The organism is Shimia sp. NS0008-38b (assembly GCF_040370365.1).
Classification (GTDB): Bacteria; Pseudomonadota; Alphaproteobacteria; order Rhodobacterales; family Rhodobacteraceae; genus Shimia.
On record NZ_BAABWQ010000003.1, the window covers coordinates 57,672 to 114,826 of the forward strand.

Annotated in this window: 57 protein-coding genes (2 of these 57 cut by a window edge); 16 read left to right on the forward strand and 41 right to left on the reverse strand. The window is 55.5% G+C overall.

All coding sequences use genetic code 11. From position 1 onward, the window contains the following. The 3 genes from ABWV47_RS12275 to ABWV47_RS12285 all read right to left on the reverse strand — a co-directional run. Window positions 1-1,330 carry the 5' portion of a sodium:proline symporter gene (locus ABWV47_RS12275; RefSeq protein ID WP_353312216.1) on the reverse strand. It extends 56 nt beyond the left edge of the window, so the window shows 1,330 of its 1,386 coding nt (coding positions 1-1,330); its start codon is at window positions 1,328-1,330; its stop codon lies beyond the left edge, outside the window. A gap of 90 nt (window positions 1,331-1,420) precedes the next feature. Next, window positions 1,421-2,509 (reverse strand): YhaZ family DNA alkylation repair protein, encoded by a 1,089-nt coding sequence (locus ABWV47_RS12280; RefSeq protein ID WP_353312218.1) that lies wholly within the window; start codon window positions 2,507-2,509, stop codon window positions 1,421-1,423. Between the two features lie 83 nt (window positions 2,510-2,592). After that, on the reverse strand, window positions 2,593-3,372 hold the full coding sequence (locus ABWV47_RS12285) for an SDR family oxidoreductase (protein WP_353312220.1): 780 nt from the start codon (window positions 3,370-3,372) through the stop codon (window positions 2,593-2,595). 147 nt (window positions 3,373-3,519) lie between these two features. Here ABWV47_RS12285 and ABWV47_RS12290 point away from each other — a divergent pair, with 147 nt between their 5' ends. From ABWV47_RS12290 to ABWV47_RS12310, 5 genes are all read left to right on the forward strand, one after another. Next, a complete protein-coding gene (locus ABWV47_RS12290) occupies window positions 3,520-4,545 on the forward strand; it encodes a Hint domain-containing protein (protein WP_353312222.1) in 1,026 nt (341 codons plus the stop codon). 64 nt (window positions 4,546-4,609) lie between these two features. Beyond that, window positions 4,610-6,217, forward strand: a complete 1,608-nt coding sequence (locus ABWV47_RS12295) for a peptide chain release factor 3 (RefSeq protein WP_353312224.1) — start codon at window positions 4,610-4,612, stop codon at window positions 6,215-6,217. Window positions 6,218-6,264: 47 nt separating this feature from the next. Continuing rightward, a complete protein-coding gene (locus ABWV47_RS12300; protein ID WP_353312226.1) occupies window positions 6,265-7,020 on the forward strand; it encodes a hypothetical protein in 756 nt (251 codons plus the stop codon). Further along, window positions 7,017-7,970, forward strand: a complete 954-nt coding sequence (locus ABWV47_RS12305) for a glycosyltransferase family 2 protein (protein ID WP_353312228.1) — start codon at window positions 7,017-7,019, stop codon at window positions 7,968-7,970. The genes ABWV47_RS12300 and ABWV47_RS12305 overlap by 4 nt, the downstream gene beginning before the upstream one ends. Before the next feature lie 175 nt (window positions 7,971-8,145). Beyond that, window positions 8,146-9,567, forward strand: a complete 1,422-nt coding sequence (locus tag ABWV47_RS12310) for a DEAD/DEAH box helicase (protein ID WP_353312230.1) — start codon at window positions 8,146-8,148, stop codon at window positions 9,565-9,567. A gap of 77 nt (window positions 9,568-9,644) precedes the next feature. Here the strand turns inward: ABWV47_RS12310 and ABWV47_RS12315 are convergent, their stop codons facing one another. The 34 genes from ABWV47_RS12315 to ABWV47_RS12480 form a co-directional block, all read right to left on the reverse strand. Continuing rightward, entirely contained in the window at window positions 9,645-11,309 is a 1,665-nt protein-coding gene (locus ABWV47_RS12315) for a ribonuclease J (protein WP_353312232.1), read from the reverse strand. Beyond that, window positions 11,306-12,082 carry a type III pantothenate kinase gene (locus ABWV47_RS12320; protein WP_353312234.1) on the reverse strand — a complete coding sequence of 259 codons (777 nt, stop codon included), beginning with the start codon at window positions 12,080-12,082 and terminating at the stop codon, window positions 11,306-11,308. The genes ABWV47_RS12315 and ABWV47_RS12320 overlap by 4 nt, the downstream gene beginning before the upstream one ends. Window positions 12,083-12,106: 24 nt before the next feature. Then, window positions 12,107-12,859, reverse strand: coding sequence for a biotin--[acetyl-CoA-carboxylase] ligase (locus tag ABWV47_RS12325; protein ID WP_353312236.1), 753 nt, complete (start codon window positions 12,857-12,859; stop codon window positions 12,107-12,109). Between the two features lie 111 nt (window positions 12,860-12,970). Then, window positions 12,971-14,413: an NADH-quinone oxidoreductase subunit NuoN gene (gene nuoN, locus ABWV47_RS12330; protein ID WP_353312238.1), complete on the reverse strand. Its 1,443-nt coding sequence runs from the start codon at window positions 14,411-14,413 to the stop codon at window positions 12,971-12,973. Between the two features lie 14 nt (window positions 14,414-14,427). Next, a complete protein-coding gene (locus ABWV47_RS12335) occupies window positions 14,428-15,972 on the reverse strand; it encodes an NADH-quinone oxidoreductase subunit M (RefSeq protein ID WP_353312240.1) in 1,545 nt (514 codons plus the stop codon). Continuing rightward, entirely contained in the window at window positions 15,972-18,125 is a 2,154-nt protein-coding gene (gene nuoL, locus ABWV47_RS12340) for an NADH-quinone oxidoreductase subunit L (protein WP_353312242.1), read from the reverse strand. Before nuoL ends, ABWV47_RS12335 begins: the two co-directional genes overlap by 1 nt. Window positions 18,126-18,131: 6 nt before the next feature. Then, the gene (nuoK, locus tag ABWV47_RS12345) at window positions 18,132-18,437 is read right to left on the reverse strand and encodes an NADH-quinone oxidoreductase subunit NuoK (protein ID WP_209065330.1); all 306 of its coding nucleotides are present in this window, start codon (window positions 18,435-18,437) and stop codon (window positions 18,132-18,134) included. Window positions 18,438-18,474: 37 nt separating this feature from the next. Continuing rightward, window positions 18,475-19,083 carry an NADH-quinone oxidoreductase subunit J gene (locus ABWV47_RS12350; RefSeq protein ID WP_502959703.1) on the reverse strand — a complete coding sequence of 203 codons (609 nt, stop codon included), beginning with the start codon at window positions 19,081-19,083 and terminating at the stop codon, window positions 18,475-18,477. Continuing rightward, window positions 19,080-19,487 (reverse strand): carboxymuconolactone decarboxylase family protein, encoded by a 408-nt coding sequence (locus ABWV47_RS12355; protein ID WP_353312244.1) that lies wholly within the window; start codon window positions 19,485-19,487, stop codon window positions 19,080-19,082. The genes ABWV47_RS12350 and ABWV47_RS12355 overlap by 4 nt, the downstream gene beginning before the upstream one ends. Further along, window positions 19,484-19,978 carry an NADH-quinone oxidoreductase subunit NuoI gene (gene nuoI / locus ABWV47_RS12360; protein WP_353312246.1) on the reverse strand — a complete coding sequence of 165 codons (495 nt, stop codon included), beginning with the start codon at window positions 19,976-19,978 and terminating at the stop codon, window positions 19,484-19,486. The genes ABWV47_RS12355 and nuoI overlap by 4 nt, the downstream gene beginning before the upstream one ends. 1 nt (window position 19,979) lies before the next feature. Next, window positions 19,980-21,020, reverse strand: a complete 1,041-nt coding sequence (gene nuoH / locus ABWV47_RS12365; protein ID WP_353312248.1) for an NADH-quinone oxidoreductase subunit NuoH — start codon at window positions 21,018-21,020, stop codon at window positions 19,980-19,982. A gap of 6 nt (window positions 21,021-21,026) precedes the next feature. Further along, window positions 21,027-21,443 (reverse strand): YNQ4 family lipoprotein, encoded by a 417-nt coding sequence (locus ABWV47_RS12370; protein ID WP_353312250.1) that lies wholly within the window; start codon window positions 21,441-21,443, stop codon window positions 21,027-21,029. Between the two features lie 8 nt (window positions 21,444-21,451). Then, window positions 21,452-23,464, reverse strand: a complete 2,013-nt coding sequence (gene nuoG / locus ABWV47_RS12375) for an NADH-quinone oxidoreductase subunit NuoG (RefSeq protein ID WP_353312252.1) — start codon at window positions 23,462-23,464, stop codon at window positions 21,452-21,454. A 2-nt stretch (window positions 23,465-23,466) separates the two neighbouring features. Next, entirely contained in the window at window positions 23,467-23,871 is a 405-nt protein-coding gene (locus tag ABWV47_RS12380; protein WP_353312254.1) for a DUF5333 domain-containing protein, read from the reverse strand. Between the two features lie 103 nt (window positions 23,872-23,974). Next, window positions 23,975-24,358 (reverse strand): hypothetical protein, encoded by a 384-nt coding sequence (locus tag ABWV47_RS12385; protein ID WP_353312256.1) that lies wholly within the window; start codon window positions 24,356-24,358, stop codon window positions 23,975-23,977. A gap of 8 nt (window positions 24,359-24,366) precedes the next feature. After that, entirely contained in the window at window positions 24,367-25,665 is a 1,299-nt protein-coding gene (gene nuoF / locus ABWV47_RS12390; protein WP_353312258.1) for an NADH-quinone oxidoreductase subunit NuoF, read from the reverse strand. A 4-nt stretch (window positions 25,666-25,669) separates the two neighbouring features. Continuing rightward, on the reverse strand, window positions 25,670-25,897 hold the full coding sequence (locus tag ABWV47_RS12395; protein ID WP_353312260.1) for a DUF5337 domain-containing protein: 228 nt from the start codon (window positions 25,895-25,897) through the stop codon (window positions 25,670-25,672). A 3-nt stretch (window positions 25,898-25,900) separates the two neighbouring features. Further along, on the reverse strand, window positions 25,901-27,070 hold the full coding sequence (locus ABWV47_RS12400) for an NADH-quinone oxidoreductase subunit E (protein WP_353312262.1): 1,170 nt from the start codon (window positions 27,068-27,070) through the stop codon (window positions 25,901-25,903). Further along, a complete protein-coding gene (locus ABWV47_RS12405) occupies window positions 27,070-28,293 on the reverse strand; it encodes an NADH-quinone oxidoreductase subunit D (protein ID WP_353313858.1) in 1,224 nt (407 codons plus the stop codon). Before ABWV47_RS12405 ends, ABWV47_RS12400 begins: the two co-directional genes overlap by 1 nt. Next, a complete protein-coding gene (locus tag ABWV47_RS12410; protein ID WP_353312264.1) occupies window positions 28,293-28,898 on the reverse strand; it encodes an NADH-quinone oxidoreductase subunit C in 606 nt (201 codons plus the stop codon). The genes ABWV47_RS12405 and ABWV47_RS12410 overlap by 1 nt, the downstream gene beginning before the upstream one ends. Beyond that, window positions 28,895-29,428: a NuoB/complex I 20 kDa subunit family protein gene (locus ABWV47_RS12415; RefSeq protein WP_164644800.1), complete on the reverse strand. Its 534-nt coding sequence runs from the start codon at window positions 29,426-29,428 to the stop codon at window positions 28,895-28,897. Before ABWV47_RS12415 ends, ABWV47_RS12410 begins: the two co-directional genes overlap by 4 nt. Then, window positions 29,419-29,784 (reverse strand): NADH-quinone oxidoreductase subunit A, encoded by a 366-nt coding sequence (locus ABWV47_RS12420; RefSeq protein WP_295175240.1) that lies wholly within the window; start codon window positions 29,782-29,784, stop codon window positions 29,419-29,421. Before ABWV47_RS12420 ends, ABWV47_RS12415 begins: the two co-directional genes overlap by 10 nt. 347 nt (window positions 29,785-30,131) lie before the next feature. Further along, complete coding sequence (locus ABWV47_RS12425; RefSeq protein WP_353312266.1) at window positions 30,132-30,635, reverse strand: hypothetical protein; 504 nt, start codon at window positions 30,633-30,635, stop codon at window positions 30,132-30,134. 50 nt (window positions 30,636-30,685) lie between these two features. Further along, on the reverse strand, window positions 30,686-31,471 hold the full coding sequence (locus ABWV47_RS12430) for a crotonase/enoyl-CoA hydratase family protein (protein ID WP_353312268.1): 786 nt from the start codon (window positions 31,469-31,471) through the stop codon (window positions 30,686-30,688). A 12-nt stretch (window positions 31,472-31,483) separates the two neighbouring features. Beyond that, window positions 31,484-32,347, reverse strand: a complete 864-nt coding sequence (locus ABWV47_RS12435) for a hydroxymethylglutaryl-CoA lyase (RefSeq protein WP_353312270.1) — start codon at window positions 32,345-32,347, stop codon at window positions 31,484-31,486. 3 nt (window positions 32,348-32,350) lie between these two features. Further along, window positions 32,351-33,016 (reverse strand): glutathione S-transferase family protein, encoded by a 666-nt coding sequence (locus ABWV47_RS12440; protein ID WP_353312272.1) that lies wholly within the window; start codon window positions 33,014-33,016, stop codon window positions 32,351-32,353. Then, entirely contained in the window at window positions 33,013-34,971 is a 1,959-nt protein-coding gene (locus ABWV47_RS12445) for an acetyl/propionyl/methylcrotonyl-CoA carboxylase subunit alpha (RefSeq protein WP_353312274.1), read from the reverse strand. The genes ABWV47_RS12440 and ABWV47_RS12445 overlap by 4 nt, the downstream gene beginning before the upstream one ends. 339 nt (window positions 34,972-35,310) lie before the next feature. Next, window positions 35,311-36,918 carry a carboxyl transferase domain-containing protein gene (locus ABWV47_RS12450; protein ID WP_353312276.1) on the reverse strand — a complete coding sequence of 536 codons (1,608 nt, stop codon included), beginning with the start codon at window positions 36,916-36,918 and terminating at the stop codon, window positions 35,311-35,313. Between the two features lie 16 nt (window positions 36,919-36,934). Next, window positions 36,935-37,429 carry a lysozyme inhibitor LprI family protein gene (locus tag ABWV47_RS12455; protein ID WP_353312278.1) on the reverse strand — a complete coding sequence of 165 codons (495 nt, stop codon included), beginning with the start codon at window positions 37,427-37,429 and terminating at the stop codon, window positions 36,935-36,937. A 1-nt stretch (window position 37,430) separates the two neighbouring features. After that, entirely contained in the window at window positions 37,431-37,940 is a 510-nt protein-coding gene (locus ABWV47_RS12460; RefSeq protein WP_353312280.1) for a lysozyme inhibitor LprI family protein, read from the reverse strand. 31 nt (window positions 37,941-37,971) lie between these two features. After that, window positions 37,972-39,135: an isovaleryl-CoA dehydrogenase gene (locus ABWV47_RS12465; protein ID WP_353312282.1), complete on the reverse strand. Its 1,164-nt coding sequence runs from the start codon at window positions 39,133-39,135 to the stop codon at window positions 37,972-37,974. 164 nt (window positions 39,136-39,299) lie between these two features. Then, the gene (locus ABWV47_RS12470) at window positions 39,300-40,637 is read right to left on the reverse strand and encodes an MATE family efflux transporter (protein ID WP_353313860.1); all 1,338 of its coding nucleotides are present in this window, start codon (window positions 40,635-40,637) and stop codon (window positions 39,300-39,302) included. Next, complete coding sequence (locus tag ABWV47_RS12475; protein WP_353312284.1) at window positions 40,630-41,139, reverse strand: PaaI family thioesterase; 510 nt, start codon at window positions 41,137-41,139, stop codon at window positions 40,630-40,632. The genes ABWV47_RS12470 and ABWV47_RS12475 overlap by 8 nt, the downstream gene beginning before the upstream one ends. Window position 41,140: 1 nt before the next feature. Beyond that, a complete protein-coding gene (locus tag ABWV47_RS12480) occupies window positions 41,141-41,563 on the reverse strand; it encodes a PaaI family thioesterase (RefSeq protein WP_353312286.1) in 423 nt (140 codons plus the stop codon). 118 nt (window positions 41,564-41,681) lie between these two features. On the opposite strand from ABWV47_RS12480, the gene ABWV47_RS12485 reads away from it, so the two are divergent. The 8 genes from ABWV47_RS12485 (at window position 41,682) to ABWV47_RS12520 (ending at window position 49,217) form a co-directional block, all read left to right on the forward strand. After that, entirely contained in the window at window positions 41,682-42,062 is a 381-nt protein-coding gene (locus ABWV47_RS12485; RefSeq protein WP_353312288.1) for a MerR family transcriptional regulator, read from the forward strand. A gap of 240 nt (window positions 42,063-42,302) precedes the next feature. Continuing rightward, complete coding sequence (locus ABWV47_RS12490) at window positions 42,303-42,704, forward strand: MerR family transcriptional regulator (RefSeq protein ID WP_353312290.1); 402 nt, start codon at window positions 42,303-42,305, stop codon at window positions 42,702-42,704. Window positions 42,705-42,750: 46 nt separating this feature from the next. Further along, window positions 42,751-44,526, forward strand: a complete 1,776-nt coding sequence (locus tag ABWV47_RS12495) for an acyl-CoA dehydrogenase C-terminal domain-containing protein (RefSeq protein WP_353312292.1) — start codon at window positions 42,751-42,753, stop codon at window positions 44,524-44,526. A 61-nt stretch (window positions 44,527-44,587) separates the two neighbouring features. Beyond that, complete coding sequence (locus ABWV47_RS12500) at window positions 44,588-44,800, forward strand: hypothetical protein (RefSeq protein WP_353312294.1); 213 nt, start codon at window positions 44,588-44,590, stop codon at window positions 44,798-44,800. A 37-nt stretch (window positions 44,801-44,837) separates the two neighbouring features. Next, a complete protein-coding gene (locus ABWV47_RS12505; RefSeq protein ID WP_353312296.1) occupies window positions 44,838-45,476 on the forward strand; it encodes a glutathione S-transferase family protein in 639 nt (212 codons plus the stop codon). Between the two features lie 3 nt (window positions 45,477-45,479). Then, window positions 45,480-45,773, forward strand: coding sequence for a hypothetical protein (locus ABWV47_RS12510; RefSeq protein WP_353312298.1), 294 nt, complete (start codon window positions 45,480-45,482; stop codon window positions 45,771-45,773). Window positions 45,774-45,782: 9 nt separating this feature from the next. Further along, window positions 45,783-46,994, forward strand: a complete 1,212-nt coding sequence (locus tag ABWV47_RS12515) for an acetyl-CoA C-acetyltransferase (RefSeq protein WP_353312300.1) — start codon at window positions 45,783-45,785, stop codon at window positions 46,992-46,994. A gap of 24 nt (window positions 46,995-47,018) precedes the next feature. Next, window positions 47,019-49,217, forward strand: coding sequence for a 3-hydroxyacyl-CoA dehydrogenase NAD-binding domain-containing protein (locus ABWV47_RS12520; protein ID WP_353312302.1), 2,199 nt, complete (start codon window positions 47,019-47,021; stop codon window positions 49,215-49,217). An 83-nt stretch (window positions 49,218-49,300) separates the two neighbouring features. Here the strand turns inward: ABWV47_RS12520 and ABWV47_RS12525 are convergent, their stop codons facing one another. Beyond that, the gene (locus ABWV47_RS12525) at window positions 49,301-49,978 is read right to left on the reverse strand and encodes a Hint domain-containing protein (protein ID WP_353312304.1); all 678 of its coding nucleotides are present in this window, start codon (window positions 49,976-49,978) and stop codon (window positions 49,301-49,303) included. Window positions 49,979-50,326: 348 nt separating this feature from the next. Between ABWV47_RS12525 and ABWV47_RS12530 the strand changes: the two genes are divergently transcribed. From ABWV47_RS12530 to ABWV47_RS12540, 3 genes are all read left to right on the forward strand, one after another. Further along, a complete protein-coding gene (locus ABWV47_RS12530) occupies window positions 50,327-51,955 on the forward strand; it encodes an AMP-binding protein (protein ID WP_353312305.1) in 1,629 nt (542 codons plus the stop codon). Window positions 51,956-52,114: 159 nt separating this feature from the next. Next, the gene (locus ABWV47_RS12535) at window positions 52,115-52,825 is read left to right on the forward strand and encodes a DUF484 family protein (protein ID WP_353313862.1); all 711 of its coding nucleotides are present in this window, start codon (window positions 52,115-52,117) and stop codon (window positions 52,823-52,825) included. Next, window positions 52,813-53,736: a tyrosine recombinase XerC gene (locus tag ABWV47_RS12540; protein WP_353313864.1), complete on the forward strand. Its 924-nt coding sequence runs from the start codon at window positions 52,813-52,815 to the stop codon at window positions 53,734-53,736. The genes ABWV47_RS12535 and ABWV47_RS12540 overlap by 13 nt, the downstream gene beginning before the upstream one ends. A 531-nt stretch (window positions 53,737-54,267) precedes the next feature. Here ABWV47_RS12540 and ABWV47_RS12545 read toward each other — a convergent pair. The 3 genes from ABWV47_RS12545 to ABWV47_RS12555 all read right to left on the reverse strand — a co-directional run. Continuing rightward, window positions 54,268-55,218, reverse strand: a complete 951-nt coding sequence (locus ABWV47_RS12545) for an NAD(P)-dependent oxidoreductase (protein ID WP_353312306.1) — start codon at window positions 55,216-55,218, stop codon at window positions 54,268-54,270. 334 nt (window positions 55,219-55,552) lie between these two features. Beyond that, the gene (locus ABWV47_RS12550) at window positions 55,553-56,299 is read right to left on the reverse strand and encodes a maleate cis-trans isomerase family protein (protein ID WP_353312307.1); all 747 of its coding nucleotides are present in this window, start codon (window positions 56,297-56,299) and stop codon (window positions 55,553-55,555) included. A gap of 4 nt (window positions 56,300-56,303) precedes the next feature. After that, a protein-coding gene (locus ABWV47_RS12555; protein WP_353312308.1) for a M24 family metallopeptidase crosses the window boundary here: on the reverse strand, window positions 56,304-57,155 show its 3' portion. 306 nt of this gene lie beyond the right edge of the window; only the last 852 of its 1,158 coding nucleotides appear in the window; the start codon falls outside the window, past its right edge; its stop codon occupies window positions 56,304-56,306.

Here is a 57,155-nt window from a genome sequence, read left to right on the forward strand (position 1 = left end):
CGATCATTAGAACGAGCAAGCAGATTTGCAAAAGCTGTTCGTATTTGTGCCCATCATACAGAAGTGCTGACACGCCCACAGTGTCGCGGAACATATAGGTTGCGGCCCCTAAGATGGCCGCAACAAAGCTGACCATGTAGCTCCAGAGCGGCACAGTGCGATGGCCGATGAGCCCAGCAATCAAGACCGGCGTCAGAAACATTGAAGCTGTGCCCGACACCGCCACCGCATCAAATAAAGTCTGGTTGCCCCATAGGGTGAGCGCTCCACCGGCAAGCGCAAATCCCACCATTGTAACGCGGCCCCCCGCCAAAGTGCGGGGCGCCAGCTTGAGCTCTTCGACCACCAATCGCGCGGCGGAGCTGAAAGCGGAATCCAGTGTGGAGAGGGCAGAAACAAGCAACGAAACCACAAGCAGTGTGAAAACCCAGCTGGGGAACATCGTGGACCACGTGCCGATCAGCTGGCCTTCGTAGGCCGCGCCTTCAAGAGAGGCTTGGATGCCGAAAACCCCAAAGGCAAGGATACACAGCGTGGAGAGCCAAAATGCATGAAAGAAGCTTTTACGGGTGGTCGCGCGGTCGGCCAGAAAGCCGCGATCCATCATAACCGGGTCGTGCGCCGGGTAGGAAAACACTTGTAACGCAGCCACCAACAAAAGCACCCAGCCATTGTGGGGGCCAGAAGCCCCCGGCGCAGTAAGCACGGCACCAAGCTCAAACTCAGGACGCACCACAAGCGCGCCAAACGCGAGGCCAAAAATCACCAAAAAGAACACCATCTGCACCACGTCGGTGCGCAGGGCTGCTGAGAGCCCACCCCATGCAGAGTAGCCCAACGCCAGCAGCCCGACACCTATTATGGCAAGGGTGCCCGCGTTGGCGATATCTGGCAGAGCTGCGGAAAAGATCAGGCCAACCACCAACAAATTGGCAAACACTTCAGAGAGAAGGCGCAATGCGATCACAACGTTATAAGCGGTGGTGCCAGTCGCGCCAAAGCGCTGCGACAGCCAGTCTTGCACGGACCCGGCGCCTTGGGCACGCATGCGATCCACAATGTAGCCGCCGGTCAGGAAGGATGCGTAATAGGCCGCATAAGCCAAGGTGCCCGCAATACCATAGTAGAACCCAAGGATCGCAGCGTTCATGAGCGAGCGCGCAAAGATCCAAGTGGTCACTTGAGACAGCACCAAGGTCCATTGTGAGGGCGCGGCGCCTGTTTCTGAGTGGCCGCCAAAGAAGCCTGAAAGTGTTGCGCGTCGTGGCGCGACGAACAGGCTAAACACAATGATGGTGGCAAAAGTAGCGGTGATGGCGAAAGTCTGCATAGTCGGTCCCTAAACGTGGCTTGGGTCGCCTATCAGCCGCGGCGCCCACACGCCACGCCACCCACACAAACGTGATGCAGTGTCAGGTCGCTACTTAGATTCTGTCAGGTCAAAGGGGATGTCTTGGACAATTTTTCCGTTCACTTGCAGCGCCAAATTATGCGGGCCGGGATGGAGTTTAAAGGTGCTGGCATTGCCTTTGAGTGGGTGTTTTTTGGAAAGCAGGAGCGTTCCGTTTGCGGGCACTTTGCCCTGCTTGAGTTTGAACACCTTTTGGCCGCTGCGGCCATTGGGACGGTGAAACGTCAGGACATAATCCACCATCACCGGGGCGGCTGTTTTGCCCGTGTTTGACAGGGTGGTTTCCACCATCAACGCTTCGCCGATAGCTATAGATTTGCCACCGACAGAGAGCGACTGAACCGAGATGGGGGCATCTGCGTGGAACCCCAGCATCTCAAGAGCGCCAACATCCCCAGCCTTCACAGCCGTACGCAGCGCGTGACGGGTCATCCAATCGAGCTCTTTGACGCGTTGTTTGCCTTCCTCTTTCCAGCCCGAAAGCTGCGCAACCACCGTATCTGTGGAAATCTTGGAAATGTCGTTGAGATGATTTGCAACCGAGCGCGTCACATAGCGCGTTGGATCGGCGTGCAGCTTCTGCAACAACGGAAGCGGGGCGAGTGGGTCAATGGTGATGTTTTTGGCCCAAGGCAGTCTGGGGCGCGTGCCCTCGCTGACCAAACGGCGCACATGGTAGTTTTCATGCGCCGCCCAATCATGCAGGCGCTCAAAGGTGGCGTCAGGCCAGCGGTTGATAAACGGGCGGATGTAGAACTCCATTGAGAACCGCTTGGTGGCTTCCTCAAGCAAGTTCAACGCCCGGTCTCTGTGATCTTCCAGCCCATGACGGGCAGCCAGGATACCCGGAACTGCATGGATGAAGCGGCCAAAGTCGTCATCGTTGAGCGTGGGATCAAGCGCTGGCGGCATGGCGGCCTCCAACTGATCAGCCATCTTCGGAAAGTCAGGCGCAAGGCGTTTCTCAACACAGTCCGCGATCCAGTCCAGCCGCTCCATGAACTCACGTCCCTGCAAGCCAGAGACCACCTCTTTATGGAAGTCATTGGCGTCAAATCCCGGCAACCCGGCCTCAAATTCAGACGCAAGTTCACGCATACTGTCTGAGTTAAAAATCTGATCTTTAAGAGAAAATCCCTGGGACACACCCACACCTCGCGCCATGTTTTAACTACGTCCGATCACATTGCCGACGCAAAGCTTCCGCCGTCCAGCAGAACATTCTGGCCGACGATAAATCCTGCGTGATGCGAACAAAGGAACGCACAGGTTGCGCCGAATTCTTCGGGGGTGCCGTAGCGCCCTGCGGGAATCGTTGCGGCTCGTTGGGCCTGAGCTTCTTCCATGCTGATCCCCTGCTGTTGGGTCACCGCAGTGTCCAAAGCAACCGCGCGGTCGGTGGCATGAATGCCCGGCAGCAGGTTGTTGATGGTGACGCCCGATCCGGCAACCTGACGTGAGGTGCCTGCGACGTAGCCTGTCAGGCCTGCGCGCGCCGCGTTGGACAAGCCAAGCACGGGGATGGGGGATTTCACGGACACGGAGGTGATGTTGACAACACGCCCCCAACCGCGATCCATCATGCCCGGCACCAGTGCTTTGATCAGCGCAATGGGTGCAAGCATGTTGGCGTCAAGCGCGGAGATAAAATCGTCGCGATCCCAATCAGTCCACATGCCCGGAGGGGGGCCACCTGCGTTGTTTACCAGAATGTCGACATTCTTGGCGGCAGCTATGAGTTTGGTCTGCCCTTCCGGTGTGCTGACATCGCAGGCAATCGCATCAACTTTCACGCCAAACTCTGCTCGGACCTCTGCGGCGGCAGCTTCGAGTGCATCTGCACCCCGCGCGTTCATGATCAGATCAACGCCCTCAGCGGCCAACGCACGTGCGCAGCCAAGTCCCAAACCTTTGGATGAAGCGCACACCAGCGCGCGTTTACCTTTGATTCCCAATTCCATGCGATTCTCCCAATTGTCATGGGCGTAAGAAATACCCAAACCTTTCGAGACGCCAGCATAATGCCGACCTGAAGGCATTGTGCTGCCACATTTGCGTGCGATGGATAAGATCGATAAAAAGAGCAGTACGGAATTAGAAAGTTGAATATGGTGTCTCAAGCCCCAGACTCTGCCCTCCCCTTTCAGCATCTGCCAGTTTATGTGGCCGAGGCGTTGACGGTGACCGACGGAGCAAATTTGGGTGATCCGCTTTCCTTTGCAGAAGAGCTGGTGCCAGATGACATCTATACGCTGGTTGCAGACGCAGAGGAGAAAAGCCTCGCGTTGCGGACGGACAGCGAAGGACAGCATTTTATCGCGAGCCAATACAGCGTCGGTCACGAAGGCGCACGCGTGTTCTTGGATTGCATAGCCACCATCATGCCGCCCAGCGGAGAAACCATTGAGGTGCTGGTGTTGGTTGAGGTCGACGATGAGGGCGGTGTTGTACAAGTCTACGGCGCGCCTTTGGCGCCGCTGACACCCAAATCAGATTATGCGTTGGTTGGTATTGACCGCGGTGCTGCCACCACGCGCCTGGCCCAACTTGCTTGCGTGAGTTTCACTGGCGGCACACGGATCACCATGGCAACCGGTGAGCAAAAAAAGGTCGAAGATCTGGAAGTCGGCGATCGGGTGCTGACCCGAGATGACGGCCCCCAGCAAGTCCGGTGGATTGGCCATTCTGTGCAACGGGCCAGTGGCGAGTTTGCCCCAATTGTGATCTCCGCCGGTACGCTGAACAACACGGGTGATCTGCGTGTGAGCCCTGATCACCGCCTGTTTGTGTATCAGCGCCAAGATCATATTGGCGTGGGCCGCAGCGAATTGCTTATAAAGGCCCGCCATCTGGTAAATGGTGCCACGGTCTATGCATCCGAGGGTGGTTTTGTGGACTACTATCAGATCATGTTTGACAGCCATCAGATCATCTTTGCCGAAGGCATTTCGGCGGAAACCATGCAGATGGACACCCGTACCAGTGCCGCCGTTCCCGCAGAAGTCACGGAGCGTATTCGCCAACGGGGTTCCAATTCGTTGCGCGCAAGCGCACATGCCCACTTGGAAGTGCACAAAAGCCTGCTGGACCGTCCCGATGCCGTGGAGCTGTTGAAACGCGCCTCGTCAAAATGAGCGCAGCAGGTCACTGAACGGCTTTTCCTTGCGAATTTGCCCGGCGCGACCTATACGCGCGACCATGTTGGACACGCAGACAAACCGCCCCGAATTGCCGCCAGAGATTGCGCGCCGTCGCACCTTTGCGATCATCTCGCACCCGGATGCGGGCAAGACCACGCTGACGGAAAAGTTCCTCCTGTATGGTGGTGCGATTCAGATGGCGGGTCAGGTGCGTGCGAAAGGTGAGGCGCGCCGGACGCGATCTGACTTCATGCAAATGGAAAAGGACCGCGGGATTTCCGTCTCCGCTTCGGCGATGTCGTTTGATTTTGGCAAGTTTCGCTTCAACCTTGTGGACACACCTGGCCACAGCGACTTTTCCGAAGACACCTATCGCACTTTGACTGCTGTGGACGCGGCGGTGATGGTGGTGGATGGTGCCAAAGGTGTTGAAAGCCAAACTCAAAAACTCTTTGAAGTCTGCCGCCTGCGTGATCTCCCGATCCTGACGTTTTGTAACAAGATGGACCGGGAAAGCCGGGATACGTTTGATATCATTGACGAAATTCAGGAAAATCTCGCCATTGATGTAACTCCAGCCAGTTGGCCAATTGGTGTCGGGCGGGAGTTCATGGGCTGTTATGACATGCTCAACGACCGGCTTGAACTGATGGATCGCGCGGACAGGAATGTGGTCGCGGAAACCGTTCAGATCGACAGCTTGGATGATCCAAAGCTGGCCGAACTTGTCCCTGAACATCTGCTTGATCAGCTTCGTGAAGAAGTTGAAATGGCCAAAGAGCTGTTGCCAACGCTTGATCCGCAGGCGGTGCTGGAAGGGCACATGACGCCGATCTGGTTTGGCTCTGCGATCAACTCCTTTGGCGTCAAAGAATTGATGGACGGCATCGGCACTTATGGGCCAGAGCCCCAAATACAAACTGCGCAACCGCGCAAAATTGCGCCCGAAGAAACCAAAGTCGCAGGGTTTGTCTTCAAAGTTCAAGCGAACATGGACCCAAAACACCGTGACCGCGTGGCGTTTGTGCGCATGGCCTCCGGGCACTTCAAACGTGGCATGAAGTTGACTCATGTGCGCACCAAAAAACCGATGGCAATTTCCAATCCGGTGTTGTTTCTAGCGTCCGACCGCGAGCTGGCGGAAGAGGCTTGGGCAGGTGATATCATTGGTATTCCAAACCACGGACAACTGCGCATCGGGGACACGCTGACCGAAGGCGAAGCGTTGCGGGTTTCAGGCATTCCGAGCTTTGCGCCGGAACTGTTGCAAGGCATCCGTGCCGGTGACCCCATGAAAGCCAAACACCTCGAAAAAGCGCTGATGCAGTTTGCCGAAGAAGGCGCCGCGAAAGTGTTCAAACCAATGATTGGTGCCGGCTTTATCGTTGGCGTGGTTGGCCAGCTTCAGTTTGAGGTGCTCGCGAGCCGGATCGAGATGGAATACGGTCTTCCCGTGCGATTTGATCAGAGCCAATTTACCTCAGCCCGCTGGGTCAATGGCGAGCGGCAAGCGGTTGAAAAGTTTGCGGATATGAACAAACAGCACATCAGCTATGACCACGACGGCGATGTGGTTTTCCTGACTCGTTTACAGTGGGACATCGACCGTGTTGCGCGCGATTATCCAGACGTCACCCTGACCGCGACCAAGGAAATGATGGTCTAAGCAAGTCTGCGATTGCACGGGGGCTGACCCCGTGCAAACATCGCCCTATGACCGACAACACCCTTACCTATCCGGGCGGCTTTGCCTATATGATGGAGCGCTATGACGGGCGACGAGACCCGTTTGACTTTGGCCCCGAAGACCTCCCGCCGCTTGACGTCAATTTGGCAGCTCTGAGAAGGGCGATTGTGCCGGTACGGGCGGCCGAAAAAGGACCTGCAGACCCAAATACAAATTGGGCGCGCAAACGTCGTCAGATTGCCGAAGAATTCATCGACATGAGCGAGCTTGCGTTCTTGAACGCCCAGCTGATCTCCAACCTTCGAAAACGCAGCTTTCCACAACAAACCCCTGCACTTTTTCTAAGAATTTGGACTGAGGAGTCTGCCCATTTGCTGCAAGAGTTGAACCTGCGCTGGTTGGTGAGCTCAGTGCAGACTTTCGCCGATCATGGCGCGTCCCCCGCGCAGCGTGAGGCGGGTCAAGGGCTCCGCATGCTGTTTGGCATGATGAAGCTCTATGAGTTTGAGCGCAGCTTCAGCGGCCTGCCCCCTGCCAAGGAGTTTGGCTTTGGCAAACGTGCAAGAGCGCGCTTGCCTCTGGATATGGAGCCGTTCTCTCTGATGCATGGCGGTTTGGACATCAACGTCATCACACCAGTTTGGGAGTTGTCGCAAACCGACCCAGTGATTGCACCGTTGGCAGAACATCTGTTGCAAGAGCTGATCTCTGAAGACGGCGGCGTGTTCCGACGTCTGGCGCAAATGCGTGCGAAAAAGGAACGACAACAGGCCCGCAAATGACAGCAGACTCACCAACATGGGGAGTCGTGGCCACCATAAAGGCTCCCTCAGAAGACATACTCAACTTTGTCGCCTACCACCTTGAACAAGGTGCAAAGCATATCTGGATCTATCTGGATGCGCCTGCCCCGGAAGCCAAAGTGTTGCTGAAAGCGCACCCCCAAGTGACGCCCATCAGCACCGGCGAGAATTTTTGGATCAAGGCGCGCGGCAAACGGCCTTTCAAACACCAAATACGGCAATCGCATAACGTGGAACACGCATATGCAAGGGCGCGTGACGTGGATTGGCTGCTGCACATCGATGTTGATGAATTTCTCATGTCGCCAGACTCTGCTGTGACCGATCATCTGGCAAATCTGCCGGATAGTTGTGTGGTGGCCCGTGTGCGTCCCGCAGAAGCCTTGGCCAATGAAGACGGCACTACAGAAACTCTGTTCTACAAATCTCACATTGCCGACAAGGCAACGCGTCGACAGGTTGTGTCAGAGGTCTACCCAACCTTCGGTGCGCATCTAAGAGGTGGATTTCTCAGCCATGTGGCCGGGAAAATCTTTATCCGTACCGGACAGTCAGATTTGCAGATCAAAATCCACAATGCCTTTCGGGGTGAACATGAAAACCCGGGCCAGGTGGAGCTAAGAGGCATGTCTTTGTTGCACCAACACACACTTGGGTGGGAGCATTGGCGCAAGAGTTTTGGATACCGCCACAGGAAAGGCTCATATCGCGCGGAACTGGGATCAGCACTGCCGGAGGCAAAAGGAGGGATGACTTTGCACGCGCTGTTTGACCAGTTGTCGCAAGAGCCGGACGGATTGCGGCAGTTTTACGAGGAGGTCTGCGTGGCCTCCGAAGATCTGCGCCGCAAACTTGCCACCTATGGGTTACTTCAACAGCACGCACTGCATTTGGCTGAGATCCGACGGAAACACTTCAGCGACTTTTGAGCAAATGTTTCCAGTCAGTCGTCAAACACTTGGCAACGTGTTGGTTTCGTTGACCTGACGCCCTTGGTGCTATAGAAGGCCACGAGGATCATTTACGCCATGTGTTGCGGGGCCATACGGGCCTGATCTGTCAAGCCGCTGCGGGCCAAGATGCGTCCGTAAATCACGGATACATATGACAAAATTCTCTGACTTGAACCTTAACCCGAAGGTGCTGAAAGCAATCAGCGAAGCGGGATATGAAACGCCCACCCCTATTCAGGCGGGAGCGATTCCTTCGGCTCTGGAAGGCCGCGATGTTTTGGGCATCGCGCAAACCGGGACCGGAAAGACTGCAAGCTTCACCTTACCAATGCTCTCGTTGCTGGCCCGTGGTCGCGCGCGCGCGCGCATGCCGCGCAGTCTTGTGCTGTGCCCCACGCGGGAACTGGCAGCCCAAGTCGCCGAAAACTTTGACACATACTCCAAACACCTGAAGCTGACCAAAGCCCTTTTGATCGGGGGCGTGAGCTTTAAGGAACAGGAAACGATCATCGACAAAGGCGTCGATGTTCTGATCGCGACACCAGGCCGTCTGCTCGACCATTTCGAGCGAGGCAAACTGATCCTGTCCGACGTGAAAGTCATGGTTGTCGACGAAGCCGACCGGATGCTGGATATGGGGTTCATTCCTGATATCGAACGTATCTTCGGCATGACGCCATTTACACGTCAAACGTTGTTCTTCTCGGCCACTATGGCACCAGAGATTGAGCGCATCACCAATACGTTCCTGTCCAACCCTGAGCGTGTCGAAGTTGCGCGTCAGGCCACTGCAAGTGAGACAATTGAGCAAGGCGTCGTCATGTTCAAAGCCTCACGCCGTGATCGTGAAGGCAGCGAGAAACGCAAAGTACTGCGTGCGTTGATTGATGGCGAAGGTGACAAGTGCACCAATGCAATCATCTTCTGCAACCGTAAGACCGATGTGGATATCACCGCAAAATCGCTGAAGAAATACGGCTATGACGCGGCGCCAATCCACGGTGACCTGGATCAATCTCAACGCACCAAGACGCTTGACTCGTTTCGCAATGGCGAGCTGCGTATTTTGGTGGCCTCGGATGTGGCTGCGCGCGGGTTGGATGTGCCAAGTGTGAGTCACGTTTATAACTTTGATGTTCCCGGACATCCCGAAGATTATGTGCACCGCATTGGCCGGACTGGTCGCGCAGGACGCGAAGGCAAAGCAGTCACGATCTGCACACCTCGCGATGAAAAACAATTTGATGCGGTTGAAGCGTTGATCCAAAAAGAGATCACACGCCTTGAGAACCCTGTAAAATCCGCGCCACGCAAGCCGCGCACTCCAAAGCAAGACACGCCAAAGGTAGAAGCAAAACCTGCTGAACCTAAAGTTGAGGCAGCGCAACCCAAGCCGCAATCTCGCCAACCCAAGGAAGACACGCGTGCGCGTGAGGATAGCCATTCTAAATCTTCACGGGGACGTGGTGGCCGGGGTCGGTACGACCGTCGTGACGACAACAAAGTTGTTGGCATGGGCGATCACATGCCCGGCTTTATCGCAATGAGCTTTGACGAGCGCCGCAGCCAATAAGGGATGCTGGTCAGCGTCAAAAACATAAAGGGCCCCGCTGGGGCCCTTTCTTCGTTGTGTGGGTTTGGTGTTGCCGCTTAGCTTAGGCGGCTCACAATCACGGTGACCTCGGGCTTTTTGCCAATCTCATCTCGCGCGCCATTGCGCACAATGCGGCGAATGTCGCCTTCGATTTTATCGTCATCGCGCAGTGTCTTTTCTTTGGCACGGCCAAGGAACTGTGTGACATCCGCTTCAAGGACATCCACCAAAGGCGCTTGTGAGCGGCCCATTTCCGGCAATCCCATCAACTCGCACCATGCTTCGCCCAATGGCTCGTCATCCTCGTCCAACAAAACGGTCACAATGACATGCCCGTTCAAGGCCATACGAATGCGATCGCGCACGATGCCATCCATTGCACCGATTTGGCTGTTGCCATCAAGGTAAGTGCGCCCGGTTTCCACATACTCCGCAACAGCGGGCTGATCGCCGCTCAGATCCAGCATGGTCCCGTTGACCGCAACGATGGACGCCCGCCCCGCCTCTTTGGCGAGTTTGGCGTGTTCGCGCAGATGGCGGTGCTCGCCGTGGTTGGGGATCACCATCGTCGGATCCACAATTTCGTGCAGGCGCAGAAGGTCCGGGCGGTTGGCATGACCAGACACGTGGTATTTCCCAGTGCTGTCATCCACCACATCCACCCCCATTTCGGAGAATTGGTTGATGATGCGGATCACACCTTTTTCGTTGCCTGGAATGGTTTTAGAGCTGAACAGAAAGAGGTCGCCCTCTTTCATGGTGATGCCGTTGTACTTGCCACGTGCAAGCTGTGCGCTGGCCGCGCGACGTTCGCCCTGTGACCCGGTCACAAGCAGCATCAGGTTTTCACGCGGAATGTTTGCGGCGTCCTCAGGACTCACCACTTTGGGGAAATCTGTCAGCACGCCGGTTTCGATCCCAGCCTCGATCATGCGGCGCATGGCACGGCCCATCAGGCAGATAGACCGCCCAGCCCGCGCGCCTGCTTCGGCAAGTGTTTTCACACGAGCCACGTTGGAGGCAAACGTCGTCGCCACCACCATATTTGGGGCAGCAGCAACCAAGCCTTCGATCTCTGGGCCTACAGAGGCCTCAGAGCGGCCGGCATGTGGTGAGAACACATTGGTGCTGTCACAGATCAGAGCTTTGACGCCGTCCTTGGACACATCGGCCCAGAGGGCCGGGTCAAAAGCTTCACCCACCAACGGGGTTTCATCCAGTTTAAAGTCACCAGAGTGGATCACGCGACCAGCTGTGCTGTCGATCACCAATGCTGCGCTTTCCGGGATGGAGTGGCTGACCGGGAGAAAGCTCACTTTGAACGGTCCAGCCTCAGTTACCACCGGCCAGGCCGCAACCGTGCGGACCATTTCTTCTGGCTGACCACGGTCCGCCATTTTGTGGCGCGCGAGGTTGGCCGTGAACGTGCGCGCATACACCGGCACGCCAAGACGCTCCCAGTAGTGTCCAACAGCCCCAACGTGGTCTTCGTGCCCGTGCGTGATAAACACAGCCTCAAGCCGGTTTTTGTTCTCTTCAAGCCAGCGGATATCGGCAAAGATCAAGTCTACACCCGGGCTGGTTTCCATATCGGAAAACGCCACCCCAATGTCCACGAGAATGAGCCGCTCTTTGTCTTTAGGCCCGAAGCCATAGACATAAGCGTTCATGCCAATTTCACCAGATCCGCCCAAAGGCAGATAAATTAAGCGGTCGCTCATGCGCCCTGCTCCTTGTTGTAATCATGGATCACGGTCAACCCGTGCATCGTCAAATCGTCTTCGATGGTGTCAAACAGGTGATCGCCCTGTTCAAAAAGCGGCGCAAGCCCGCCCGTCCCCACCACTTTCATCGGGGCGCCGTATTCTGACTTGATCCGAGCGATGATACCTTCGATCAAACCCGTATAGCCCCAAAACACACCAGACTGAATACAACCAACTGTGTTTGTGCCAATCACCTTTTCGGGTTGGCTGATGTCCACATGTGGAAGGGCGGCCGCACCTGCGTGCAGCGCCTCGAGGCTGAGATTCACACCCGGGGCAATCACGCCGCCTACATAGGCGCCATCCCCGGCCACCACATCAAAGTTTGTCGCTGTGCCAAAATCGACAACAACCACATTGCCGCCATGCCTATCAAAGGCGGCAACGGCGTTGGCCAAGCGATCAGGGCCCGGTTGAGTGCCCTCATCCACACGTGGGGTTACGGGCAATTTACACTCAGGTTTACCCACTACAAGTGGACGGCAATTGAAGAACCGATCCGCAAATACTCGCAGGTTGAACACCACACGGGGCACCGTCGTAGAGATGATCACATCGGTGATATCAGCATTGATCCCATAGTGATTGATCAAGGTGGAGTACCACGTGAAATAGGCGTCCGCCGTGCGCGCATGGTGTGTGGACGTCCGTAGGGTGCAGAGAAATTTCTCTCCATCCCAAATCGAGAACACGGTGTTGGTGTTGCCGCAGTCAATGGCCAGAAGCATGGCACAGTTTCCCCTTCATGCGGATCAGAAAAAGATGTCAGCTGCGGGGATAGCCACGCGGCCCTTCGCGGTCTTCAACACCAGATTGCCCTTGCTGTCCACCGTTTCAAAGGTTCCGGTCGTTTCGTCACGGGTTGTGCGTGCTGTAATGACCTCTCCAATCCGAGCAGCGCGGGACATCCAAGCACTCCGGATTGGCGCAAATCCATAGGTGACAAATTGGCTTTCCCAACGCGCGTAGGCGGAGGCCAAAGCCTCCAAAAACTCTTCCGGCTGCACAAGTGCACCGGTCTCAGACAAAAGCGAAACAGGCCGCGTTGCGTGTTTTTCAACGACCGCAGCGTCGGGTGCATGGGCAAGGTTGACCCCTATGCCAATTGCGATGTGGCTCACCACACCACCGACCATACCAGCGCTTTCTAACAGAATCCCGGCCACCTTGCCCCCGTTCAACAGAACATCGTTGGGCCACTTAAGTGAAAGCCCATCATTGCGCCCGGTGACCGTGCCAAAGGCATCGTAAAGCGCCAGCGATGTCACAAAAGATCTCAAAGCGACCTGATCCGGGCTTTCGGTTGGCCGCATCACCAGTGTGGCGGCAAAGTTTCCGAGCGGATCGACCCACGCCCGACCGCGCCGTCCACGGCCCTGCGTTTGGCGCAATCCTAAGATCCATTCGGGACCTGCCAGCTCGGGTGCAATGCGCGCAGCTTCCGCATTGGTGCTGTCCACTTCCGCCAAAATGCGGCGGCCGTATCCTTCGGGCCACTTGATCATAGTCTTGTCGTCTTTTTACTGGTCAAAAAGGCACCTGTCACCGAAGGCTGATTCAGAAACAACAACGCGCCCCTTGGGGCGCGCCATTGATAAACTAGTGGCAAGGCTGCCTCAATGTCCCGTCAGTGCGGCCGCTGCGACTTGCGCAGCTGTGTCGACACCAAAGAAGTTTACAACTCCCAACAGCATAATGGCGGCACTGACCATCAACATCACGTGCTGGACAGAGGAGCGTGGGGCATCCAAGCCATCATTCTCTTCACCAAAGTACATGAAGTATACAATGCGAAGGTAATAGAACGCACCAATTACGGAAGCCACAACCCCAGCAATGGCCAGCCATGCCAAACCCGCCTCAAAGGCGGCACGCAACACGTAGAGTTTCCCAAAGAAACCCAAGAACGGAGGCACGCCAGCGAGTGAAAACAGCAAAAACAGCATCGCCAAGGCGCGCCCGGGCGCGCGTTTGGAATACATGTTGAGCGATGCGATATTGGTCACCGGCTGACCATCTTTTTCCATCGATAGGATAAAGGCAAAGGTGCCGACATTCATTGTGACGTAGATGGCCATGTAGACCAACATGGCTTCGACGCCCAACGCTGTCCCGGCGGCCAACCCCATCAGCGCATAGCCCATGTGGGCAATCGAAGAGTAGGCCATCAGACGTTTGATGTTGGTTTGACCAATCGCGGCCACAGCGCCCAGAAACATCGACAGCACCGACAAGAGCGCGATGATCTGCTGCCAATCGGCAACCACACCACCAAAGGCGTCAAACAGCACGCGGGCAAACAGCCCCATTGCGGCGAGTTTTGGAGCCGTCGCAAAGAACGCGGTGATCGGGGTTGGCGCACCTTCGTAGACATCAGGCGTCCACATGTGGAACGGGACAGCGGACACTTTGAACGCCAAACCGGACAAGACAAAGGTCAGACCAAACAGCAAGCCCAGCGGCGCGTGGCCGTGGCCAACGGCCTCAATGATGCCAGAGAACTGCGTTGTGCCTGCAAAGCCATACACAAGCGAAGAACCATAGAGAAGCAAACCAGAAGACAGTGCGCCAAGCAGGAAGTATTTCATCCCGGCTTCAGTGGACTTGATGCCATCCCGCCGCAGTGAGGCGACGACGTAAAGTGACAAAGACTGCAGCTCCAGCCCCATATAGAGCGCGATCAGATCTCCTGCGGAGACCATGGTCATCATCCCGACCATCGCCAATGTCACCAACACCGGGTACTCAAAACGCAGCATGCCTCGGCGCGACATGTAGTCCTGCCCCATGACAAGCACTGCTGCGCCGGATAGAAGCATCGCCACCTTGGCGAACCGGGAGAACGCATCGTCGTGGAACATGCCGTTAAAGCCAACATTTTCGCCACTGCCGGTTGCACCAATCCACACCGCGAAGAGAACAAACACACCAGCGGTCAACCACGTGAGGGGCGTCGCCAGTTTGTCTTTGCCGGTATAGACCACCGCCACCAGTGCCAACATGGCAAAGAGCGCCAGAAGGATTTCCGGGAGGATGATATTCAGATCAGCCTGAATCATGTCTCAAGCGCTCCTTAGTGCGATGCCGACTGGTCGGCGGAAGCGCCGTTTGCCAGTGCGGTGTCATAGTTGGAAATCAAGTGCTCAACTGAGGGGCCGATGATGTCGGTGACCAAGGATGGGTAAATACCCAACAGAATGGTCATGGCCACCAGCGGCGCAAAGATCAGTTTTTCACGCTGTGTCATATCTGAGATCGACTTCAGGCTTTCTTTGATCAGATCGCCCAAGACAACGCGGCGGTAGAGCCACAGCGCGTAAGCCGCTGAGAGGATCACGCCGGCGGTTGCGACAAGCGCTACCCATGTGTTGGCCTGAAACACACCCATCAAGGTCAAGAACTCTCCCACAAAGCCCGATGTGCCGGGCAGGCCGACGTTGGCCATGGTAAAGAACATGAAGATCAGCGCGTAAGCTGGCATGCGGTTTACAAGGCCGCCGTACGCGTCGATGTCACGTGTGTGCATCCGGTCATAAATCACACCTACACAGAGAAAGAGCGCGCCAGAGATAAAGCCGTGGCTGATCATCTGAAAAATGGCGCCGTCGATACCCTGTTGGTTGGCCGCAAAAATCCCCATGGTCACATAACCCATGTGTGCAACCGAAGAATAAGCGATCAGTTTCTTCATATCTTCCTGTACGAGCGCAACCAGCGAGGTATAGACGATCGCAATTGCGGACATCCATAGGATCAGCGGGGTCATGACCTCTGAGCCAACTGGAAACATCGGCAGGCTGAAGCGCAGGAAGCCATAGCCGCCCATCTTAAGAAGGATTGATGCCAGTACCACAGAGCCCGCGGTCGGCGCCTGAACGTGTGCGTCTGGCAACCAGGTGTGCACAGGCCACATAGGCATTTTCACCGCAAAAGACGCGAAGAATGCCAAGAACATGAGCGTCTGTGCGCCCCCCATGACAGAGAACCCTAAGATCGTCATGGGCTCCGAGGCAAACTCATATGTCATCAGCGTTGGAATGTCGGTGGTCCCGGCATTCACAAACATCGCCACCATTGCGATCAGCATGAGAACTGAGCCAAGGAAGGTGTAGAGGAAGAATTTGAAAGACGCGTAGATGCGGTTGGCACCGCCCCAAATCCCGATGATCAGGAACATTGGGATCAGGCCCGCTTCAAAGAACAGATAGAAGAGCACGAGATCCAACGCCATGAACACGCCAAGCATCAGCGTCTCCAAAAGCAGGAAGGCGATCATGTATTCTTTGACACGTTTGGTCACGCCCCAAGAGCCCCAAATCACCAAAGGCATAATAAACGTGGTGAGCATGACAAACAGCACAGAGATGCCGTCGACACCCATCTTATACTTCATGCCCATAACCCACTCACGTTCTTCCACAAACTGAAAGTCCGTGTTGGAGGGGTCAAAGCCGGCCAGAATGAACAGCGATACCACAAAGGTGATCACCGTGGTTGTCAGGGCAACACGCTTGGCATTGCGCTGTGCCATCTCGTCTTCTCCACGCAGAAAGACCACAAGGATCAAAGCTGCAAACGTCGGGAGAAACGTGACTAGGGAGAGCAGGCTGTCGTTCATTAGTGCGCTCCTCCGCTGAGCGTCATCAGAGTGATCAGCACAACAATGCCGATCACCATGGCCAGAGCATAAGTAAAGATATAACCGGTCTGTGCGCGGCCAGCCAAACGGGTGAGCATTGGCACAAAGCCCATCGCCAAGCCGTTGATACCACCGTCAATCACGTTGCCGTCGCCGCGTTTCCAAAGGAAGCGGCCGATGGCCTGTGCGGGGCGTACAAAAATGAAGTCGTAGAGCTCGTCAAAGTACCATTTGTTTAACAGGAACAAATACAGCGGACGTTGGCTTTCGGCCAGTTTTGCCGGCATCGATGGGTTCCAGATGTAGAACCAAAGTGCCATGATTAGCCCCAGTACCATCGCGATGAATGGGCTGACCTTTACCCATTTGGGTGCATGGTGCGCTTCGTCCATCACATGATTGCTTGGGTGTGTGAAGATTGCACCTTGAGGGGCTTCGCCGTGGTGGGCCATTGCCACCGCTGCGTGATCAGGGTCAGCGTGTTTCTCGTCGTGATCATGGCCATCATCATGAGCATGATCATCGCCATGCGCATGATCGTCTTTCTTGGCTTCTTCGTGATCGTCAGCATGGCCGTGATCGCTGTGTTCTGCATGGTGTACAGGCACGCCGTAGAATTTGTTGACCGTGTTGTGGTCGCCAAAGAAGGATCCAAACCAGATCATACCAGCAAAGATTGCGCCCAAAGACAGAACACCAAGCGGGACCAACATGACCATTGGGCTTTCATGCGCATGCTCATGTGTATGCTTGTTGCCACGCGCCTCGCCATAAAAGGTCAGGAAAATCAGACGCCAGCTGTAGAAGCTGGTGAAGCAGGCCGCGATAACCAGCATCCAGAAGCCATAGCCGCCAGCGGTGCCAGCCCAAGCGCTTTCAATGATCGCATCTTTGGACAAGAAGCCAGCAAACCCAATGTGGGTCAGCGGGATGCCCACGCCGGTGATGGCCAGCGTGCCGATCATCATCGCCCAGAAGGTATAGGGGATCTTTTTACGCAGACCGCCGTAGTTGCGCATGTCCTGCTCATGGTGCATCGCGTGGATCACCGAACCCGCGCCTAGGAAGAGCATTGCCTTGAAGAAGGCGTGGGTGAAGAGGTGGAACATCGCTGCCGAGTAAACCCCAACGCCAGCGGCCACAAACATGTAGCCAAGCTGGGACATGGTGGAATACGCGATCACACGTTTGATGTCATTTTGCACAAGGCCAATGGTGGCCGCGACAAAGGCTGTGGAGGCGCCAAGGAACACTATGAACGCTTTGGTGTCGTTTGCATATTCGATCAGTGGCGACATGCGCGACACAAGGAAGACACCGGCCGTCACCATGGTTGCGGCGTGGATCAGGGCCGACACAGGTGTCGGGCCTTCCATCGCATCAGGCAGCCATGTGTGAAGGAACAACTGTGCCGATTTGCCCATCGCGCCGATGAACAGCAGGAAAGCAATTAAGTTGGCTGCGTTCCAGTCGCGCCACAGGAAGTGAAGCTCCATCTCCGCTAGCGCCGGTGCGGCAGCAAAGATATCGTCGAACTTGATGCTATCGGTCAGCATATAGATGGCAAAGATGCCCAGCAGGAAACCGAAGTCGCCCACGCGGTTGACCACAAAGGCTTTGATTGCGGCAGCGTTGGCTGATGGTTTTTTGTAGTAGAAACCAATGAGCAGGTAAGACGCGACGCCCACACCTTCCCAGCCGAAGAACATCTGCAGCAGGTTGTCCGCGGTCACCAGCGCAAGCATGGTGAAGGTGAAGAAGGACAGATAAGCAAAGAAGCGGGCTTTATAGTTCTCGCCCTCGCCCCAGTTCTCGTCATGCGCCATATAGCCCATGGAATAGAGGTGCACGAGGGCGGACACCGTGGTGACCACAATCAGCATGATCGCTGTCAGACGGTCCACACGGATCGACCACGCTGTGTCCAAATGACCCGACTGAATGAAATCCAGAATGTGGATCTGCTTGACGTGCTCAGCGTCAAGCCCAAGGAACACGATCCAGCTGAGCAGACAGGCTAAGAACAATAGACCAGTGGTCAGGTATTGCGCGGCCTTTTCACCAATCACGCGCCAACCAAAGCCTGCAATGATGGCACCGACAAGCGGCGCGAAGAGGATAATCTTTTCCATGCTCGCTTAGCCTTTCATCACGTTGACGTCTTCCACCGCGATGGTGCCGCGGTTTCGGAAGAAGGAGACGAGAATAGCAAGGCCAATGGCCGCCTCTGCAGCGGCGACTGTCATCACAAACAGCGCGAAGACTTGGCCAACAAGATCACCGAGGAAGGCCGAAAAGGCCACCAAATTGATGTTCACAGACAGCAGGATAAGTTCAATCGACATCAACAAAATGATGATGTTCTTCCGGTTCAGGAAGAGGCCAAAAATGCCAATGACGAACAATGTCGCGGCAACGCCTAGGTAGTGTTCCAAACCAATCATATTTGGTCCCTCGGTTCTTTTTTCTCTTCCGGGAGGCTTACAGCCCCTGCCCCGGCTTTACGTCTTTCAATTCCATCGCGTCTTTTGGATCGCGCCACATCTGCTGCAGCACGTCTTGGCGTTTGATGTCTTTGCGGTGGCGCAGCGTCAGCACGATCGCCCCAATCATCGCCACCAGCAGGATAAGCCCAGCCAGTTGGAACAGCAGGAAGTACTGATCATAGAGGATCAGACCCAGCGCTTCGGTGTTGTGGGCATCGGTGGGTGTGACCGCACCGCGCAGCGCTTGTGCATCATCGGCGAATTGCCACACGCCAAACGCCATGCCGAGTTGCATCAGAAGGATCAGCCCGATGAGCAGTGCCAGCGGCATATATTGCGCCATGCCCGCCTTGAGTTCGGCAAAATCGACATCCAGCATCATCACAACAAACAGGAAGAGCACCGCAACGGCCCCGACGTAGACGATGATCAGGAGCATCGCGACGAATTCCGCCCCCAAGAGCACAAACAACCCAGCCGCACTCAGAAATGCCAAGATCAGCCAGATCACTGAGTGAACCGGGTTGCGGCTGATGACGGTGAAAAACCCACCGGTGATCACGCAGATCGAAAACAGCCAAAACGCAAGTGCTGCGATGGTCATGTGTCACTTCCCTCTTGTTCCGCCATAACCTCTTGTACCAACTCCATGGCACGTGTGGTGGCGGGTATACCGGCGAACATCGACATTTGTCCGATGGTCTCCACGATTTCTTGTTTGGTGGCACCCGCTTCGGTCAAGTGCCGCACGGTCAGCCGAATTTGTGCATCCGCTTGGGCGCCTAACATGGTGAGCGCGCCAAGTGTCAGCAGCAGGCGTGTCTTGGCATCAAGACCACCCTGATTGAGAGAGTTGCCAAAAAACATCTCCATGACATCTTTGGGCATGGTCGGCCAAAGTGCCTCAAACCCTTTGGGCGTGAAGCTTTCCAGTGCAGGATTGAAGGCCTTCGCCATCTCCTGATACTGAGCGAACATCGCCTGATATGGGTTTTTTGGATCGTTCATCGGTACGGTGCATCAATCTCTAGGTTGCGGGCAATCTCTGCTTCCCAACGCGCGCCGTTCTCAAGCAGCTTGTCTTTGTCGTAGAACAGCTCTTCGCGTGTCTCGGTTGCAAATTCAAAGTTTGGCCCTTCGACAATCGCGTCCACAGGGCAGGCTTCTTGGCAGAAACCGCAGTAGATACATTTGGTCATATCGATGTCATAGCGCGTGGTGCGGCGAGAGCCGTCTTCGCGCGGTTCGGCGTCGATGGTGATCGCCTGTGCCGGGCAGACTGCTTCACAGAGCTTACACGCAATGCAGCGCTCTTCGCCGTTTGGATAGCGACGCAGGGCGTGCTCGCCACGGAACCGCGGGGACAGCGGGCCTTTTTCGTGTGGATAGTTCACGGTGGCCTTGGGTTTGAAGAAATACTTCATACCGAGTTTGAAGCCGCCCAAGAAGTCCTTCAGCAGGAAGTAGCCGACCGCGCGTTTGTAGTCGATTGCTGTCATATCAGCCTCCAATCGCCCAGCGGGCATAAGCACCGCCGAAAAGTTCGAATTTCGCAAGAAAAGACACCAGCACCACCCAAATCAGGGACATTGGCAGGAAGACCTTCCAACCAATGCGCATCAACTGGTCGTAGCGGTAGCGCGGGGTGATCGCCTTTACCATCGAGAAGATGAAGAAGACAAAGCAGATTTTTGCAAACATCCAGAAGATGCCATCAGGCAGGAAGTTCACAGGGGACAGCCAGCCTCCCAGGAACAGCAGGGATACCAGCGCGCACATCAGAACGATGGCCACATATTCGCCGATCATGAACAACAGGAACGGCGTGGAGCTGTATTCCACCTGATAGCCGGCCACCAGTTCGGACTCCGCTTCGGGAAGATCAAACGGTGGGCGGTTGGTTTCCGCCATGGCCGAGATCAGGAACAGGAACAGCATCGGGAAGTGAGGCAGCCAGTACCAGCTGAGTGCGCCGTATTTGCCGTCTTGTGCCGTGACGATGTCGCCAAAGTTCATTGATCCGGTGGTGATGATCACGCCGATGATGATCAGGCCTAAGGAAACCTCGTAAGAAATCATTTGTGCCGCAGAGCGCAGGGAGCCCAGAAAAGGGTATTTGGAGTTGGACGCCCAACCGCCCATGATCACGCCATAGACTTCCAGAGAACTGATCGCCATGACGTAAAGAATGGCGACATTGATGTCTGACACCACCCAACCGTCGTTAAACGGGATCACAGCCCAAGCGATCAGCGCCATCACCAAGCTGACCATCGGGGCCAGCAGGAAGACCACTTTGTCAGAGCCCGCCGGATAGACGATCTCTTTCACCGCATATTTCACAAAATCTGCGAAGCTCTGCAGCAACCCGAAGGTGCCGACGACGTTGGGTCCCCGGCGCAATTGAACCGCCGCCCAGATCTTTCGATCTGCGTAGAGCAGGAACGCCAAGGCCACCAGAAGCGGCACAACGACCAGCAGCACCTGACCCAGTGTCAGAAGCAGAATGCCGAGGTTCGTGGTGGTAAAGAATTCAGTCATGGGTCCTCACACCGTAGGTATTCCGTTGTCTTCGCAGTTCGCAACAATGACTTCTGCGTCAATTGTCTTGAGACCACGGGGCAACGCGGACGAGATGGTATATACCGAGTCTCCCGTCCACAGTTCGCCCTGATTGTCAGTTGTTGTACGCACATGCCTAGCGAACCCGAAACCACGGATCAGCGCATATTGCGCAGCCGCGCATTCGGCATAGACATGCACATCAGTTGCGTCACGCGCACCAGTCATCGACACGTGAAAGTTCACGAGATCACCTTCAAGCAGCCGTGTGTCCACACCCGCGTATTGGGGCGCAAAATCGACACCCTCACGCGTCACACTGCTTTCGGGCTGCGGGGCGCAGGCCGATAGCCCGGCCGAAGCGGCCAAAGCGATCAGGATATGTGACGTGCGAAAGGTCATAGGTTGGTTTATTCCGCCGCGATCTTTGTGTCGGAGCGCGCCTTTGCTGCGGCAGAGAGCTCTGCCATCAGTGCGCTGGCGCGCGCGATTGGGTTGGTCAGATAGAAATCAGAAACTACGGATGGGAAACGGCCCTTTTTCAAGGTCGACGCCTCCAATGGCTCCCATTCATTATCAATCACTTGATCGATTTTTTTCAGATGGGGAACTGCTGAGACCATCGCCTGCCGTAATTGAGCCAGACTGTCATATGGCAGCGTGGAGCCAAGTTCTGCACTCAGCGCGCGCAAGATCGCCCAATTCTCTTTGGCTTGCCCGGGTGCAAACCCGGCGCGCATCGCCAATTGAGGGCGCCCTTCCGTGTTCACAAACAGACCGTTCTCTTCCGTGTAGGCGGCGGCTGGCAGGATTACGTCGGCGCGGTGTGCACCGCGATCGCCATGACTGCCTTGGTAAATCACAAATGGGCCGTCAGCCACGTCCACGTCATCTGCGCCGAGATTGAACACAACCTCTGCGTCTGCGAGGGCGGCACTCATGCCGCCTTCGGTCACGGCACCAACATCCATAGCACCAACACGTGACGCTGCGGTGTGTAGCACCAACATCTTGCCGCCCATTTTCTCGGTTGCCGCCATACACTGGCCTAGAACCGCCACACCGTCGCCGTCCTGAATGGCGCCCTGGCCGACAATCACAACAGCACCTTCAGTGGCTTTGGCGTTGCCAGCCAATTTGTTCAATGGCACGCGCCCCGGCCCTGCATGCGTGTAGTCATAGGTCAGGTCCATGTCCCGATCCCCAATGACAGTCACGTTAGCTCCTTTGGTCCAAGCCTTACGAATACGTGCGTTCAGCACCGGAGCTTCGTCACGTGGATTGGTACCAATCAGGTAGATTTCTTTTGCGGTATCAATATCTTCAATGGTCGCATTGCCCACATATGCCGATCGGTTCCCCACAGGCAGTGGTGCGCCGTTTGTTCGACATTCGATTGCACCGTCAAGACTTTCCACAAGCTGCTTAAGTGCGAAAACCGCCTCGGTAGGCACCAGATCACCAACCAATGCAGCCAGTTTCTTGCCCTTGATTGCGCCAGATGCAGCATCCAGAGCCTCGCCCCAAGACGCGGGCTTCAGTTTACCATCGACCCGCACGTAAGGTTGATCCAGACGCTGGCGGCGCAGCCCATCCCAGACAAAACGCGTTTTGTCCGAAATCCATTCTTCGTTCACACCATCATGATTGCGGGGCAGGATCCGCATTACTTCGCGGCCTTTGGTGTCCACGCGAATGTTGGACCCAAGAGCGTCCATCACATCAATGGTCTCGGTCTTGGTGAGCTCCCAAGGTCGGGCAGTAAAGCTGTAGGGTTTAGAGGTCAGCGCACCAACAGGGCAAAGATCGATGATATTTCCCTGCAGATTGCTATCCAGTGTTTCGTTCAGATAACTGGTGATTTCTGCATCCTCACCGCGCCCGGTCTGACCCATTTGAGTGATGCCCGCCACTTCGGTGGTGAAACGCACGCAGCGCGTACAACTGATACAGCGTGTCATAGTTGTCTCGACCAAAGGACCAAGGTCGAGATCATCTACTGCGCGTTTCGCTTCGTTGAAGCGGTTTTCGCTTATGCCATAGGCCATGGCCTGATCCTGAAGATCACATTCGCCACCCTGATCGCAAATTGGGCAATCCAGTGGGTGGTTGATCAGCAGGAATTCCATCACGCCTTCGCGCGCTTTTTTGACCATCGGCGAGTTGGTTTTCACCACCGGCGGTTGGCCTTCGGGTCCGGGGCGCAAATCACGCACCTGCATGGCACAAGAGGCGGCAGGTTTTGGCGGGCCGCCCACAACCTCAACAAGACACATCCGGCAGTTGCCCGCAATCGACAGACGCTCGTGATAGCAAAAACGCGGAATCTCTACCCCGGCCTCTTCACAGGCTTGGATCAGGGTCATTGCGCCCTCTACCTCGACTTCTTTTTCGTCGATGATGACTTTGCGGAGGTCAGACATGCTTACTTCGCCCTCAAATACACGCCGATCTGGCTGTTTCGTTCGATTTCCGCGCGCCCCAGCGCGCAGAATGTTTCCGGGACGTCGTAGTCGACGCCTTTGTGTTTGAAATAGTCCTCGCCTCGGGCGCGCATCCGTGCCTTTTCGGAGTCCGATCTCATGTAGGCCTTTATCTCATCATCACTGTATCCAAGGCTTCTTGCCTTACGGATCAATCCCCACCCATCAGACAGAGCCTTAACCTGACGTGGGGCAAGGCTGTCGCAGACTTCGGAAATTTCATAAGCCACCAAAGCCCAGTACAGGGGTTCATCTATTTCTTTCACCTCACGCAGCGGTGGGTTGGCAGCAGCGGCAGCGCTCCACGCGAAGGTGGACATAACTACAGCGGATATAAAACGTTTCATGCGCGCACTCCTTTGGCGTCAGCAAAGTCGTTCTTTGCCAAGGAGAAGAAGCACAAGCCGGCCCCTGATAGGCAATAACATCCAAAGTATGTTTGATAACCAATCACGGGCGACAATATCCTTCGAGCTGAATTTTATCGTCTACAGGTATGACGCTCTCTGAGTCCGGAGCGACAACCCAATCAATTTTTGAGGTGCCATATTCTTTGATGCAATACTTGGTTGCCTCATGGGCGCCAGCCTGCCGCGCCCCTGAGAGACCTTGACCGACGCGGGAAACGGTTACAGTGAAGTGATCGCGCTCTTCTTTTGCAACCTTCTGCGATTTGGCTTTGTAGTACACGCCATCAAAGGTCTCCTTGTAGCGCTGACTACGGAAACTATCGCGAAAGCCTTCGCCGCACGCCGTGAGAGTCGATGCTGCAATAAGCACCATCGCGATACCGGCTGGCGTTTTACGCTGGCTTTTGAGGATAGTCTTCAACATCTAAGTATTTACTCCGCCGCCATGGCGCCCATGCGCCCAGTTTTGTTGGCTTTGATACGATCCTCGATTTCCTCGCGGAAGTTGCGGATCAGACCCTGGATCGGCCAAGCTGCCGCGTCACCAAGGGCACAAATGGTGTGGCCTTCGACCTGCTTTGTCACGTCCCAAAGCATATCAATCTCTTCGACTTCTGCCTCTCCACGTACCAAACGATCCATAACGCGCATCATCCAGCCTGTGCCTTCGCGACAGGGCGTACATTGGCCGCAGCTTTCGTGTTTGTAGAATTTCGCCAGACGCCAGATCGCTTTGATGATGTCCGTTTGTTTGTCCATGACAATCACCGCAGCAGTGCCAAGGCCAGAGCCGAGATCATTGCGCAAATAATCAAAATCCATGATTGCGTCGCGCATGTTTTCACCGCGCACGCATGGCACGGACGACCCGCCCGGAATGACGGCCAACAAGTTGTCCCATCCACCACGAATGCCACCACAGTGTTTTTCTATGAGTTCCTCAAAAGAGATCGACATTTCTTCTTCGACCACACAGGGGGTGTTCACATGGCCAGAAATGCCAAACAGTTTGGTGCCCGCATTGTTCGGACGCCCAAAGCCTGCGAACCATTCCCCACCGCGGCGCAGGATGGTGGGTACAACGGCAATGGATTCCACGTTGTTCACCGTGGTCGGGCAACCATAGAGGCCCGCGCCCGCAGGGAACGGCGGCTTCATACGTGGCATGCCCTTTTTGCCCTCAAGGCTTTCCAGCAACGCGGTCTCTTCGCCGCAAATATAGGCGCCTGCACCATGGTGCAGGAACAGGTCGAAATCCCAACCGGACCCCGCAGCATTTTTGCCAAGCATGCCCGCATCATAACATTCATCAATTGCGGCCTGCAGCGCTTCACGCTCGCGGATGTATTCACCACGAATATAGATGTAGCAGGTGTGTGCGTTCATCGCGAAAGAGGCAATCAACGCCCCTTCGATCAGCGTGTGCGGATCGTGGCGCATGATTTCACGGTCTTTACAGGTGCCAGGCTCGGATTCATCGGCGTTGATCACGAGGTACGCAGGGCGGCCGTCGCTTTCTTTAGGCATAAAGGACCATTTGAGGCCTGTTGGGAAGCCGGCGCCACCGCGGCCACGCAAACCAGAGGCCTTCATCGTGTCGATGATCGCATCGCGGCCCTGTTGGATAAGCTTTGCCGTGCCGTCCCAATGGCCACGCGCCTGCGCGCCTTTCAGCGTGCGGTCGTGCATACCGTATAGGTTGGTAAAGATACGATCTTGATCTTTCAGCATCTCGTTACCCTTTGTCTGCCTGACGCGCGCGCCAGATCTGATAGATATTGACCAATGCCCAAATCAGCGCGGCCATTGCGGCCAGATCAAACAGCAGCGCAAAGCGCCCCGGCAATCCAGCCATCTTTCCAATCACATTGAGAGCAAGCCAGATCAGGATGGTTCCGGCGATCACCACCGATACCACGCGGCCTTTGCGGGCCATATCCTGATCAGACGTGCTCTCACTCATTCATCAATCCTCGTAAACGCCGCCTTTGGCGACCTTTTTAGAGAATTCTGTTTCTTCACCGGCAGCCAGCTGCTTTGCCTGGTCGACCCAGCCATCCCGCGCAATGCGGCCTTTGAAGGATAGTTTGGTGTCCATGTCCTCAATGTCCGCAGCGCCCCAAGCAGCAATCTGAGCAAAAGTCGTCACACCATTTTCATGCAACTTCTTCTCCAGGGCCGGGCCCACACCTTTCAGTTGTTTCAGGTCATCTTTAGACGCCACTTTTGCCGCGGCTTTCTTAGCCTTGGCCGGCGCCTTAGTTTTTGTGGGCTTGGCTTTGTCTTCTGTCGGCTTGTCTTTGGGTCTGTTGTCCGACTTTGCAGGCGCGGCTTTCTTGGCCTCTTCCGCTTGCTTCACCGCTGGCTTGGGCGTTGGCGCTGGCTTTGGCGGCTGACCTTCTGCGGCGCGACCAGCAACAACACCATCCTTACCCACCCATGGCGTCAGGATCGGCACTTCGGTGCCATCGATGCGCTTGATAGTGTCACCTAGGTCGTCTGCAAGCTGCACAGACGCGTTGTACTGTGTCTTGCCGCTGTCGTATTCTTTCAGACTGGTCAGGCCGGAAAGCGGCTCAGACGAATAACGCCCGTTTTGCGGACCAGGAGTGGGCACCTTGCCCGCTGCCATATCTTCCAGCATCTTGGCGAACCCTTCGGCGGTCAGGTCCTCGTAATAGTCCTTGCCGATCTGCGCCATGGGCGCATTGGTACAAGCGCCAAGGCACTCGACCTCTTCCCAAGAGAACTTGCCATCGGCGGAAAGCTCATGCGGCTTGGCGGCGATCTTCTCTTTGCAGACCGCGATCAGGTCTTCGGCACCACAGATCATGCAAGACGTGGTGCCGCAAATCTGAATGTGGGCCACAGCGCCCACCGGCTGCATTTGAAACATGAAGTAAAAGGACGCCACTTCAAGCACGCGAATATAGGCCAAACCAAGCATGTCAGCCACGGTTTCAATCGCAGGCTTTGAGAGCCAGCCTTCTTGTTCCTGCGCGCGCCACAAAAGTGGGATCACAGCCGAAGCTTGACGGCCCTCAGGATACTTGGTGATTTGGGCCTCAGCCCAAGTTTGGTTTGCCTCAGTGAAAGCAAAGCTTTCTGGCTGTTCGTGATACAGACGACGGAGCATTAACGGTCGATCTCCCCAAACACGATGTCCATGGTGCCGATGATGGCGGCGACGTCAGCAAGCTGGTGGCCCGTGGCGATGTGATCCATCGCCTGAAGGTGAAGGTAGCCCGGCGCGCGCAGTTTGGCCCGGTAAGGTTTGTTGGTGCCATCCGCCACCATATAGACGCCAAATTCACCCTTGGGCGCCTCAACAGCGGCATAAACTTCGCCGGCTGGCACGTGGAACCCTTCGGTGTAGAGCTTGAAGTGGTGGATCAAGCTTTCCATGGAGGTTTTCATGTCGCCGCGTTTTGGCGGGGTCAGCTTGCCGCGTGACAACACATCGCCCGTGGCTTCGCGCAGCTTCACAATGGCTTGGCGCATGATCGACAGCGACTGACGCATTTCTTCCATGCGCATCAGATAGCGGTCATAGCAGTCGCCGTTTTTGCCCACGGGAATTTGGAATTCAAACTCATTGTAGCACTCATAAGGCTGCGCGCGGCGCAGATCCCATGCCATGCCGACAGAGCGTGCCATGACGCCGGACATGGCGTAATCCAGCACATCCTGTTCCGTCACAACGCCAATATCAACGTTACGCTGCTTGAAGATCCGGTTTTCAGTCAGCAAACCGTCGATGTCTTCGAGAACCTGTGGGAATTCGATGGCCCATTCTTCGATGTCATCCACCAACTGATCAGGCAGATCTTGGTGCACACCACCGGGGCGGAAATAGGCTGCGTGCAGACGCGCGCCACAGGCCCGCTCATAAAACACCATCAGCTTTTCGCGTTCTTCAAAGCCCCAAAGAGGTGGGGTCAATGCGCCAACGTCCATCGCCTGTGTGGTGACGTTCATCAGGTGGTTCAAGATGCGGCCAATTTCACAGAACAGCACACGAATGAGCTGTGCGCGACGCGGCACTTCGGTGCCAGTCAGCTTTTCAATCGCCAAACACCATGCATGTTCCTGATTCATCGGCGCCACGTAATCGAGGCGGTCGAGATACGGCAGGTTTTGTAGGTAGGTGCGGCTTTCCATCAGCTTTTCGGTGCCACGGTGCAGCAGGCCCACGTGTGGGTCGCACCGCTCGACAATCTCGCCGTCCAGCTCCAGCACCAGACGCAGAACGCCGTGGGCCGCAGGGTGCTGAGGACCGAAGTTGATGTTGAAGTTGCGGATTTGTTGTTCGCCGCTCAGCGCGTCCACGCTGCCGTCGTCAAATTTGGAGCCGTCCATCATTTCGCGTCCCCTTTCTCGTCACCTGGCAGGATATATTCAGCCCCTTCCCACGGAGACATGAAATCAAACTGGCGGTAGTCCTGCGTCAACTGCACTGGCTCATAGACCACGCGCTTTTGCACTTCGTCGTACCGCACTTCGGTGTAGCCAGTGGTCGGGAAATCCTTGCGCAGCGGATGACCGCGGAAGCCGTAGTCTGTCAGCAAGCGGCGCAGGTCCGGGTGATCGGAGAAGATGATGCCGAACATGTCGAACACCTCGCGCTCAAACCAGTTCGCCGACGGATGCACCGGCACAATGGAAGGTACCATTTCATCTTCACGCACAGACACGCGCAAACGCACGCGGTGGTTCTGGAACATGCTGAGGAAGTGATAAACGACATCAAAGCGCTTGGACCGCGCTGGGTAGTCCACGGCGGTCACATCGATGAGTGTTGAAAAACGACAGGTCGCGTCGGTACGCAGATATTCAACAAAGGCCGCAATGTTGGCCGGGGCCACATCGATGGTCAGCTCATCGTAGGCGATTTCCCAACCGATTACACAGTCAGGGCGCTTCAGTTCGATATGGGCGCCGAGCTCTTTTAGGGCATCTGTCATCGTTCAATGGTCCCCGTGCGGCGAATTTTACGTTGCAGCTGCAACAGACCGTACAACAGCGCTTCAGCTGTAGGTGGGCACCCAGGTACGTAAATGTCGACAGGCACAATGCGATCACAACCGCGCACAACAGAATAACTATAGTGGTAGTAGCCGCCGCCATTGGCACAGGAGCCCATGGAGATCACATAGCGTGGCTCTGGCATCTGGTCATAAACCTTGCGCAGCGCAGGCGCCATTTTGTTGGTCAGTGTGCCTGCCACAATCATCACATCAGACTGACGTGGGGAGGCGCGAGGCGCGATCCCAAAACGTTCTGCGTCATAACGCGGCATGGAGGTGTGCATCATCTCAACCGCACAGCACGCGAGACCAAAAGTCATCCAGTGCAGAGAACCGGTGCGACCCCAGTTGATCAGGTCTTCGGCATTGGTGAGCAGGAAGCCTTTGTCCTGCAACTCGGAATTCAACGCTTGGGTGACAACTTCTTTGTCAACGCCCGCGGTGTTGGCCCCAGTCATCACTCCCATTCCAGAGCTCCCTTTTTCCATTCATAGGCAAAGCCGATGGTCAGAACGGCGAGGAACACCATCATCGACCAGAAACCAACCATCGAGACATCCTTAAAGGCGACGGCCCAAGGGAACAGGAAGGCGATTTCCAGATCGAAAATGATAAACAGGATCGAGACGAGGTAGAACCGAACGTCAAATTTCATTCGCGCGTCGTCAAAAGCATTGAAACCACACTCATAGGCACTCACCTTCTCAGGGTCAGGCTTGCGGACGGCCAAAACTACGGCTGCGAGAATGAAAACCAGACCGAGGCCAATGGCGACGGCTGCGAAGATGAGAATGGGAAAGTACTCCCGAAGCATCTCTTCCAAAGGTAGCTCCTTTCATGCACGCCCATGCGGTGCAGTCAGATGGCTGTAAATACTCTCTGCGGGGTTTACCGCTGCCCTATGGCGGGGTCAACAATTAGCACGAGAATTGCTATAGGTGACCCTAAAGTTAACTTCGTTACTTTTCAATTACTTGCGACCACATCACGTCGATGTGCGGCAATCGGTCGGTGCCTTTTTTTGCCCCCTGCCTCTTGAAAGTCACGAATTTGGGATTTGATTCCGAGCGTCGTGCAATTCCGACAAAAATAGTCAATAAAATCGTTCAGTCACAAATATCACACAGGAGCAACAACGCTGTTCTAGATCGGCACTTGGTAAGTTCGCCCTCAATCCTGAACAATTGATTGTTGCGCTTTAGGAGGGACAGAAAGGGCTTTTTCAAGATTTGCCAACAAGATGTCTGCATCAGGCACCATCCACGCAGGCATTTGGGTGGCGATCTCATCAACCACTTCAGGCGCAACATCACGGCTCACCAACATCACTTCGGCCCCGTAGTCCTCGAAAGTTTTTCCCCGATTCTCGTCAAGCCATTCTTGGTAAGCGACATATTCAAAAGCTGATGCCAAAGCGATGCCAACCACCGGCACAGCGACTGCCATGCGGCGCAGTCGTGCTTTGGCTTTTTCACGCGACCGAGCTTTGGCCACCGCCCGTTTTTCTTCAATTTCTGACTTCACTTCGGCAGCGGCCAAAGCCGTTGCAATCCCAGCCGCCCGCCAAATTGGCTGCAAGACGAAATTCAGCACACCAAGGCTCAGATTTGCAATCAAACTGACCACAAACAGCAGTTTGAGGTTCACACTTATAAAGGCCTTTAACCCTCGCATCCGGTCACGCTCCGACACAGTCACACACCGTGACATCCTATCCGGATATACTAGCGCAGCCAGCCGGGTTTTTCCTTGTTGAAGAACGCGCTGATGCCTTCTTGGGCTTCAGAGCCCTCCCAGCACGCAACCAATTCACGAATGGTATGGTCGATTACATCCTCATCGATCCGTGGCCCAAGTGAGCGTGCCAATGCTTTTGCCCGCGCGACGGCATCGGGTGCACATGCCAAATAGGGCACAACCTCCGCTTCAACGGCTGCATCCAATGCGTCTTGTGGAACCGCTTTTGCCAGCAAACCTAACGTTACGGCTTCTTGTGCGTTGAACAATCGAGCCGACATAAAGACGCGCCGCGCCATAGCCTCTCCCATTCGGGACAACACGTAAGGACCGATGGTTGCCGGGATGAGACCCAACTTCGTTTCTGTAAGCCCCATGGTGAGCGCATCCGCTCCGATCGCAACATCACATACGCTCGCCATGCCCACGCCGCCGCCAAAGGCATTGCCCTGCAATTTGCCAATCAGTGGTTTCGACATTGTGTTGAGAGCCTGAAGCGCCTCAGCCAATTTACGGGCTTCAATGAAACGGGTCTCTGCGTCAGCGGCCATTTGTGCCTGCATCCATCCCAGATCCCCGCCCGCGCAGAAGCTTTTGCCAGCGCCGGTCAAGACCACAACGCGCACGGCACGATCCGCGCCCAGCGCCATTGCCGCCTGTTTTAATTCGATGATCATGGTGCCGGACATGGCGTTATGCTTGTCAGGCCTGTTGAGCGTCAACGTTGCGACGCCGCGGTCATCCACGTCCACCAAAAGTGTCTCGAAATTCATTGCGAAATCCCCTTAAGCCGCAGGATCGTTGCGCATCGCGCGCGCCATTTCTGCAGCATTTGCCAAGACGGCCCTATCCAATCCGGTATTGTAACCCAACTCTTGGAGACGAGCGTTCACTGTTTCGGTTGCAACGTTTCCAGCCGCGCCTGGAGCGTAAGGGCAACCACCCAACCCGCCGACCGCAGCATCAAACACCCGCACGCCGAGATCCAGCGAAGCCTCGATGTTGATCAAGGCGCGCCCAGATGTATCGTGATAGTGTCCCGCAAGTTTGCCCGGAGGAACCTCTTGCAAGACGGCCTCCAGCATCGCGGCTATACTCTCTGGCGTACCCTGCCCGATCGTATCTCCGAGGCTGATTTCGTAACATCCGGCATCGTACAGATGCCTACTGACCTCAGCTACCTTCTCTGGAGATGTCGGGCCGTCGTAAGGACAGTCGGTGACACAGCTGACATAGCCTCGCACCGGCAAGTTGATCTCTTTTGCGGCCTGTAGCACCGGAGCGAACCGTTGGAGACTCTCCGCAATGGTGGCGTTTATATTGGCCTTAGAAAATCCCTCAGAGGCCGACCCAAAGATCGCTATTTCATCAGCTTTTGCAGCCACAGCCCCTTCAAAGCCGCGCATGTTGGGCGTGAGCGCTGCATAACAAACACCTTGGGCCCGCTTAATGCCAGCGAGCACGTCGGCGCTGTCAGCCATTTGTGGGACCCATTTGGGGCTGACAAAACTTGCCACCTCGATACGCGTGAATCCAGCTTTGCTCAGACAATCCACCAGCGCGATTTTCTCAGCCGTCGGAATTTGCCGTTTTTCATTTTGCAACCCGTCACGCGGTCCCATCTCAAATATCTCTACACGCTCTTCCATCGGCTAGCTCCCTTCAGGAATAGGATAGAAATCTTGTGCGTAGAACTCTTGCTGCCCGTCCTTTGCACGCGCCGCATGATAAGACGGGCGGTTCGCCAACCGGTCTCTGTATGCGAACACTTTTGGGTAATCTGTCAGCACAACGTAGTAGGACGCTGCAAAGAGGTTGAAGCCCATCATAATGTCGGCTGCCGAAAAGCCGCGTGCCAACAGATAGCTGTCGCTTTCCAGCATGGTTTCCAAGGCCGACAATGTGGCCTGCAGGCGACGAGTGTTGAGTTTTATCACCGTCGGCGAGGCCATCGCGGGATCACGCAAAAACACATGTGACATGTTCAACTGCTCGATCAAGCTGGCCTGGGTTTCCGCAAAATGGATCATTTGGAGAAACCGCGGCCGCTCCACATGCCCCACGGCGACACCCAATCCCGCCTCCGGATGCTGTTCCGCGAGATATTCAAGGATTGCGCCACTTTCAAACATCGTGACGCCGTCCATTTCGACCGCTGGCGCGCGTCCGGCAGGGCTAATCGATTGCACCTCAGGTGTACGCATCGAGCCTGTACGGATACTGTGCATCACGATGTCTGCTGGCAAGCCAAGCTCTTCCAACATCCAAAGAACACGGAACGATCGTGAGAACGGCACATGATGGACACGGACGCTCATGCGGCCTGCTCTGTGTCATCTTCAAGCAGGATAAGCGCAGTGCCATCTTCAACCTGAGCCCCTTCGCTGACCATGACTTCCGCCACGACGCCATCGCGGGGCGCGAGCAAAGCGTGCTCCATTTTCATCGCTTCCAAAATGGCGAGCCGCTCACCCTGCGCCACATGCTGACCACCTTGGGCAAACACTGCTTTCACCAAACCAGGCATGGGGGCTGCGATCAGGTTACCACCTGCCAACTCTTCATCAGCACGTTCCAGAGGGTCGACCACGTCAAAGCGATAGCCATTGCCCCAGAAAACGGTCAACTCGTCGCCCTCCCGAGCGGCGCGGGCCAATACTTTTGAGCCGTCAATCCACCAGCTGTTCGCGCGAAAAGCCACCCGATGGATGGTTGCGCCAACCGTCACTGTATAGTCTCCGGTTCCGTCCACTCGAACGTCGACCTCAAACCGATGATCATTGTGCACAAGCGTCACCGAATGTGTCAGTGGAGACCACAGAACCAGCGTTTCGGCCGGCGCAGATCCATCCAGTGGCCACAAGCCCATCGCTGTAAGCGCCGCCACCGAACGCGCCTTGGTACAGGCGGAAGGTTGAGCCGCAAGTTGATCGATGTGGCGTTCGATAAGTCCGGTATCAACATTCCCAACAACGAAATTGGGTTGCGCAGCCAACAACGCCAGAAAACTCACGTTGGTGACAGTGCCTCCAACATCCGTCCGACGTAGCGCGCGCTCTAGCTTTTTAAGCGCCACGTCGCGAGTCGGGCCATGCACCACCAGCTTTGCAATCATCGGATCATACCAAGGGCTGATCGTATCCCCTGCGCGCACACCGCTGTCGACACGCGCTTCGGAGGGAAACGCCAGATGGCTAAGCGTGCCCGTTGCAGGCAGAAACCCTTTCGGCACGTCTTCGGCGTAGATGCGCGCTTCAAAGGCGTGCCCAGTGATGGTCAGCTCGTCCTGTTTTTGGGGCAGGGCCTCGCCTGCAGCCACGCGGAGCTGCCATTCGACCAAATCAACGCCCGTGATCAATTCTGTCACAGGATGCTCGACCTGAAGGCGCGTGTTCATTTCCATGAACCAGAAACCATCCGCGCGCAGCCCGTCAGAGCCATCAACGATGAATTCGATGGTGCCTGCGCCTTTGTAGTTGATCGCCTCAGCAGCCCGCACGGCCGCGTCCCCCATGGCGGCGCGCATTTCGGCGGTCATCCCCGGTGCGGGGGCTTCCTCAATCACTTTCTGGTGGCGGCGTTGCAGAGAGCAGTCGCGCTCAAACAGATGCACCGCCTTTTCTCCGTCACCAAAGACCTGCACCTCGATGTGACGTGGCGAAGTGACATATTTTTCGATCAACACATCTGGGTTGCCAAAAGCCGTGGTCGCTTCGCCTTGTGCACTTGCGAGGGCATCTTCAAAATCGGCGGCCTGCTCTACGAGCCGCATCCCTTTGCCGCCGCCGCCCGCGACCGCTTTGATCAATACGGGATAACCGATGACTTCTGCCTGTTTGGCTAAGAAGACACGATCCTGATTGGCACCATGATATCCGGGCACAACCGGCACGTTGGCCTCTTCCATCAAAACCTTAGCGGCGTCTTTCAGGCCCATGGCGCGAATGGCATCTGCCGAGGGGCCGATGAAAGTCAGGCCAGCAGCTTCTACCGCGTCGACGAACTCCGGGTTTTCCGACAAGAAGCCGTAGCCCGGGTGAATGCCCTGCGCACCAGTGTCGAGTGCCGCCTGAATGATCACGTCGCCCTTCAGATAGCTTTCTGCAGGCGCCGCGCCGCCGATGTGCACGGCCTGATCGGCGAGTGCGACGTGTTTGGCGGTGGCGTCGGCGTCAGAGTAGACGGCGACGGTTTTTACCCCCATGCCACGGGCGCTTTCAATCACGCGGCAGGCGATTTCGCCGCGGTTGGCTATCAGGATTTTTTCAAACATGTTGCGATACTCCCGAGACGTGATCCTTGCAAAATTCGAGGCCTAGCATGGCTCTTTGAGTGCAATCACGCCAAATGCAAATCTTGCTAAGTTGGTCTTTGTGTTCTTCAAGAAAGCCACGACGCGCCTTGGAAATCGCAACTTCGGTGTTGTTGGCGAACGCCTCTTTGCGAAACGCGAATCTCGGCTCTTGATGCTCCGGATCGGTTATCCACCTTGTTCCGCAAACTTCACATTGCCTCAGCTCAAGAGAACCCATGCTTTCAACGAGGGAATGCAGAGGCATCAAAAACTCTTCGGCAAGACATACGTCAGAAGAAGCGCAACACAAGGCTCCCATCACATCCGGAACACGCCGAAACGTGTCTCCTCAATGGGCGCGTTCAGCGATGCCGACAGGCTGAGGTGCAGCACGTCGCGGGTTTTGCGCGGATCCACAATGCCATCGTCCCACAGGCGGGCGGAGGCATAAAGCGGGTGGCTTTGTTCTTCGAACATATCAAGCGTGGGCTGTTTGAAGGCGGCCTCTTCGTCTGCGGACCATTCCCCGCCTTGGCGTTCGATGGAGTCGCGTTTCACCGTGGCCAGCACGCCTGCGGCTTGTTCGCCGCCCATCACAGAGATGCGCGAATTGGGCCAGCTCCACAAGAAACGCGGCGAATAGGCGCGACCGGCCATGCCGTAGTTGCCAGCACCAAAAGAGCCACCAACCAGCATGGTGATTTTCGGCACTTTGGTGGTGGCCACGGCAGTAACCATCTTGGCGCCGTGGCGCGCGATACCCTCGGCCTCGTATTTGCGGCCGACCATAAAGCCGGTGATGTTTTGCAAGAACACCAGCGGGATGCCGCGTTGACTGCAGAGTTCCACAAAATGCGCGCCTTTGGAGGCGCTTTCGGAATAGAGCACGCCGTTGTTGGCGATGATGCCGACGGGGCAGCCTTTGACGTGGGCAAAGCCACAAACGAGCGTTTCGCCAAAGCGTTTCTTGAATTCATCAAAACGAGAACCATCAACCACGCGGGCGACAACTTCCCGGATGTCATATGGTGTTCTGAGTCCCCCAGGCACCACCCCAAGGATTTCTTCTGGATCGTAGGCGGGCTCTTCAGGCGTGGCCCAATCCACGGTTTGAGGCTTTGTTCGATTCAAGTGACGCAGTGCATCACGTGCAAGCGCCAAAGCATGAGTGTCATCATCTGCCAGATAATCCGCCACACCGGACAGACGTGTATGCACGTCCCCACCGCCGAGATCCTCAGCTGTGACGACCTCACCCGTCGCCGCTTTCACCAGCGGCGGACCCGCGAGGAATATGGTGCCTTGTTCTTTTACGATAATCGTCACATCCGACATTGCAGGTACATAGGCGCCACCTGCGGTACAGGACCCCATCACCACGGCGATCTGTGGAATACCTTTGGCGGACATATTGGCCTGATTATAAAAAATGCGGCCAAAGTGGTCTCGATCTGGAAACACCTCATCCTGTTGCGGGAGGTTGGCCCCACCGCTGTCCACCAGATACACGCACGGCAAATTGTTTTGCTCTGCAATCTCTTGGGCGCGCAGGTGTTTTTTCACTGTCATCGGGAAGTAGGTGCCACCTTTGACCGTGGCGTCATTACAGACCACCATGACGTCCTGGCCGTGCACCTGACCAATGCCGGCGACCGCTCCAGCACAAGGCGCGGCATCATCATACATGCCATGTGCGGCTGTAGCTCCTACTTCAAGAAATGGTGAGCCCGGATCGAGCAAACCCGCCACACGATCTCGCGGCAACAACTTACCGCGGCCGAGGTGACGAGCACGGGACTTCTCCCCGCCGCCCTGCGCCGCGGCCTGTGCGGCGGCGCGAACGACCTCTATCATTTCCAAATGTGCCGCGCGGTTGGCGGCAAAATCATCAGAGCCGGTCAGGACCTTGGACAGAATTTTGCTCATCGTTGGTTTCCGTTTCTCATTCGATCAAGGCGATTGCTTCGAGGTAAAAGACCTGTTCAGCGGTCAGGTAGAGATGGCATGCACGCACTTCCGGGCTGTCAGCGTCTCCTGAACTCCAAAAAGTTTGTTCAAACGCACATGCGTCAGCGCGGTAAGCCAGCCAGCTGTCCTGCGCCGTCTGCAAAGCACCAGCTTGATCACGCGGTATCAGATTGAGGCTGGTTGCGTTTCCGTCCTTGCCAATCGCGCGCTCCATAACCAAGCCAAACACGACATCCAGACGCGCGTCCCAATAGGCGATTTCAGCGCTCATGCAGCCCGCAATATCTCCGCCTTGCTCACATGCTCTCGCAGATTGACCCACACAGATACGACGGTCAGTTTTGCGATCAATATCGGCAAGGCAGGTCTCTGTCGCATCCGGCGAAAACGCTATGCCCTGTGCGAAAGAAGGCATCACAGCCACAAGTATGGGCACCGCTGCCACAGCAATTAAAATCCGCAAACCCATGTCATTCCACCATTGCGTCGGCTTCGAGAAACAGGGCTTGTTCCGCTGTAATGTACATGTGGCAACTTACGGTGGCCGGCCCACCTCCTGTGCCGCCGCCCCACAAAGAACGTTCATAGTCACACTTGGCATCACGAAAACCGATCCACGCCCGCTGCATTGCCAACAATGACTCTGATTGTGAGGGCGCAGATGACTCCAACTCAGTCATTTCTTTGTCAGTGGCTTTGCGCTTGGCTTGCACATCTTTATATGCCGCATTCAATCGCGCGTCCCAATACTGAAGTTCATGGTTCAGGCAAGTGCTCATGCCATATGTCGACCACCCGCCTTCGGTGGTCTCCATACAGAGGTTGGCCGACGCACCGATACATGTCGCCGGATCTTGGCTTTCTGCCATTGTGGCCAGACACGTCTCAGTGGCTTTTGGCGTGAAACCAGTGGAGTCGTTTGTCGCGGGTTGTGCAGCACTTGACGCCACACCGGCGGAGAACGCCAAAATCATCCACATATCTCTAACCCTTTCAGTCTCTGGCGCCGTGTTAGGCTTGCGCGGACATCAATTCGCGCCCTATCAGCATGCGGCGAATTTCGCTGGTTCCAGCACCAATTTCCATCAATTTTGCATCGCGGAAAATGCGACCCACTGGGTTGTCCGAAAGGTAACCAGCTCCGCCCATGGCCTGTACTGCCTGATGCGCCTGCGTCATGGCCACCTCAGATGCATAAAGACAGCAAGCCGCAGCATCTTGACGTGTGATGCGCCCCTCGTCGCAAGCCTTTGCACATTCATACACATAGGCGCGTGCAGAGTTCATCGCCGTATACATGTCAGCAATTTTACCCTGCATCAGTTGGAAATTGCCGATGGATTGGCCAAACTGTTTGCGCTCCACCATGTAAGGCATGATCTCGTCCAAACAGGATGCAATGATACCTGTTCCAATGCCTGCAAGCACAACACGTTCGTAGTCGAGCCCTGACATAAGAACTGCGACCCCCCTACCCTCTTCGCCAAGCACGTTTTCAAATGGCACTTCGACGTTCTCAAATATCAACTCTGCAGTGTTGGAGCCGCGCATACCTAGTTTGTCGAAATGCGGGCCAGTGGAAAAACCCGCCATCTCCTTTTCAATCAGGAAGGCCGTAATTCCACGCGGACCGGCATCCGGATCAGTTTTGGCATAGACAACCAAAGTGTCCGCATCCGGACCATTGGTGATCCAATACTTGTTGCCATTGAGCACAAAGCGATCGTTTCGCTTTTCTGCACGCAGCTTCATGGATACCACATCAGACCCTGCTGAAGGTTCGGACATGGCTAATGCACCAACGTGTTCCCCCGAAACGAGGCGAGTCAGATATTTTTCTTTTTGCCCTTCGGTTCCGTTCAATTTGATCTGGTTCACGCAGAGATTTGAGTGCGCGCCATAGGAAAGCGAAACAGACGCGCTTGCCCGCGCGATCTCCTCAACCGCAATCACATGGGCCAAGTACGACATACCAGCACCGCCATATTCTTCTGGCACGGTCACTCCAAGCAGACCAAGTTCGCCCAGCTCTTTCCACAGCTCATTTGGAAAGGCGTTCTGAAGGTCGATGTCGCTGGCCATCGGTTTGATCCGCTCCTGTGCGAAACGATGCACCATCTCGCGCAGCGCATTGACGTCTTCACCCAGATCAAAATTCATCGCATGCATAAACATCGAGCACCTCCTCCCTCAAGTTATTGAACAGTTGTTCATATAATTACGGCGAGTCGACTTCGAGATCAAGAAGTTTTACAAATATGAAGGTACACCATGCAAAGCTCGTCACCTGACTTCGGCGTGAGACATCCATTTTTCGCTTATTTTCATAGAATTTCGGATCACCCGGCAGCTTTTGCTTCCAGCGAGGGATAACGGAAAGCCAGTGTCACGCCACGCGCGACAAAACTGATCAGCAACGCAATCCAAAGACCGTGATTGGCGTAAACAGGCAGCAGAAAGAGCAAAGCAAACAGATAGACGAGCGCCGACAGAAACATCATGTTGCGCATCTCTCGGCTTTGGGTTGCGCCAATGAATATCCCATCGAACATCCACGCAGCGACGCCGATCGTCGGCGCGGCAATCATCCAAGGAAGATACACACGCGCCTCTGCCCTCACCTCCTCAGAAGTTGTCATGATGTCAATGATTGTGCCTCCGAACAACGCAAACGCGAGCGACAGACAAACCACACAAACGATCCCCCATAAACTGCTCATGATCGAGGATTTTCGCAAGCTTGCCCGGTCTCTTGCACCAAAAGCTTGCCCAACCAACGCTTCCACTGAAAAAGCAAATCCATCCAAGGCATATGCTGTGATTTCCAGGAACTGCAGCAGCACCTGATTGGCGGCCAAGGTCACATCCCCAAAATCTGCGCCGAGAAACAAGAACGACATAAAGATGGCCTGCAAGAGAAGAGACCGCAGCAGGATATCGCGATTGACCATCGCCATTTCCCGCAAAGCAACGGGATCAAAGATGCGTGCGCTATCTTTCCATGCCGGATTGTCAAAAACGTCTCGGCACAACCAAATCGCAAGAAGGCACCCCGATACCTCAGCAATTACGGTTGCGCTGGCAACACCAGCAACGCCCCAATCCATGCCCAGCACAAACCAAAGATCTAAAACTATGTTGATGCCATTCATCCAGATCTGGATCACCAAAACAGCTCTGGTACGCTCATGTGCGATCAACCAACCCGTGAGCCCAAAAATGGCAATGGCGGCAGGTGCGGACCATACACGTATGCGTAAATATTGTTGCGCAAGCCCTTCCACCTCGGCAGAGGCTGGCGACATCCAGAGCGCCGCCTTAAACAGCCAGACTTGGGAGGCGATCACCAATAGCCCGCCCACCAAACCGATCATCACCGCTCGGGTGAGCAACGCTGTGACCTCGCCGTCCTTTCCAGCCCCTCTTGCGCGGGCCGTAAGCCCGGTCGTTCCCATCCTTAGAAAGCCAAATATCCAATATAGGCCTGCCAAAACGATCGCACCGATGCCGACTGCACCAATTGGAGCGGCTTCCCCCATTTGCCCCACAACACCCGTATCGACAGCGCCTAGTATGGGCACGGTGGCGTTGGACAAAACAATCGGCAGAGCTGTGTGTAAAATCCTGCGGTGAGTGATTTCCCCCATGCCCCGGACCGAGGGAGCCTCGTCAGTCATCACGTGACGGCATTAAGAAATGACCCGTTGCTTGGGCAAAAAGCACGTTGCGTTGATCTTGCCAAGCTTCCACATGCACCGACGCGTATCGACGACCGGAACGGTTCACACGAGCCCTAGCGTAAGCGTCACGCGGCAATCCAGATCGCAAATAGTCCACTGTAAAGTCAATGGTTTTGGGCAGCCTAGGAAGGTGGCCCTCCGACAATCTCTCGATCGAAATACGACCGCTTTCAATGTCATCCCAAAGTCCGGCCCACGCCAGGCCAATCACTGCAGTGGTTTCCAAAAACCCTGCGGTCACTCCACCATGTATGGCCGGAAGCATTGGATTGCCTATGAGTTTTTCGTCAAACGGCAGGATGGCAGTAAGCTCGTCCCCGCGCCGCTCAAACTCGATTCCAAGGAAATTAATATAGGGAACGCCATGAACGAGAGCGCTCAATGCCGTGTCACGCCGTTGTTTGACCACTTGAACCGGTTCCGGACGGGGGCGCACCATTTTATGTCCCCTCCACAGTGAACGCACCGGTGGCAGTGGCGACAGGCCGAGAATCGTCGTTATCCATGGCAGTCGCGCGTACAAAAGCCACCGACCGCGTTATGCGATAGCACTCTGCCTTGGTTCGAATAGTATGCCCTGGTGTGGCCGCCCGCATGTAGTCGATCCGAAGATCAATCGTAGCCGTCCCCGAGGGCGATGACGGGTGACACATCGCAGCGGCGCCGCAGCATGTGTCCATAAGTGCGGATACAGCGCCGCCGTGCAAGACACCCGTTTCAGGGTCACCAACAATCCGGTCATCGTAAGGCAGCTCCATTTCGGCCTTACCATCACCAATGTTGGTCAATGTCATGTTGAGCGCCCTGCAATGTGGAATCGCATTGATGAAATGCTCCGCCATCTTGGCTTTCTGTGAATCCATTTTTTCGGCCTCCAACCTTGTAACGCCATTTATGAGCGGCATTTGACGCGCGCTTCAAGGGGGCGGTTGCTCTCGCCGCAGATGCAAACTAAGTTTTGCGTTCAAGGAGGCCCTGCAAATGTCTGATACTCGCCTGACTTTCAAGGAAATGTGCACAAGGTTCGATGTCACACCTCGGACATTGCGCTACTACGAGTATATTGAGTTGCTCCAACCAGAACGTGAGGGGCGTAGCCGATACTTCGGTCCTCGTGAGATTGCACGTATGACCTTGATCATGCGCGGACGGCGCTTTGGCATCAAACTTGAAGACATCCGTCAGTGGCTTTTGATCTATGAGCACGACGGCACATCGGCACAAATGCAGGCGTTTGTAGACATGGCAGACCGCCAAATGGCGGAGCTGGAAGAACAACGCCAACAGCTAGAAGAAGCCATGCGAGAGCTCAAAGAGCTGCGTGATGAAACCGCTGGTTTCCTGACCCAAGCCACAGACTAACGCCTGAAAAACTAAAGATAAGTTCGAAATTCGCGCCCAACGGACGCCCCTATCTGCTACCAGCTTTGAGATGTCGCTGTCTGCCCCGACATAAGGCACAGGCCGTTGAGGGGGCCAAAATGATCCCACGTCACTTCAAAATGTGACGTGACGTCCTACTTACGTTAACGTCAACCTATATAGTATTCCTTCTTTTAGAGCCCATTTTGTTCTCACCTTCCGACACGAAAGGACACAAGTATGAGCGAAGAAACGATGACCATTCGCGAAATGTGCGACACTTATGATGTCACACCTCGCACCCTAAGATTCTACGAATCTAAGGAACTTTTGTTCCCTGTTCGTGAAGGCCAGAAGCGTCTGTTCACGAAACGCGATCGCGCGCGTCTGAAACTGATCCTGCGCGGCAAACGCTTTGGCTTTTCCCTTGAGGAGATCCGCCAACTTCTGGACCTGTATGACATGGGTGATCAGCAAGCCACACAGCTGGTGCGCACCTACGAGATTGCGCAACACCGCCTGAAAGACATGGAAGAGCAGCGCGACGAGCTGAACGAGGCGATCGACGATTTGCGCGAGCAACTGAAATGGGGCGAGCAGTTTCTGCACGACCTAGAGAACCAAAAAGACGCAGCGCAGTAAGCGCCGTTTAGAAATTCCAAACCGGAAACTCCAAAGGGAAGAGAAAATGCCAACCTATACAGCGCCCGTAAAAGACCTGCAGTTTGTCCTGCACAACGTCTTGAACGTCTCCAACTCTGACACCCCTGGCTACGATGAATTGGAAGCTGACTTCACAAGCGCAGTGCTGGAAGAAGCAGGCAAACTGACAGGTGAAGTTCTAGCGCCGCTGAACGTTGTTGGAGACCATGAAGGCTGTCGTCTGGAAAACGGCGTTGTGTATACACCGACCGGGTTCAAAGACGCTTTTGAACAGGTAAAAGAAGGCGGATGGACCGGGCTGGACATGCCTGAAGAGTATGGCGGCCAGAACATGCCTTATGTTTTGGGCACTGCAGTCGGAGAGATGTTCTCAGCCTCCAACCAAGCTTTCACCATGTATCAGGGCCTTACCCACGGCGCGGCTGCGGCGATTTTGGCGCATGGAACGGATGAGCAGAAAAACAAATGGCTGCCAAAAATGGTCTCTTGTGAGTGGACCGGCACCATGAACTTGACCGAACCCCACTGCGGGACTGATCTTGGCCTGATGCGCACGAAGGCTGAGCCGCAAGAAAACGGCACCTACAAAATCTCCGGTCAGAAGATCTTTATCTCGGCTGGCGACCACGACATGGCAGACAACATTGTGCACCTCGTGCTGGCGAAAGTGCCAGGCGAGCCTGATGGCATCAAAGGTGTGTCATTGTTCATTGTTCCAAAGTTCCTAGTGGACGACGAAGGCACCATCGGCGCACGCAACGGCGTGTCTGTTGGCAGCATCGAAGAGAAGATGGGCATCCACGGCAACTCCACCTGTGTGCTGAACTACGACGAGGCCGAAGGCTATCTGATCGGAGATCTGAACAAAGGCATGCGCGCGATGTTCACGATGATGAACGAAGCGCGTTTGGGTGTGGGCATGCAAGGCCTCGCGCAGGCTGAAGTGGCTTATCAAAACGCAGTGGTCTATGCGAACGACCGTCTGCAAGGCCGCGATGTGACCGGCGCGAAGAACCCAGATGGCCCTGCGGATCCATTGATCGTGCACCCAGACATTCGCCGCTCTCTGATGGATCAGAAGTCCTTTGTAGAAGGCGCACGTGCGTTCATTCTTTGGGGCGCGACGATGATTGACCAAGCACATCGTGCCAACGACAAAGACGCAGACGGCCTGATCTCTTTGTTGACTCCGGTCATCAAAGGGTTCCTGACCGATGAGGGCTATGACATGACCGTCAAGGCTCAGCAGATCTATGGCGGCCACGGATACATCGAAGAATGGGGCATGAGCCAATTCACCCGTGACGCCCGTATCGCGATGATCTATGAAGGCGCAAACGGCGTTCAGGCGCTGGACCTTGTTGGTCGTAAGCTTGCCACAGATGGCGGTAAGCACGTCATGGCGTTCTTTGATTTGGTAAAAACTTTCTGCAAAGAAAACGGTGACGACGACGCGCTAAAGGGCTTCATCGACCCGCTCAAAGCAGCCTCCAAAGATCTTCAAGCTGCGGGCATGTACTTTATGCAAGCCGGAATGAAGAACCCCAACGATGCGCTGTCTGGCTCCAACGACTTCATGCACCTGTTCGGCCACGTTTGCCTTGGCCTGATGTGGGCGCAAATGGCGAAAGCCGCCAATGCAGCGCTGGCGTCTGGTGAAGGCGACGCGGCTTTCTATGAAACCAAGCTGGCAACCGGCCGCTACTATATGGCGCGACGCCTGCCTGCGACCGGTATGCATCTGGCACGCATCCAGACTGGTGGCGACACCGTGATGGCGCTGGCCGCAGACCAATTTTGATCTGGTTGGGCGGGGGAAACCCCGCCCAACCATCGTTCATTGGCGTGACTGTGGAGGACAGATGCCCAAGCGCTTTAGACTGACCCGTCGTTTCCCTGTCGCAATGACAGAGGATGGTTACAGAAGGCTGCGCAGCTTTGCGGCATACGCGGGATTGGATGAAGGTGAGGCGCTTTCCTTTCTGTTTGAAAATCTTGACGCCGTGACAGACGACGAACAACTGGCGCAACGCTTGCGCCAGTTCAACGCGACTTTGGATGCTAGAAAACGGTGACCATAGGCGTGCCTAAATTTGCCAAGGGGAGGACGGCATGACGATCAAACTGTATTGCTTCGGTGAATCCGGACATTCGTACAAAGCTGCTCTGGCTCTGGAGCTTTCCGGACTGGATTGGGACGCTGTGAAAGTCGATTTCTTCGCAGGCGAGACCCGCAGCGATGAGTACCGGCATAACGTCAACGAAATGGGTGAAGCGCCTGTTTTGGTGGACGGCGAAGTGAGGCTGACACAATCCTCAGTCATTCAAGATTACATCTCAGAAAAGACTGGAAAGTTCGCAGGTAAAGATAGCGCCGAACGTCGTGAGATCCTGCGCTGGCAGTTCTGGGACAACCACAAGTTCAGCTCTTTTGCTGGCATGACCCGCTTTCTGATCAACTTCATGCCGGAAGACAAACAGCCCAAAGAAGTCATTGCCTTCAATCAGGGCCGCCTGAAAGGCGCCTATGATATCCTCAACAAACATCTTGAGGGGCGCGACTGGCTTGTGGGTGACAGTCTGACCAATGCCGACATGACCTGCTGTTCCTACCTCTTTTACCCAGAGCCCTTTGGCTTTGACCGCGCTGAGTGGCCAAACATTGACCGCTGGCTGACCAATATTTCTGAAACACCGGGATGGAAACACCCCTACGACTTAATGCCTGGCTCCCCAGCGGACCGGGCCTGATCCATGACGCTACCTGAATTCAAAATCACAGTGACACCAGTATCAGAAGAAGCCAAACAGAAGATGGGCTTCAAATGGGCAGATACCGATATTGGAACGCGTTCGAAATTCGGCGGCGCGCCTGATCTGATACATGAAAGCCCCTGCCCGGTTTGCCCAAGTTGCGATGCTAAGATGACCTTTGTGTCGCAACTAGATTCTATTGGAGATGACCTCGCCTTTGCAGATGTCGGTCTTCTCTACACCTTTCTCTGCTTCGATTGCTTCGAGGCAGTAAGTTTCATCGAAAGTCCATGAGGAGTTCCCATGACCGAAGCCTATATCTATGACGCCGTGCGCACGCCGCGCGGCAAAGGCCGCAAAGACGGAAGCTTGCACGAAGTGACCTCTGTTGCCCTATCCGCAACCGTGCTCAACAGCCTGAAAGAGCGCAACAACCTCGAGGGCCATGCCGTTGAAGATGTGATTTGGGGCAATGTCACCCAAGTTAAAGAACAGGGCGGTTGCCTTGCGCGGACCGCCGTTCTTGCATCTGACTTGGACGAAATGATCCCCGGCCTTGCCATCAACCGTTTCTGCGCCTCTGGTATGGAAGCCGTGAACTTGGCGGCCAACCAAATCAAAGGCGGCGCGGGCGATGCATACATCGCAGGTGGTGTGGAAATGATGGGCCGTGTGCCTATGGGCTCTGACGGCGCAGCAATCGCTGTGGATCCGTCTGTGGCCATGGACATGTATTTTGTCCCTCAAGGCATCTCTGCTGATATCATCGCGACCGAGTATGGCTTCACCCGTGATCAGGCGGATCAACTGGCCGTAGAATCTCAACGTCGCGCCGCGAAGGCATGGGACGAGGGCCGGTTTGATAAGTCTATAGTTGCCGTCAAAGACATCAACGGCCTGACCATTCTGGACCGCGACGAATACATGCGCCCCACCACGGACATGCAGTCCCTTGGCGGTCTCAAGCCCGCGTTTAAAGAACAAGGCGAAGTGATGCCCGGTTTTGATAAGCTGGCGATCATGAAGTACCCGCACCTTGAGAAAATCAACCACATTCACCACGCAGGCAACAGCTCTGGTATCGTGGACGGCTCTGCTGGTGTGTTGATCGGTAACAAAGAGTTTGGTGAGAAATACGGCATCAAACCACGCGCCGTGATCAAACAGACCTGCAAAATTGGTCTGGACCCAACCATCATGCTGACCGGTCCGGTCCCGGCGACCCAGAAAATTCTGAAAGACGCAGGTATGGCGATCTCCGACATCGACCTGTTCGAAGTCAACGAAGCCTTCGCCTCCGTTGTGATGCGCTTCCAGCAGGCGTTTGATGTGGACCCAGAGCTTGTCAACGTGAACGGCGGCTCCATCGCGATGGGCCACCCGCTGGGCGCAACCGGCGCGATCATCATCGGCACGCTGCTGGACGAGCTGGAGCGTCAGGACAAAGAGGTGGGTCTTGCCACGCTTTGCATCGCTTCCGGCATGGGTGCCGCCACAATCATCGAACGCGTGTAATCCGCCGACAACAGGATAAATGACATGACTGATTTCACAATGAAAGTCGGCGACAACGGTGTCGCCATTATCACTTGGGACGTGGTTGGCAAGTCCATGAACGTTCTGAGCCGCGAAGCTTTTGGTGACTTGGAAGCCTGCATCGACGAAGTGTTGGGCAATGACGATATCAAAGGCGCCGTGATCACCTCAGGCAAAGACACGTTTGCTGGCGGCATGGACCTCAACGTGCTGGGCTCAATTCGTGCGGATGCGGGTGACGAGCCTGCGCAAGCGCTGTTTGACTTCACCATGATGGGCCACACGTTCCTGCGCAAAATCGAGCGTGCAGGTATGGACCCAAAGACCAACAAAGGCGGCAAGCCAATTGCGTCTGCCCTACCTGGCACAGCGCTCGGCATTGGCCTCGAATTACCGCTGGCAACCCATCGCATCTTTGCTGCCGACAACCCAAAGGCCAAAATCGGCCTTCCGGAAATCATGGTTGGCATCTTCCCAGGTATGGGCGGCACAACCCGTTTCATCCGTATGATGGGCGCCATGGCGGCGTCTCCGTTCCTGCTGCAAGGCAAGATGGTAGATCCTAAGAAAGCCAAATCGGCTGGCATCATTCACGAAGTTGTGGACGATCCGGTGGCGGCGGCAACCGAATGGGTGCTGAATGCCACCGACGCGGATATCCTTAAACCATGGGATGCCAAAGGCTACAAAATGCCGGGCGGTGAACCTTATCACCCTGCTGGCTTCATGACCTATGCTGGTGCATCCGCCATGGTCAACGGCAACACTTGGGGCGTTTATCCAGCTGCCAAAGCGTTGCTCTCTGCGGCCTACGAAGGTGCGCAAGTGCCATTTGACACAGCTCTTAAGATCGAAGCACGTTGGTTTGTGAACGTTCTGATGAACCCATCCTCCTCTGCGATGATCCAGTCATTGTTCATCAATAAGGAAGCTTTGGAGAAAGGTGCAAACCGCCCCGACTTGCCTGATCAAAGCGTCAAAAAAGTTGGCGTTTTGGGCGCTGGCATGATGGGCGCGGGTATCGCTCTGGTGTCCGCTCAGGCAGGTATGGACGTTGTGTTGATCGACACCAACCAAGACGCGGCAGATCGCGGCAAATCCTACACCGAGACCTATCTCGACAAGGGCATAAAGCGCGGCAAAGTCACCGCGGAGAAGAAAGAAGCTATGTTGGCGCGCATCAACGCAACAACTGATCTGAACACACTGTCTGACGTTGATCTGATCATCGAGGCTGTGTTTGAAGATGTGGGCGTGAAAGCTGAGATGACCAAAAAGGTCGAGGCAATCATTCCTGAAGATGCAATCTTTGCTTCCAACACCTCGACCCTTCCGATCACCGGTTTGGCCGAAGCCTCCGTGCGCAAAGAGCAATTCATTGGCATCCACTTCTTCTCTCCAGTGGAGAAGATGGCGCTGGTGGAAATCATCAAAGGCAAAGAAACCGGCCCACGGGCAGTTGCCAAAGCTCTCGATTATGTACGCCAGATCAAGAAGACGCCTATCGTTGTAAACGACGAGCGTTTCTTCTACGCCAACCGCTGTATCATCCCATACATCAACGAAGGGGTGATGATGGCCGGCGAAGGTGTCGCGCTTCCACTGCTGGATCATGCGGCGCAGCTCTTGGGTTTCCCCGTGGGTCCCATCCAGTTGGTTGATGAAACCTCTCTGGACCTCGGCGCCAAGATTGCCAAGGCCACCATGGCTGCAATGGGCGATGCCTATCCAAAGTCTATTGCTGACGACGTGACCTTTTGGATGGTCGAAGAAGGTCGTCTGGGACGTAAGGCAAAAGCTGGCTTCTTTGACTATGACGAAAAAGGCAAACGTGGCGACTATTGGGAAGGCTTCAACGCGAAGTTCACCAAGCTTGACGACCAGCCAGAACTGATTGAGGTTCAACACCGCCTGATCTTCTCGCAAGTTCTGGAAGCTGTGCGCGCGCTGGAGGCAGGTGTTCTTGAAGACATCCGCGAAGGTGACGTTGGGGCGATCTTGGGGTGGGGCTTTATGCCTTGGTCCGGTGGTCCATTTAGCTGGCTAGACATCGTAGGCGCCGCCTGGGCCGCAGAGCGCTGTGATGAACTGGCTGCAAAGTTTGGCGACCGCTTTGCCTGCCCACCTCTGCTGCGCGAAATGGCCAACAACGGCGACAGCTTCTACGGCCGATTTGGGCCTCAATCCCAAGCCGCGGCTTAGAAGATTAGTCGCTTGCCAAGCTAAGACAAAAACGCCCGGAAGCCTTTAGCTCCCGGGCGTTTTCTCATTCGAGTATGATGTCCTTAAGCCGCTTGGCGCAAAACTTCTGGATTGACGTCAAGAGTACGCACCGCTCCGTGCTCCAGAAGCTCCATGGCTGCTTTCATAGACAACAAATTGTAATTTGGTGCCTTTCCAAACCGCGGGCGCACACCAGCACGTAATCCCCAAATACATTGAGAAAACAACAGAGCCCCACCGTTGGCAAAAATCATTTGATCCTCCGCAAAGACCGGCAAAAACGCTTCCAGTCGACCGTTTGCCTCAACGCGTTTGACACCTTCCACGACTTCAAGCGCTGCACCAGGAAGGACCGCAAATGGATCCCCCCAACTATCACGCACATCCGGGCTTTCGACCAAGACCCCTTGATGGGGAGAAACGATCAAATCCTGACGATTGCTCAACGTACCGCTTGGAATGCGCAGCGGCCACATAGCACGCGGGGTCAATTGCGCTGCATCAAAAACGGTTTCTGGCACCAATGCGGTGACCCGTTGGAAACCTGCGTCAAAGGTCAACACTTCGTCCCCGACATTTAGCCGATCGACAACTGCCCACCCGCCAGGCGTCGCGACTCGCGTGCCCGACACCAGACCACAACCGGCTGTGGTCAAAACCGGCTTCGGTCCGGTGGTTCGATGGCGGTGGCTAAGCGCCAATCGCGCTTTGTCTCGAATTGATCTCACGGTATTTTCCATTGGCAAAAACGCCTATTGCAACAAGCTTTACAGCCGCCCCGCGTCCTGAGTTGGGAAACTTTGGGCCGTAATTGCGATTGTTTTGTGTCGGCCTCTAGGAACCGTAAACATTCCAAAACAGTTGCGGCGCATTCGATCCCGACTTTCGAAAAATCAACGCTGAGTTTGTCGAAAATTATCGGAAACCTGCCCCTGAAAGCAGCCCCACACCACGCAGCAAACATGAAATCGGCCCCTGCCGCACAAATATTTCAAGATACCTACCCAAAAATTCGTATTATTACCGGGTTTTCATTTTCGACACCACAAAGCAAGGTAGCACAAACGCAAACAAAAGAGGACGTGCCGATGGGGTGGATGGCTGATGAAACTGGATTGGAAAAATGCGATGCAAATTATGTGCCGCTGACGCCTCTCTCTGGCCTCAAACGTGCGGCGCACGTCTTCCCTGATCGCTTGGCCCTGGTTCATGGCGACTCGCGCCTCACATATCGCGACTACCACGCGCGCTGCACCCAACTTGCATCAGGGTTGTCTGCACTGGGCGTGATGAGCGGTGACGTCGTGGCAACTTTGTTGCCAAATGTTCCTGCCGCCGCAGAGGCACATTTTGGCGTACCTGCATGCGGAGCGGTGCTCAACGCCATCAACATCCGGCTCGACGTTGCGACTGTGTCTTACATATTTGAACATGGTGGCGCAAAAGTCGTGTTGGTTGACAGCGCCTTTGTCGACTTGGCAGAGGCAGCAGTCACTGCGATCAAAGGTGATGGGCCTCAAATTATTGAAGTTGCAGCCCCCGAATTCGGTCATCCGCTAAGTGGACGCCATCTGTCATACGAGGCGTTGCTGGAGCGTGGCGAACCGGATTTTATGTGGGTGATGCCGAAAGATGAATGGGAGAGCATTGCTCTGAATTATACATCCGGCACCACCGGCCAGCCCAAAGGTGTCGTGTATCATCACAGAGGGGCTTACCTAAATGCCATGGGGCAAGTTCTGAGTTGGCAAATGACCCTGCATCCCATTTACCTCACCATTGTGCCACTTTTTCACTGCAACGGTTGGTGCCATACATGGATGATGCCAATGGTCGGCGGCACCATCGTCTGTTGCCGCGACATAACTGCGAAGAATATTTTTGATGCCATTGCTGACGAAGGTGTCACTCACTTCGGCGGAGCGCCAATCGTTCTAAACACCTTAATAAACGCGCCAGAGGCCGACCGTCGTGTGTTTGATCACGTCGTGGAAGTCTTCACCGCGGGTGCCCCCCCGGCACCAGCGACCTTGGCAAAGATCGAGCCCATGGGATTTCATGTGACCCAAGTATACGGATTGACCGAGGTCTATGGTCCAGCAACGGAATGCCTATGGGATTCAAAACGTTGGAACGATCTGGACGGCGACAACCGCGCTGCTATCAAAGCACGTCAGGGTGTTGCAATGCCGTTCATCGAAGACGTCACCGTAATGACCGAACAAATGGAACAGATCCCGATGGATGGCGCGACTGATGGGGAAATCATGATCCGGGGCAATGGTGTAATGAAAGGCTACTTCAAGAACCCCAATGCCACGCAGGAAGCGTTTGCTGGTGGATACTTCCATTCAGGCGATATCGCGGTGCAGCACCCAGATGGGTATGTGCAAATCACTGACCGCGCCAAAGACATCATTATCTCCGGTGGCGAAAACGTAAGTTCCGTGGAGGTGGAAAGCGTGCTGATGACGCATCCCGCTGTGAGCCTTGCCGCGGTGGTGGCCAAACCCGATGACACATGGGGCGAAGTCCCGTTTGCCTTTATCGAATTGTTGGACGGCGCCACTGCAAATGAGGCGGAAGTGATTGCCTTCACACGCAAAAACTTAGCAGGCTTCAAGACACCAAAACACGTCACGTTTGGGGAGCTCCCAAAGACGTCGACGGGCAAAATTCAAAAATTCGCATTACGAGAAAGAGCCAAAACCATGTGACCGAGGCGCCGCCCCCGCTCCGTTACCGAAAGTCATCCGAAGGTATTTTCGCACCATAAGAAGCAGAGGTTTGCCGAAGAGAAATTTGGGTCAAAATAGTTGCGGCAATTGCCGACCGGCTCTGATAAAGTCTGCGCAATGACCAAAAATGGCACCGACATGAGCAGCAATCCAAAGATAGAAGACGACCTACGCGACAAAATTATCTCGCAACCCGATGTGATCTTAGAAGATCGCGCCCTGATGCGCGCATTGATCGCCGCCAATGAGAAAACCATGGGTGGCAATATTGTCGATCTCCGCGGCATTGCGATGGAGCGGTTAGAGGCGCGCCTAGACAGGCTTGAGGACACCCATCGCAGTGTGATCGCCGCCGCCTACGACAATCTGGCTGGCACCAACCAAGTACATCGCGCGATCTTACGGATGTTGGACCCGATTGAATTCGAACGCTTTTTGCATGACTTGGGCGGCGAAGTTGCCGATATTCTGCGCGTCGATGCCATTCGTTTGGTCTTAGAAACCGAGCAAGAGACCGACGGTGACCATGCGTTGGCACGCTTGGGAGATGTTTTGTCGACCGCGGCACCCGGGTTTGTAGAAGACTACCTAACTGGTGGACGCAATGTACCACAAAGGCAGGTGACGTTGCGCCAAGTACAAGGTGGCCGTTCGGTGGTATATGGCGATGACGCCGATTGGATCCGCTCTGAGGCCTGCTTAAAACTGGACTTCGGCACGGGACGATTGCCCGGTCTGCTGGTTATGGGCGCGGAAGATCCACATCAGTTCACGCCACAACAAGGCACTGATCTTTTGACATTTTTTGCTGGGGTCTTTGAACGCGCAATGCGCCGCTGGTTGGCGTGATCAGCCCTGCGGCCGGAGATGCGCTTGCGCGATTTCTGGCACATAAATCGGCCCTGGACAATGCGTCTGACAACACCATCTCTGCCTACCGACGTGATCTGACTGATTTCTTGACGTTTTTGACGCTGCATAGAGGGGAGCCGCAAGGCTGGGCGCCTTTGATGGCGGTTGGCGTGGCGGACATGCGCAGTTGGATGGCACGAGAGCGCAGTGGAGGACTTTCACCGCGGTCCTTGGCACGTAAGTTATCAGCAGTGAAGAGTTTTTACCGCTGGCTGGCAGAGCGTGAAGGCTGTGATCCAACGGCGGTTCTGGCCACACGTGCACCGAAATTTCAGGCCAAGCTGCCCCGCCCTTTGAGCGAAGAGTCCGCCAAACAAGTCATTGAAACTGTTGAGTTTCAGTCACAAGAAGATTGGATTGGTGCGCGCGACACCGCTGTTGTGACCTTGTTGTATGGCTGTGGACTGCGGGTGTCAGAAGCTCTTGGCTTGAAACGAAAAGATGCGCCTTTGCCCGCCGCGCTTCGGGTGGTCGGCAAAGGGGACAAAGAACGCGTTGTTCCCGTATTGGACGCTGCGCGAGATGCGGTCGATCACTACATTAAGCTTTGCCCTCATATACTTAGCGCTGATGACGCGCTGTTTCGCGGGGCGCGGGGTCGTGCGCTCAATCCGCGGATTGTGCAAAAGGTGATGCAACAGACACGGCAGCAGCTTGGCTTGCCAGCCAGCGCCACCCCTCATGCGATGCGCCACAGTTTCGCAACCCATTTGTTGAGTGCTGGCGGCGACTTACGCGCCATTCAGGAATTGCTGGGACATGCCTCTTTGTCGACCACACAAGCCTATACACACGTGGACACCGCCCGCCTGATGGAAGTCTACAACAAAACCCACCCCAAGGCATGACGTCATATGGTTAACGCAAACCATGTGCCTTTTGGCATGTCGGTATTGCGTCTGTATCGCGGCTGTTTTGCGGTGGTGGCAAAATCGCATAACACCAAACGTTAATGAGCGACCAAAGTTGGGCCTCGAACTGGCTCTTTGGGTGTGATCCGCAGGCCAATCGTCGATGCGTGTCTGCATGTTTGGGCATGTTGGCTCCCCCCCCGCCAAGAGACCGCCACTTGGGCACGTCGATTTTGAGCCGCTCTTCCTGTCAAAGAGCCGAACCAACGCAAGTGATGCCAGCGGAAGGACAGCGACACACCCCGCGAGTTTTCGCAATGTCTTGGGACAGATGCGCGCGCCCTCTGTGCTGGAGGTTGCCGCGCGGTCTTAGATAATCTCCTAGGGGGCTGTGGCGTTTCACTTGTCGGCCTCTGCAGGAAAAAAACTGTTGGACTGTGCACAGCGAAGAGGATGTCTCCCCGCTGTTGCCAATCCAAAATCCAGCGCAGCCCCCGTAACAGCCCCGATCACATGGCGAAGGTGACTTTAGCCAGCTGCGCGTGGCACCACCTCATACCCGGGCTCTTCAGGTTCATCATCCACCATTTCTGATGGAAACCCCGGTGCTTGAACAGACAACCCCGTGGCGTCTTCGAGCCGCTTGATGATGTTTGGACTTAGCTCACGCGGACCGTAACGGTCGATGGCATCGTCAAACATGCGGATCATCAGCGGATTGAGTTCCAATGGCACCCTGGCACGATCAGCGACCTCCTGAAACAGTCCGATGTCTTTTTTGACCAAATCCATGGTGAAAGAGATGTCACGGCTGCCGTTTAAGATGACTTGGCTTTCGGTTTCATGGCTGAAGGAATTGCCGGAGCTTACCCGGATAGCTTCATACGCAGTGTTCAGATCCAAACCGGCAGCTTTGCAGGTGGTGAGCGCCTCCGCACTGGCCACAAGATGCGCGGTTGCGAGATAGTTGGTCACCACTTTCAGGACAGAGGCAGACCCAAGGTCACCCGTGTGCAGGATGCGGCGGCCCATGGTGGTGAGCAACGGCAAGATGCGCTCAAATGTGGCACGGTCACATCCTGCGAAAATGGCGATGTTACCTGTGTCTGCGCGATGACAACCACCTGAGACCGGACAGTCCACTGCCGCGCCTCCCTTGGCGATGACCATGGCCCCAAGACGTTTGGCTTCAGCCTCATCGGTGGTCGACATTTCCATCCAGATTTTTCCCGGAGTCACCTCTGGCACCATCTCTTGCATCACAGCATCAGAAGCGGCAGGAGACGGCAGGCACGTGATCACCGCCTCACAGATGCGCATCATTTCTGCGGGGCCGGACACCGCCTTGGCCCCATCGGCCAATTTGTCCGCAACCAAATTTGCGCTGAGGTCATACACATAAAGCTCGTGGCCATTGCGCAGCAGACTACCGCTGAGCTTGCCGCCGACATTTCCCAAGCCGATAAAGCCGATTTTCATAGCTGCTACTCCCATATTTGATGTCAACTTGGAGCCAGTGGCATTTCGCTGTCCGATCTATCTGCGACATCGAAAGGACGTTTTGCGCAAGTATCAGCGATTGTTTAGTCAGCTTTTCGCTTGTTTGCTTTTGGCAATTTCCTCTCGCTTGCCCCGCTTGAGGACACTCAAGCCAGAGTTGCAGGCACGTCTTATGCAAGATCAAGTTGGCGGGGCTGACAGTGACAATACCACTGTCGGAGACGGCGGCCAAAACCGCTGAGTTCGTTGGAATCTTTGGTCATAGGCCTGCATGGGACCGGCGCGGGCGTCATGCCCCGCTAAAGGCGCGAGATCACAATTCCGCCAACAGGCGGCCCGGCGCATCCAAAGCAAGTGTTGCACCAGAAAGCGTTGCCATATGCCACGCCAAAGCGGAGTTTGAGCTGATGACTGGTTTGTTGAGTTGGGCCTCAAGCGTTGCAATGACGTCAAGCGTTTGCAAGTTGGTGCAGCTGAGAAAAACCGCGTCGACGTCTTGTTGGCCCACGTGCAGTGCGGCGCTTATGATAGATGCGGCGTCAATGCGGGCGACGTTTTCTTCGCCAGATTCACCAAAAGACACCAAGTGCGGCACGGAAACGCCTGCGGCCTCAAAGGCTTGCTGGACCGGAATCGAGACTGATTCCACGTAGGGTGTGACCATGCCGAGGCGTGAGATGTTGAGATGTTTGCAAGCCGCAAGTGCGGAGGTGAGCGGATCAGTAACGGCGGGGGTTTGAACGCCCTGCTGCACAAGACCGGCGACTTTGGCAGCACCGATCATCGTGGTACCAGAGGTGCACCCGTAGCCCACCACATCAAATTGAGCTGCAGGGGGGAACAGGGAGGCGCTGGCAGGGAGGGTCTGAGACATCTGCAGCAAGGTGTCTTGGGTGACTTCTGGGTCGGAGGCAACCCGGCTGACATATATCGACATGTCACGCCCGGGAAACAAACGACGGAAATCCTGTTCAAGCGTTTCGTCAAATTTCAGCACAATCAAGCCCAGCGTGGTTTGGCCTGCGGCGGGTGCACCAAGTTCGAACGGCATGGTTTGCATAAGATTACCTCAGAATGGGCAGGGTTGCGGGCGTGCGGGTGGAGAGAAGATCGCAGCCATGCTCGCGCAGGACGACGTTTTCTTCATGAACCTGAAACAGGCCGGGAGCGATTTCAACACCCGGCTCAAGCGTAAGCACCATGCCTGCGCGCAGCTCGGTTTGGTCATAGGGTGTGAAACTGGGCCATTCGGTGAGCGTGATGCCAAGGCCATGCCCCAAACGGCCGCCACCGGGCGTGGCGCCCTGTGCGGTGAGGCTCTCGACAAACATCGCGTGCACGTCACAGGCCCTGTGGCCGGGACGCAGGGTCGCCAGCACATGATCGGTGGCGGCATAAAGCGCCTCATAGGCTCTCTTGGCGGCGTCATCAGCTTGGGTGATGGCGAAGTTACGGTCAAAATCGCAGAAGTATCCATCCAGCACCGCCCCCGTGTCCAACATCAGGATGTCTCCAACCGTGAGCTTTTGATCCCCGGCTGGGGAGATCACATCACCATAGCCTCCCTGCCCGGCCCCGCCAGCCGTGTAGCTGACCCAATCGGCACCTTCGCTCAGCAGCATTTGCTGAAAGTCGCGAAAGACCTCCGCATGGGTGCAGCCTGCGCTGGCATATTCTGCGATACGCGCAAAGCTGCGATCTGCCACGGCGCAGGCGGCGCGGATTTTGCGGATCTCCGCCTCAGATTTGATCTCACGCGTGCGCTGCACGGTGTTGGTGGCATCCACAAACCGGCGTGGCGCGAGGTTTTCAGTGAGTTGATGGTAGTCCGCCAACGGCATGCGCAGCTGAGTCTCCAGCCCCATCGGAAGGCCAATTGTGCCGACGTCCCCAACAACTTCTTTGAGTGTTGTGGT

Coding starts and splice junctions, on each gene's coding strand:
- ABWV47_RS12280 (WP_353312218.1), bottom strand. CDS start 2,509: ATGCGTGAACTTGCGTCTGAATTTGAGGCCGGGTTGCCGGGATTTGAC.
- ABWV47_RS12285 (WP_353312220.1), bottom strand. CDS start 3,372: ATGGAATTGGGAATCAAAGGTAAACGCGCGCTGGTGTGCGCTTCATCC.
- ABWV47_RS12290 (WP_353312222.1), top strand. CDS start 3,520: ATGGTGTCTCAAGCCCCAGACTCTGCCCTCCCCTTTCAGCATCTGCCA.
- ABWV47_RS12295 (WP_353312224.1), top strand. CDS start 4,610: ATGTTGGACACGCAGACAAACCGCCCCGAATTGCCGCCAGAGATTGCG.
- ABWV47_RS12300 (WP_353312226.1), top strand. CDS start 6,265: ATGACCGACAACACCCTTACCTATCCGGGCGGCTTTGCCTATATGATG.
- ABWV47_RS12305 (WP_353312228.1), top strand. CDS start 7,017: ATGACAGCAGACTCACCAACATGGGGAGTCGTGGCCACCATAAAGGCT.
- ABWV47_RS12310 (WP_353312230.1), top strand. CDS start 8,146: ATGACAAAATTCTCTGACTTGAACCTTAACCCGAAGGTGCTGAAAGCA.
- ABWV47_RS12315 (WP_353312232.1), bottom strand. CDS start 11,309: ATGAGCGACCGCTTAATTTATCTGCCTTTGGGCGGATCTGGTGAAATT.
- ABWV47_RS12320 (WP_353312234.1), bottom strand. CDS start 12,082: ATGCTTCTGGCCATTGACTGCGGCAACACCAACACCGTGTTCTCGATT.
- ABWV47_RS12325 (WP_353312236.1), bottom strand. CDS start 12,859: ATGATCAAGTGGCCCGAAGGATACGGCCGCCGCATTTTGGCGGAAGTG.
- nuoN (WP_353312238.1), bottom strand. CDS start 14,413: ATGATTCAGGCTGATCTGAATATCATCCTCCCGGAAATCCTTCTGGCG.
- ABWV47_RS12335 (WP_353312240.1), bottom strand. CDS start 15,972: ATGAACGACAGCCTGCTCTCCCTAGTCACGTTTCTCCCGACGTTTGCA.
- nuoL (WP_353312242.1), bottom strand. CDS start 18,125: ATGGAAAAGATTATCCTCTTCGCGCCGCTTGTCGGTGCCATCATTGCA.
- nuoK (WP_209065330.1), bottom strand. CDS start 18,437: ATGATTGGTTTGGAACACTACCTAGGCGTTGCCGCGACATTGTTCGTC.
- ABWV47_RS12350 (WP_502959703.1), bottom strand. CDS start 19,083: ATGACCATCGCAGCACTTGCGTTTTGGCTGTTTTCGATCTGCGTGATC.
- ABWV47_RS12355 (WP_353312244.1), bottom strand. CDS start 19,487: ATGAACGATCCAAAAAACCCATATCAGGCGATGTTCGCTCAGTATCAG.
- nuoI (WP_353312246.1), bottom strand. CDS start 19,978: ATGACAGCAATCGACTACAAACGCGCGGTCGGCTACTTCCTGCTGAAG.
- nuoH (WP_353312248.1), bottom strand. CDS start 21,020: ATGACTGAATTCTTTACCACCACGAACCTCGGCATTCTGCTTCTGACA.
- ABWV47_RS12370 (WP_353312250.1), bottom strand. CDS start 21,443: ATGACCTTTCGCACGTCACATATCCTGATCGCTTTGGCCGCTTCGGCC.
- nuoG (WP_353312252.1), bottom strand. CDS start 23,464: ATGTCTGACCTCCGCAAAGTCATCATCGACGAAAAAGAAGTCGAGGTA.
- ABWV47_RS12380 (WP_353312254.1), bottom strand. CDS start 23,871: ATGAAACGTTTTATATCCGCTGTAGTTATGTCCACCTTCGCGTGGAGC.
- ABWV47_RS12385 (WP_353312256.1), bottom strand. CDS start 24,358: ATGTTGAAGACTATCCTCAAAAGCCAGCGTAAAACGCCAGCCGGTATC.
- nuoF (WP_353312258.1), bottom strand. CDS start 25,665: ATGCTGAAAGATCAAGATCGTATCTTTACCAACCTATACGGTATGCAC.
- ABWV47_RS12395 (WP_353312260.1), bottom strand. CDS start 25,897: ATGAGTGAGAGCACGTCTGATCAGGATATGGCCCGCAAAGGCCGCGTG.
- ABWV47_RS12400 (WP_353312262.1), bottom strand. CDS start 27,070: ATGCTCCGTCGTCTGTATCACGAACAGCCAGAAAGCTTTGCTTTCACT.
- ABWV47_RS12405 (WP_353313858.1), bottom strand. CDS start 28,293: ATGGACGGCTCCAAATTTGACGACGGCAGCGTGGACGCGCTGAGCGGC.
- ABWV47_RS12410 (WP_353312264.1), bottom strand. CDS start 28,898: ATGACAGATGCCCTAAAAGAGCTCGGCGCCCATATCGAACTGAAGCGC.
- ABWV47_RS12415 (WP_164644800.1), bottom strand. CDS start 29,428: ATGGGAGTGATGACTGGGGCCAACACCGCGGGCGTTGACAAAGAAGTT.
- ABWV47_RS12425 (WP_353312266.1), bottom strand. CDS start 30,635: ATGCGAGGGTTAAAGGCCTTTATAAGTGTGAACCTCAAACTGCTGTTT.
- ABWV47_RS12430 (WP_353312268.1), bottom strand. CDS start 31,471: ATGAATTTCGAGACACTTTTGGTGGACGTGGATGACCGCGGCGTCGCA.
- ABWV47_RS12435 (WP_353312270.1), bottom strand. CDS start 32,347: ATGGAAGAGCGTGTAGAGATATTTGAGATGGGACCGCGTGACGGGTTG.
- ABWV47_RS12440 (WP_353312272.1), bottom strand. CDS start 33,016: ATGAGCGTCCGTGTCCATCATGTGCCGTTCTCACGATCGTTCCGTGTT.
- ABWV47_RS12445 (WP_353312274.1), bottom strand. CDS start 34,971: ATGTTTGAAAAAATCCTGATAGCCAACCGCGGCGAAATCGCCTGCCGC.
- ABWV47_RS12450 (WP_353312276.1), bottom strand. CDS start 36,918: ATGAGCAAAATTCTGTCCAAGGTCCTGACCGGCTCTGATGATTTTGCC.
- ABWV47_RS12455 (WP_353312278.1), bottom strand. CDS start 37,429: ATGGGTTTGCGGATTTTAATTGCTGTGGCAGCGGTGCCCATACTTGTG.
- ABWV47_RS12460 (WP_353312280.1), bottom strand. CDS start 37,940: ATGTGGATGATTTTGGCGTTCTCCGCCGGTGTGGCGTCAAGTGCTGCA.
- ABWV47_RS12465 (WP_353312282.1), bottom strand. CDS start 39,135: ATGTTTATGCATGCGATGAATTTTGATCTGGGTGAAGACGTCAATGCG.
- ABWV47_RS12470 (WP_353313860.1), bottom strand. CDS start 40,637: ATGACTGACGAGGCTCCCTCGGTCCGGGGCATGGGGGAAATCACTCAC.
- ABWV47_RS12475 (WP_353312284.1), bottom strand. CDS start 41,139: ATGGTGCGCCCCCGTCCGGAACCGGTTCAAGTGGTCAAACAACGGCGT.
- ABWV47_RS12480 (WP_353312286.1), bottom strand. CDS start 41,563: ATGGATTCACAGAAAGCCAAGATGGCGGAGCATTTCATCAATGCGATT.
- ABWV47_RS12485 (WP_353312288.1), top strand. CDS start 41,682: ATGTCTGATACTCGCCTGACTTTCAAGGAAATGTGCACAAGGTTCGAT.
- ABWV47_RS12490 (WP_353312290.1), top strand. CDS start 42,303: ATGAGCGAAGAAACGATGACCATTCGCGAAATGTGCGACACTTATGAT.
- ABWV47_RS12495 (WP_353312292.1), top strand. CDS start 42,751: ATGCCAACCTATACAGCGCCCGTAAAAGACCTGCAGTTTGTCCTGCAC.
- ABWV47_RS12500 (WP_353312294.1), top strand. CDS start 44,588: ATGCCCAAGCGCTTTAGACTGACCCGTCGTTTCCCTGTCGCAATGACA.
- ABWV47_RS12505 (WP_353312296.1), top strand. CDS start 44,838: ATGACGATCAAACTGTATTGCTTCGGTGAATCCGGACATTCGTACAAA.
- ABWV47_RS12510 (WP_353312298.1), top strand. CDS start 45,480: ATGACGCTACCTGAATTCAAAATCACAGTGACACCAGTATCAGAAGAA.
- ABWV47_RS12515 (WP_353312300.1), top strand. CDS start 45,783: ATGACCGAAGCCTATATCTATGACGCCGTGCGCACGCCGCGCGGCAAA.
- ABWV47_RS12520 (WP_353312302.1), top strand. CDS start 47,019: ATGACTGATTTCACAATGAAAGTCGGCGACAACGGTGTCGCCATTATC.
- ABWV47_RS12525 (WP_353312304.1), bottom strand. CDS start 49,978: ATGGAAAATACCGTGAGATCAATTCGAGACAAAGCGCGATTGGCGCTT.
- ABWV47_RS12530 (WP_353312305.1), top strand. CDS start 50,327: ATGGGGTGGATGGCTGATGAAACTGGATTGGAAAAATGCGATGCAAAT.
- ABWV47_RS12535 (WP_353313862.1), top strand. CDS start 52,115: ATGAGCAGCAATCCAAAGATAGAAGACGACCTACGCGACAAAATTATC.
- ABWV47_RS12545 (WP_353312306.1), bottom strand. CDS start 55,218: ATGAAAATCGGCTTTATCGGCTTGGGAAATGTCGGCGGCAAGCTCAGC.
- ABWV47_RS12550 (WP_353312307.1), bottom strand. CDS start 56,299: ATGCAAACCATGCCGTTCGAACTTGGTGCACCCGCCGCAGGCCAAACC.